The following is a 48,082-nucleotide window of genomic DNA, read 5'->3' as shown; positions in this document are numbered from 1 at the left end:
CGTCATGGCCGAGCTTCCAAGGATGGACTTGTTGCGTGTCACGGCAGTGTCTGCACATAAGGTCGTTCCTTCACATCTGCCCCATAGGGATATGGGAAATGTCATTATGATGTAGGGAACATCATTGACCATGTGATCACGACATTCGGACGTCCTGTCCAGCACCCGCTGCAGGCGATTGATAACTCTAAAGCGACTATTTCGAATTAGCAGCCCCGTAGCCACAGCTCAGACAAAAAATGTAATCAACCTTCATTCGAAGGGCAACCAACTTTGGGGCATTTTCAAGTTAGACATCAAACCACGACTTCCCAAATGAAGGCGCCAATTATCCAACGTTGATACGGCTGCAACCGATGAAAACATGGCTGCTCTACGTCATCTATGTCACCGCGGCATTTGTGAATCCATTCACATCAGATGTTTTCGTTAAGCCTACCTGGACCTACTAGGGGCGAGCCTCAGCAGTATCTGCACATAAGGTCATTCCTTCACATCTGACCCTTAGGAATATGGGAAATGTCATTATGATGTAGGGAACATCATTGAACATGCGATCACGACATTCGGACATCCTACCCAGCACTCGCTGTATTCGATTTGCTAGTGTGATGCCACGAGTCCCGAGATAATCATCAGTGCTACGCCAATAAATACAAGCCCGGTAACGAGATTAATTAGTGGGCTGGCCTGTTTCATTTTAAGCTGAATAGTGGGCTTGGACAGTACTACCGCAATCAAACTAAACCAGATAAAGGATAAAGAAAACAATAGTAAAGCGGCCATACTCTTAGTTGCGAAACTGACCTGTGGGGTGATCAGAGTAGAGAATAGCGTGATGAAAAACACCAGAGCCTTGGGGTTTAAAATATTGGTATAGAGCCCTTGCATAAAGCCTTTATAAGGGGTTATTCCTCGCCCTTGCGTGGCTGTTTCAATCGATACAGGATCTTTCCAGTGCAGCCATGCAGCTTTTATCGCGCCCATGCCCATCCAGGCTAAATAGCTAGCGCCAGCCAACTGAACAAGGGTGAATAAAAGGGCAGAGCTTTGAATGATAAGGCTAACCCCCGTTAAACTGAGTAGGGTGTGCCCGAGAATCGCGACCGCTATGCCAAGCGCCGAGGCAACAGCTGCAGCGCGAGACTCTTGAGTGGCAAGGCGAACCACTAAAGCAAAATCAGGCCCTGGGCTTGCTAGCGCAATGAGATGGATGAATGACAGTGATATAAGTAATTGAAGTTCCATCTGATGCCTAGGTAATTATTTGATTTACTGCTGATTAAGAGCAACATAGCTATTGAGTAAATGCCAAGAAGCTTAATTTAAAACAGCTGTGAGTTTAGAAATAATAAATTAACACGATTGTGAGTAATCAGCCCGTGAATAATCGCAACAATTGGCCCATAATAGACACCGATTTTATGCCAACACTATTGGAGCGCAGAACGTGAAAGGACAGATCTTAAGAGAAATGAAAGTGCTTAAGGCTATTGATCCCGCTTTTGAAATACAAAGACGGGTTGCATTTATTAAGTCAAAGCTTAAGCAGTCCAGTACCTCTTCTTTAGTTTTGGGGATCAGTGGTGGTGTCGATTCTTCATTGGCTGGTCGCTTGTGTCAGCTTGCTATTGATGAGCTGAACGCTGACTCAGAGACTAACCAATACCAGTTCATTGCAGTTCGTTTACCTTACGATGTACAAAAGGATGAAGATGAAGCGCAATTGGCTTGTCAGTTTATTCAACCTTCAAAGCAAGTTACGCTGAATGTAAAACTTGGCGTTGATGGTGTTCATAGTGAAACGCTGGCTGCCGTTGAAGCCGCGGGTATTAGCTTACCAGAAGATGATAAAATTGATTTTGTGAAAGGCAACGTGAAGGCAAGAATGCGCATGGTTGCTCAATACGAGATCGCGGGTTTAGTCGGTGGTTTAGTGGTTGGTACCGATCACAGTGCTGAAAATATAACCGGGTTTTATACTAAGTGGGGCGATGGAGCCTGTGATTTAGCGCCTTTATTTGGCCTAAATAAGCGTCAAGTTCGCCAGCTAGCTGCATGCTTAGGTGCACCTGAACAGCTGGTGGTTAAAGCGCCAACGGCTGATCTGGAAGAGGGCAAACCGCAATTAGAAGATGAAGTCGCACTGGGTTTAACCTATGATCAAATTGATGACTTTTTAGAGGGTAAAGAAGTCAGCCACTTCGTTAATGATAAGCTAGTTGGTATATACCGCGCGACTCAACACAAGCGTGAGCCAATTCCAACAATTTATGACTAGGGTCAAAGCGCCTGAGTAGCGGCTTGGGTTGCGTTAGATACTAAATTTTATGAGCAAATAATGTGATTTATAAATTTTGATATTAACCCAATGACTTGATTAACAACAAAGGCGCCTAGGCGCCTTTGTTGTTTGTACTTGCCTAGAAAATATGTTGTTCTGTATTACAACATCGAGTATTGGCATGACTTTAAGAAACCGCTTTAAGCAACAGTTTTTTATACAATAGCTTTAAAAAATGGCTTTAAGTAATAGCGTTAAGCTTTATCTTTAAGCGGCATCGTTAAACCATAGCGTTAAGCGCTAACCTTAAGCAAACGAGCTCAGAGGTTGGCTTAGAGATTAGCTTAGTGCGGGCAAGTTTAATCTGGCCCTTAACTTATCTATTTGCAGGTTCGGAAATTGACGATAATCAAGATAAGGGCAAAGATAGATGGCTTGATTAAGGTGCCTGCTGATATAAGTTGTTGTGGGATCTACTGGATTAAATTGTTGTTCAGATAATGACAATGCGTGAGCGCTTTGCTGGCCACAAACAATGTGAAGTGTGGCGCCTGGCGTTAACTTGGTGGCACCGATGCAGATAGATTCGTTGTGTTTTAATAATTGTGTATCGCGATAGTGTTTCCACTGTTTATCGGTCACTGAAATTTTAGCCATTATGGTAAATATTTTACGCCAATGATTGCCATTAGCGTCGATAAGTTGCGCGATTGCATCGCTTGAGTGGTAATGCCAGTCATCAATGATTGCTGGTGGAGTGGGTAAGTAAAAGCAGGTGCTCGCGGTGAGTTCGCCGATGAGGTAATTATTTTTATTCAATGTAAGCCCTTATCTTTACCAGTTCGTATTAAAAACGTGTACGTTATCTTTTATTATTACATTATCTTTTATTATATTGCCTGTTTAGGATGAATAGCGACGCTTATGAAAGCCATTATTATTGGATCAACAAAACATCTTGCCTTTGCTTTGTTTTATGCATCTTTAGGCACTAGCATTGCGTTAATTGCTATGGCCGTATGGTTTTTAAATTCCCGTCCCGATCTGTCACTTTGGCATACTACCGACTTAACCTCTGAATATCGCGTAAACAGCAACCTTAATAGCTTTGAAGAATATCTGGAGCTTGAAGATAAACTGTTCGCTGAGCTAGAAAGTAAAGTGTATCAGCAGCCTGTCGACCCACAGTCCTTCGATATCATTAATCGTTATGTGAGAGGCAGTTATTCGGATCCTGGCCACTGGGAGCAAGATTGGAATCGCAGCTATGAGTGGCCCAAAGCTGATGCCGAATACGGCGTGTTGCTACTGCACGGCATGTCTGATTCTCCGTACGCCATGTCACACTTCGCCAAGCATTATAAAAATAAGGCTCATGTTTTAGGGCTTAGGTTACCAGGCCATGGCACTTTACCCTCAGCACTCACCAATATCTACTGGCAAGACATGGCTGGAGCTGTAGCGCTGGCTACCCAGCATATGAAAACAGCGTTGGGGGACAAACCCCTCTACTTAGTTGGTTTTTCCACAGGGGCAGCGCTCGCGCTAAACTATGAATTAGAGCGCTTAGCGACGAAAAAACTAGCTGATTACTCGGCGATGATTTTTCTTTCTCCTGCAATCGGTTTACCTCCTGTTGCCGCAGGGGCTAAATGGCAAGCAAGGCTAGGTACTGTGCTGGGGCTAGATAAACTGAGCTGGAACAGTATTCAAGCTGAATACGATCCGTTTAAGTATGGTTCTTTTGCGGTTAACGCTGGGGATGTTGTTTATCAACTTTCAATGCGTAATCAACAGCTGATAAAGCAGCTCGGGCAGACGGGATTAAATGCTTTACCTCCCATTTTGACCTTTCAGTCACTGACTGATGATACCGTGGATACAAGCGCTGTGATAAGTGCACTCTATAGCCAGCTACCTGATGCAGGCCATGAATTGGTGCTATTTGATATTAACCGTACGCAAGTCAATTTAAGCCTGATTCTAAATGATCCGTTACAACCTTATCGACAGATGATGACCGATGGAGAATTCAATTATGATTTTACCTTAATTGAAAACCAGAGCCTTGATAGTCGTGCAATTCAAAGCCGTAGTATCAATGACGCTAGTGTCATACCGCTGTCATTAAGCTGGCCTAAGCAAGTTTATTCACTGTCACACGTAGCATTACCGTTTCCTATGAGCGATGGCTTGTATGGCCCTGTTTGGGATGCTGACAAGCAACATATTCAGATAGGCTCAGGTGCTTCTCGAGGAGAGAAAGGGGTGCTCAGTGTTCCGGCTAGCGAGATCATGAGACAGAAATGGAATCCATTTTATCCCTATATACTCAGTAAAATGGACGAGACGATTATCCCCTAATTGTCAGGGAGTTCTTTATCTTCTAAGGTCGTGAACACTAATTGGTTTCGACCGGCTTCTTTGGCTTGATACAGGTTGAGATCTGCTTGTTTAACCCAGTCTTCCAGTGATGTACTAAAGGTACCATTACCAATAACTGCTCCGATACTGGTGGTGACTTGAAACGTTTGCTTAGCATCGATGACTAGACTTTCAAGTTTCTGTCTAAAGCGTTCCAAGTGATGTTCAATTTTTAGTGCATTACACAGTGGCATGATCAACAGAAACTCTTCGCCGCCATACCGAACAATAATATCTGAATCGCGTTTAAACTCTTGTTTTAGCAACTTGGCAATGCGTTTAAGGGTGAGATCGCCTCCGTCATGACCATAGGTATCGTTAATAAACTTGAACTTATCAAGGTCTAGCAATGCGATTGCAATGACTTCATCGCTTCGTTGGCAAAGATCTTGAATCGCTGGAAACTTATCTTCTGCATAGCGGCGGTTATATAAGCCCGTTAGTGGGTCTTTTTCTGCCAGCGCTTTTAACTTGCTATTGGCGTGCTCAAGCTCCAGGGTCCGTATTGCTACTTTCTCCTCTAGCTCTAGTTGATAACCAATAAGCTGACTCTTACTTTGCTGTAGACGTTTAAATAGCGAATAAACCTCCTGAGGAGACTCTTCGTTTACAGCATATTCGACATTATTACCTTCAAGGCTAGTGCTGAACTTATTGGCGATATTTTCTAAAGGCAGAGTCAGGCGCGCACTGATCACTCGTGAAATATAAATAGTGATCAATAATGAAATAAGCAGTATTGCAAACGTGGCTAAGTACATGCTTTCGACCAATTCTACCAATGGCCTAAAAGGATTCAGTACAAATAATTGCCAATCATTACTGAGCGTCACACTGGCATAAACATACTCAGGCGCCTTATTGTCGCCGTGGCTGATATTAAGCATTGGGAGAGAGGTAATATAGTTTTCGCTAGGTTGTGAGAAGCTAAATTCGCTCAAGGGCGCTATATCGAGTCCATCTGAGGCGTAAATCACTTTTCTATTTTTATCGATGAGCACAATGGACTGGTGCTGTGAATCAGTGTTGAATTTATCAACCTTTTTAAATTCATTTAAATTGAGTGAGCCTTCGATAATGCCTATCGGTTGATGAGGGTTGTTGGCTGGGTAAATGGGCGAGCTAATCGCTACGATAGGATCATTACCAAAGCCTTTACCTAAAAACGGTGGTGAAATATAAGCGCGTTGGTTTATATAAGATTCGATAAAATAGTTTCTGTCACGGATGCTAAATTTTTGAGGATTAACAGTGCCATTGGTAAGCAAGGACGCGGGGCTAGCGGCAATGACGTTGCCTTCGTCATTGGCGAGCAACATAGTAATGAATCCAGAGTAATTATTATGTAGCTCAGACAGTAATATTTGTTCTTCTGTCTTACTGTGTTTATTTAGGCTGAGCCAAGCAGCTGCATTGGTAATCGCTCTTGTATGCGAATCAAGATAGGCTTGCGTTGATAAAGCCAGGTGGTTGGCTGAGCTTTTAATATTGCTATATAGCAAGCGTTGTTTGCGTTCAATAAATTGGTTATTAAACAGTAAGGCTGACAATAGCAAAGCGATAGTGATGACGAGGGTAAAAGTATAGGTGAGTTGTGCATTGAACGTTCGACGCTGCTTGTCCTTTACTTTGTATGAAAAGTACCAGAAAGAGGGCGTTAAGATGATCAGCAAAGAGCCGATACAAGCATAAACCAGACCATTAATTCCCTGTTTTAAAATGACGAATGCAATATGACTGCTAGGCAAGTCGGAAAATAAAAAGATATAAAGGTAGAAGAGCGGCATACCGATAAATAGCCAAAAGCTAAAGCTGGCATATAAGGCGTAAATATCTTTTCTTCTAGCTAAACCTAAGCAGAGCGCTTCAACGCCGAATAAGACGTAAACGTGAGGGCTGTCCCAGGCAATCATTAAGCCGGTGACGGTAATGATTGCGGTATAAAGTGCATACCAAGGGCCCAGCAATACTGCGACAATAACGTAGGAAACGTTGCCAAGGATCAGTTGAATGTTAGCAAATAAGTGTATCGGGTATAGGTTGATGATTAAGCCGATTACGCCTAACGAAGTGGCTAACAATAATTTGTTTTTTTCTATTTTCCCCAAAAATATGCGCCTTAGTTAGGGTGGAAGTTTTTGTTTTGTCTTGGCAGTTTACAATCTATTAACTTTATAGCTAGATATCAACTTTTAACCAAATATCAGAGACTGAGTGTGCAAAAAGTAGTCAGTAAGGTCAACTTGTTTGACTGAGGCTTTCTTATTGGGAACTATCAGGTTTAAAAGAAAAATATTTAAATTTGATGATATGTCAGACCTCGCTCACATCCTTTACAAGTCATCGAGGAGTCATTCAGCTTTTGTTCAATTTGATGGCTAGATTTAAGTTTCAGTTAAGGTTAATTCATATCATGGTAGGCAAGGGCTGCTGAGACACTAAGTCTTTCATTTATTAGGCAGCACTAACAAAATAAGCCTTAACAGTTCTGTGACACCACAAACATTAAGTGCGATAACTCCGATATTAAGGAATGCATATGAAATATTTAACTTTGGTTGCTGCGTTAGCGTTTTCTGCTTCAGCTATGGCTGTAAACTGTACTGACTGCCACGAGACAATTAATGTTGAAGAGCATACAGAAATGGAAGCAAGCATTGCGACTTGTAACGATTGTCACGATATGGCAAGTGCTCACGAGTTAGATACAGAGATCCACACTCCTGACCTAACAATGAAAGAGTGTTCAGACTGTCACGAGTAAATACTCGGCAGTGATAAAAGCGCTGTAGTGATAATTTAACACAGTGCTTTTATCTAGTTTGCTACTGCAAATTGCAGATACAAAAAAGCCAGCGATTAGCTGGCTTTTTTGTATAATTTGGTCGGGATAACAGGATTTGAACCTGTGATCTCTTGTCCCCCAGACAAGCGCCTTACCGGACTAGGCCATATCCCGAGATATTCTACAGAACAAGTTATAAAGCATTTATAACTAAGGGGGTATTTCTGAAGAACCCGCACTTTATCAAGTCATTATTGTTAGCGCAAGCTCTTCATGTGTGATGAGAATTCGTTTGCTTAGTTTATAGTCTTTTATGCTATAGCACTTTTAGTGGATGTAAAGCCTACGACCTTCTCGCATCACTTCCACAAGCTCTGGGGCACTTAATTTCTTTTTTAACGGCTTAGTATAGTCATTGTCGTAGATACGGTACTTACCATGTCGATCAATAACGGTAATTTCATGCTCTTGATAAATCGCAAAAATACGATGGTCACCAACATAAACCCAAGTCTTATCACTCGGTTGCATTAGGCTCTGATCAGAACTGTAGTCTGATGCAGGGTTGGTACAACCTAAGGTTTGAGTCAAAATTGCCGGCACTAAGCCGTTGTGCGTCGTGCGATATTTTATTTTTTTGGCTGTCTCTTCATTTGACCAATGGATAATCATTGGTACGCGAATGCTATCGGGTGACAGGTTGACTCTTGCTTCGTCAGAATTACTGGTAAACATTTTGCCGCTGATACCTGTAATGACAACCATAGTACTTTTTGGAAGTGTGCTCACAACCTGCTCAATCTGTTTGTCGATAAAGTTAAGCGACTGTCGATACTGGTTAAATAGTACTTTTTGTGCAGGCTTAAACTTTGACGATGCTTGAACCGTTTTAATACCTAAGAAGCCAATAGGCGTGTCATAGCTTTCTGGTGACTTTAGGTTGAGTAAGCCAAACCAGGGTTGGGCCGCCGATTGAGTCCATTTTTGCCAGTTAGCAACGGACTGCAGATCAGATTTTGCGTAGCTGTCGATATGCTCTGAGTTAACGCGTGTAAAGTCGTTAAATATTGCTTGGGGCTGCCCTAGGGTATCTTGAGTGGTAAATAACGCTAATTGATACCCTTTATCGCTGAGTTCTTGGGTTAATACTGGACTACGGAAATGTAAATCTACCGCGTTAGAGTAGCTACCTTGAAGCCCATAAAGCAGGCTAAACATGCCGCTACTAAACTGATTGCCACCGCTGAGGTGTTCAGTAAAGTCCATGTTCTTTTTCGCATAAGATGCAAGGAAAGGCATGGTCGCGCTATCAACTAGATCGGCTCGTAAACTATCAACTGCAATGACTAAAATGTTAGGTAGGTCATCAGCGCTACATTGCAGCTTTGCTAATGGGTAGTCTAGGCTAGCCTTTGGTGGCGTTTGGTTCTGCTGATCTTGAATACCTTCAATACCGTAACTTTCCATTAAGCTTTTAGCCGTAGCGGGGTAAGACAATGGATAAGCATCATCGAAATGGGTAATTTCGGTTACATCTGCGGCATCGCCCCAAATATGGATCAGGTGACTAGCAACAAAACAGGCACCAACAATCACGACTATTCGGTTACCTATATTCCGTTTGCGGATTTTTTCAATCCGTTTCCAAAGGAAATTCGCCAAAGTAAGCTCTATCGCCAAAATGGCGAGAGGTGTGATGATGTAGGAGGTGCCCCTTAATAAGGCATTTAAGTCCGCCCAGGCCAGATCAAATACAAAGGGACTTAGATGAAGACCATAATCATCATAGATAACCGTATCATAGAGTAATAAACATAAGCTCAATGTCGCCACTACAGCGGCATATCCCCTGAGGACCCTTGAATAAGGAAGCAATAAGGTAACAGGGAAGATAAGCACCAGATAAACCATAAAAGCTAAAAAGCTAAAATGACCTACGGTGCTAATAACTAAATAGCCCCAGCCAATAAATGATTCGGGAAGTCCTATGGTGTCGAGATAGCGATAGCCGACAATAATGGCCAGTAGTCCATTAATGAAAGCAAACCAGTGCCCCCAGCTTACTAAGCGTGAGACGCGATCACGTCCAATCTGTTTTTGTCGCTCGACCATGTTGACCCATTTATTGTTTAGGGGTTGTAGAGGCTAAAATCATTATTTTAGCCTCTACTTATTCTGCTTAATATATCTGTATCTTAGTTAGTTTTCACTGACTGCGACAATGCTTTAGCAAATTGCTCTGCAACTACTTGACGCGCCTCAGCTGGAACTTTCTTTTCTAGCAGATGAGTGACGCAATTACCAAGAGCCATCAAGCTTAAGTCTGTTGGAGATTGATGTTTTGCTAGCACTGCAAGTAAATCTGCAATAATAGACTCTACTTGGGTATTAGAATATTTGGATTGAATAGCCATAATTAAAAAGGTTCACTTTAAATCTTGATTAACGGCATATAATAACGGATTTTTTGCAGAAGCTCCGCACTTTTTATTGTACTTTTTACAGTGCTGGTTGCAGTGTTGGAAATTAGGCGGTGGGATTAAGTGACTCTTGTGTTGAAAATCGCCAATCAGCTTTTGCATCAAGCTAACATTCAAGCAATGCTACCTTGTGTGTTCACCCTTCTTGCTTTTGTTTTTATCTTGTTGATTTTCAATGTTTTTGCCTTTATTTTCTCGTTCTGATTATAATCAGCTTATTCATTAATACTGCAATCATATGACTTTAAACGCTAGGCCTTAGTTCACTCAAGCAAATATAGATTTATTGCGACTCTCTGGTATGATAGCGGGCATTACAATGTGGTTGGATTAGGTAGGATTGCTCTTCCCTTACCAATGACAGATATCAATTGTTTCCAATAAGAGTGTGAGAAAGCCTTACGCTCCTTGCCAAATTTTATCGAGGCTCAATGAGTATTAACGTCGAACAAGCAATTATCCACTCCATTTCTCAAGATGGTGAAGGTCAACTTAGTTGTCGATTACGTCCACAACCTTTGCTAAATAGCCAAGCGGTTGAGGCGATGCTAGAAGAGTTGCATCAAACTTATACCACCAAAGCCGGTAAAGGGTTTGGCCATTTTGGTATTAGTGGTGAAGATGGCGAAGCAAACACTAAGTTTGAAGAAGCCTTAACCACTTATCGCAGTGGTGAGCTTGGCTTTGTCGAATTTTCTGGGATTGCGGGTAAGTTGCTACAAGAAGAACTGGCTAAGTACGACTTTAGCACTGGCGGGTTCTTGCTGCTATCTTGCTACACCTACATGACAAGCGATTACCTGTTTGTGTCTTTGCTTAACGCAAAATCATCGATGACAGTACTCGACGATATGGAACTGTCGCAAAATACACATTTGGACCTAAACAACGTACAACTCGCTGCACGTATTGATTTAACTGAGTGGCAGGCTGATCCAGAATCGAAAAAGTACATCTCTTTTGTGCGTGGTCGTGCAGGACGTAAAGTTGCTGATTTCTTCTTGGACTTTATGGGTTGTGTTGAAGGTGTTAATACCAAGGCTCAGAACAAGTCGTTGATGAACGCTGTTGAAGATTTTGTGGGTAATAGTGAGTTAACCAAAGATGAGCGTCAACAAGCTCGAGAGCGTGTATTTGATTACTGTAGCGAGCGCTGTGATGAAGGTGCCTCGATTCAGATTAAAGACTTAGCCGATGAACTTGCAGACCAAGGTATGGACTCTTTTTATGACTTTGCCCAAGGCGGCAATTATGAATTAGAAGAGGAGTTTCCTGGTGATAAGCCAACCTTAAGACAGTTGAAAAAGTTCTCTGGCACAGGTGGTGGTGTAACGCTAAGTTTTGATGGCCAACATCTAGGTGAGAGAGTGATCTACGATCCTGTATCTGACACCATCATTATTAAAGGTGTACCGGCAAACCTTAAAGATCAACTCGATCGCCGTCTTAAGGGGGAGTAACCCCTTAAGCATTACAAGTGCCTCTTGTTCATAGCTGATTATGAATAAAGGCAAATTTACAAGCCGAACCTTAAGTGTTCGGCTTTTTTGTGTCGGCTTATATTTCAAAACAGTTCTATAAAAGTGTATGCAGCAAGTTCTAATGGCAAATGTTATTTTGCAGTCAGTAATGAAGATGCATAGTTAACAGCTTCATGGATTGTGTAATGCTTGCTCTAAAAAAGGCAATTCACACTAAAAAAGTCGAATGTTGAGCTTGATCATTGTAAGCTGAAGTTATTATCAGAAGAGTCAGCTTACTGACTCATCAACACATTAGCATCCTGTGGCCATTGCTGCATGGACTAAGACAGGTAGACTGTTTTTCTACCTAGGAGCGAAAATGCAATTGTTTGTTAAAGATTTAACGGTTATCGATTTTTCTTACCTGTGCCCTATACGAGGCATGGTTGGTGAAAGCTGGATTGTTGATGTGTTGCTCGACGGTGGTTTAGATGAGCAAAATATGGTGCTCGACTTCGCGAAAGTGAAGCGCACTATTAAAAATACCATCGATGCGGTGGCAGATCACCGCCTGTTGGTTCCTACTGCCTGTAGTGAAGCCCGTTGGCAGCAACAAGGTGACAGAGTATGGATGGATTTTTCGAGCCAACAAGGTGATATTCATCTGGCCTGTCCGTCGCAAGCATTTGCACTTATTCCGAGTGAAATCATCGATTTTGACAGCGTGAATAAATTTTTACAACAAGCCTTAAAAGAAGTCTTACCCGCAAATGTAGAAGGTATTTCGTTGACACTTAGAAACGAAATACATGATGCTCCCTATTACCATTACAGTCACGGTCTAAAAAAGCACGATGGTAATTGCCAGCGAATCGCTCACGGACATCGTAGTCCTGTAACGGTATTTGAAAATGGCATTGCGGCGCCCAAATGGGATGAGTATTGGGCTAAACGTTGGAACGATATTTACCTCGCGACAATAGACGATCAAGTTCTCGTCGGTTCATTGTCTTTGTCTCCACAGACAGCTGTAAGCGATGCGACCCATTTTGGTTTCCATTACCAAGCGCCCCAAGGTGACTTTCAGTTAGCCATGCCTAAAGCGCTTTGCGATATTCTTCCTCATGACACGACGGTTGAGTTATTGGCTGACTATATGGCACAGACCTTATCTGACAAAGTCCCTAGCAGTGGTTTTAAAGTGATTGCTTACGAAGGCGTGGGGAAAGGCGCTATTGCGAGCAGGACGGTCGGATAACTCAGTATTAAAGGAGTGGCTTTGAAACCATTTACGCAGATTGTTTTTACTAGTTTATTGACTAGCTTAGCTTTTCAAACGAGCGCGGCAGTTCAGCTTAACGGTGAGTTATCTCAAGGGGCACTGATCCGAGCCCAGGTACAACCTGGCACTCAGGTGTTTTTAAATGATGAGCCGGTACGCGTGAACGAGCGAGGTCAGTTTGCGTTCGGCTTTGCCCGTGAAGCGGAGTCAGAGCAGATGCTTAAGCTTGTTTATCCCGATGGTTTGACTGAGCTGAAGCCGTTAAAGATTAAAAAGCAGCAATATAAGATCCAACACGTTAATGGGATCAGTAAGAAAATAATGAAGCCCGATCCTAACGCGCAAGCTCGCGCTGCAAAGGATTCTAAACAAGTCAAAGCGGCTAGGGCACAATTTACTGAGAGTAATGCTTTTGCGCAAAGCTTTATATGGCCATTAACAGGCAGGATCTCAGGAGTGTATGGCAGCCAGCGTGTATATAACGGTAAACCTGGCACACCTCATTATGGGGTTGATGTGGCAGCAAAAACAGGGACTGTGGTTATGGCACCTGCCGATGGCGTGATATCACTCTCTGTGCCAGATATGTTTTATTCTGGCGGCACCATGATCATCGACCATGGTTATGGCGTGAGTTCGAGCTTTTTACACTTAAGTAAGCTTTATGTGAAAGAGGGCGATACCGTCAAACAAGGCGATAAAGTTGCTGAAGTGGGTTCAACAGGCCGCTCGACAGGCCCCCATTTGGATTGGCGAGTGAACTGGTATCAGGTTCGGCTCGATCCAACGACCATAGTCCCATCGATGAAAAGTGTATTGGCACAAAAATAATAGCAATAAACCAGTAATTCTCTGATTTAAAGCCATTAAAAAGCAGTCTTGATGACTGCTTTTTTTGTGCTCTTTGTTCAACAAACGAACAGGCTATTTATAGCGTTTTTTCCACTTAAATAATACTGAGTATTTCCAGAGGTTTTTTATCACAAAGTAACCGACCAGTGAGAAAATACCTGCCAACACAATACAGCCAAGCAAAAACGGCGGACCTATGGTTTCAAGTGATGCTTGGACCCAGTGCCAGCTGGCTTCAAAATTAAATGCTTGTGGCTCATGCCCGAGTAAACTGGCGCCTAAAAGGTAAGCCATATAAAACATAAAAGGCATGGTGATAGGGTTTGTTATCCACACCAGCGCTACTGCAAGTGGTAAGTTTACGTTAAATAATATGGCTAAAGCCGCTGCCAGTACCATTTGAAATGGCATTGGGATCCACGCGACGAACAGGCCTACCGCAAATGCCCCAGGCGCTGAGCGTCTATTTAACGTCCACAGATTTGGCTTTAAGAGTAGATCACCAAACATGCGCAAGTGTTTATGTTCACGCAATGTTTCGGGCTTTGGCATAAATTTTTCAATAATTTTTTTTGGCATAACTTCAATTTGCTGTCTTAACTTAATTCACTATGAATCGATTTATGTGCGGTTACTGCATCACTATTCTGTCAACGATGCTTTGGCCATCCTTGGTGAACCTATACATCCTACCTTTGTTGATCGTAGTGGTTATTACAGCCTGTAAGCGTGCTCCATTTATTGCTGGCAGCTTATTAGCAATAAGCTGGATAAGCATTTTCTATTCACTACTAATGGACTGGAACACTGGCGAAAATATTGAAACATTGAATGTTGAGGCCGAAATCATATCACTTGTTCATACAAACGGCGACCGGATTAGTATGGATATTGTGCTGATCGATTCAATTTCACCCCATCTTGTCAGTAGGAGGATGAGATTAATTTGGAACGAAGCGCCGTTTATTGTTCCTGGTCAGCGTTGGCAATTACAGATTAAAGTTAAACCGATCACGAGCATTTTAAATCAAGGGGGATTTAACCAACAAAAGCATCTGCTCGCTAAGCACATTATAGGCAAAGGTAAGGTTATTAGTGGTCAAATTTTGACAACTGATTTGTCTTACCGTATGAGGCTTATCGAAAAGTTGAAACTAGTTTTATCACCTTATGAAAGTGCCGATCTGCTTTTAGCGCTGCTAAGTGGCGATAAATCAATGATATCGTCTGAGCGTTGGCAACAACTTAGAAATACAGGGGCGGGTCACTTTTTTGCTATCTCGGGGTTACACCTGTCAGTGGTATCACTGTGGTTGTTAATTGCTGCAAAATTGGTTTTGTATCGTCGTTTTCCAGTTTCGAGTCGGCGTAATTGGCTTTGTTGTTTAGCATTCTCACTGCTTGGCGCAGTGGCTTATGCTTATCTTGCGGGCTTTTCGGTGTCTACCCAGCGTGCGCTTATCATGTTGATTGCTTATATCAGCTTTAGCGTGCTGAGCCGTCACTCCTCAAGCTGGGAAAGATTGCTCTATGCACTTTTTGTCATTTTGCTTATTGACCCACTAAGCCCATTGAGCGCAAGTTTTTGGTTATCATTTTGTGCGTTAACCATTATTCTCCTCACGGTAACACGCTACTTCTCCGTAGCTGCTGAGGCGACATCAGGCTCACTAATGTCAGTGACAAATAGGCTTGAGACTCATTCGGCCCAAATCTGCACTTCCGACACCCATTCTCTTGAAACTAATGCTCTCGAAATCAATAGCCCGGCGGCGCCAACCCGTTGTATTACGGCTGCAGAAAATAAAAGCTCAATCCCTTATCGGCATTTATGGCCTCAATTAAAAATTGCAGCATTGGCATTTTGGGCAGTGCAGTGGCGCTTAACGCTGGGTCTAGGTGTTATTCAAGCGATTTTCTTCTCTGGGACTTCTCTGGTGAGTCTTTTGGTCAATCTGGTTTTGGTGCCTTGGTTTAGTCTAGTGCTTATTCCGATAAGCCTGATGTCTTTGCTAGCTTTTATCATTATGACAGCTCTGGGGTTTTCTGGCGGTGGTGTTTTTACTCTGGCAGCGCTGGCGATGACTCCTGTGGTTAATTTACTTGATTATGCTAGTGAGGTTAACTTTGTTTGGCTCGATCTTTCTGACAAAGTTGTAGCTGCGTTAATCATGGCCTCTATCGGCCTTTACTTACTGGTTAATATTAAGCAACTTACATGGCGTTTGCCATTGTCAGTAATGTTACTCCCGTTAGTGCTCAGCGTGTTATTTCACTTTAGCGGAGCACCAAAAGAGAACCGTTGGCAGGTTCATTTACTCGATGTCGGGCAAGGATTATCTTTGGTCATAGAGAAAAATAATCGGGCACTTATTTATGATACTGGCGCACGATATGGTGACACCTTTAGTTATGCAGATAGAGTGTTACTTCCTTTTCTAAAAAGTCAGGGGATCGGTAATATTGATTATCTTGTCGTCAGTCATGGTGATAACGACCATGCAGGCGGGGCTGCTTATATTATTGATAAGTATCCCGATGTCGTAGTGATCTCTGATTTGATCCCGATACAGCAACATAGCTGCAGACCTAAGACATTGGTTTGGCAGAATCTTAATCTTGAAATTTTAGCGCCGTTAGAGCCTAAAAAGGGGAATAACGGTTCATGTGTTATTCGAGTTAGCGATACCGGCAATAGCGTGCTACTAACGGGGGACATTGAAAAGCAGACGGAATATCGGTTACTTGAACGAGCAGCAAAGTACGGCTTTAGGTTACAGAGCCGGTTACTCATAGCCCCTCATCATGGCAGTAGAACCTCCTCTACCACATCCTTTATCGATGCTGTCGCCCCCGAGCTGGTTTTATTTCCGGCAGGATTTAGAAATCGCTATGGATTTCCTAAAAAGGAGGTCGTCGAACGTTATGAACAACGGGATATTGCTATGTTTACGGCTGGGGAACAAGGGCAGGTTAGTGTTTTATTTGACCAAGAAACTATGAAAGTTCGAACATATCGTTCAGATTTTGCACCATTTTGGTATAACAAAGTGTTTAGGTTTGGCCAGAATAAAAATCCAGAGTAGAATGCTTCTTTTGCCAAAATGTTAATCTCTCAATGACAACATCTCCTAAAAATGAAGTCTGGACTGTATTTAAGCGCTTATTAGGTTATTTGAAGCCTCTTAAAACAGTATTAGCTTTTGCCATAATCGGCCTCATTATGTACGCCCTTGTGGACGCAACATTTATTGCCGTGATTAAACCATTTATTGATGAAGGCTTTGGTGGTCAAGCAGGCCAAGCGGCCCAAGCTGCTGGTGGTGTAACGGGCGGCGTAAGTAGTCTCGATTTTGGTACTGGTGACGGTTTTAACTCTGGCAGTGATGTTTTGCTGTTGGCACCATTTGTCGTTATCGGCCTGTTCTCACTTCGTGGCCTTGCAAACTTCCTGTCGACCTACTGTATTTCTTACATGAGTGCACGGGTGATTATGGATATGCGCCAAGAAGTCTTCGAGCATTACTTGACTCTGCCGGTAAGCTACATGGATAAAGAAAACACCGGTAACTTAATTTCTCGTGTGACCTACGACACCGAACAGATTGCGCGCGCATCGGGTAGTGCACTGATCACTATCGTTAGAGACAGTATTACCGTGATCGGCATGATTGCTATCATGTTCTATTTCTCTTGGAAACTATCTTTAGTTATCTTAATTGTCGGCCCTATTATCGGCGTAGTGATCACCGTTGTGAGCCGCCGATTCAGAAAAGTGTCTAAGCAAATTCAGACCGCCATGGGCGGAGTCACTGCTGCGACTGAGCAGATGATTAAAGGCCATAAGAACGTATTGTCTTTTGGCGGACAAGAAACAGAAGCTCAGCGTTTTGCAAAAGTTAACGATCAAAACCGTTACCAAACAATGAAACTGGCTACAGCTCAGGCTATTAGCCAGCCGTTAGTGATGATTATCGGTTCGTTTGCATTAGCATTTGTACTTTATGCAGCCAGTATTGACAGCATGAAAGCAGAACTAACAGCGGGTACGTTTGCCACTATTTTAGGTGCCATGCTAGCGATGCTGCAGCCGATTAAAAACCTTACCCGGGTTAACGCTGAATTCCAGCGTGGTATCGCGGCCTGTACTACAGTGTTTGAACTACTCGATACTGAGCCTGAAAGTGATACTGGTACTCTAGAAGTTGAGCGAGTAAAAGGTGAACTTGCCTTTAATCAGGTAGACTTTAGCTATCCAGGACATGAGAAGCTAGCACTAAGCGGTATTGACTTTAAAGTAGAGCAGGGGCAAACATTAGCATTGGTCGGCCGTTCTGGCTCTGGTAAATCGACCATTGCCAGCTTAGTCACTCGTTTTTATACTGGACTTAAAGCGGGTGAAATCACGCTTGATGGCCAAAATATCAATGATTACAAACTTAAGTCGTTGCGAAGCCAAGTTGCATTAGTCTCACAACAAGTGACCTTGTTTAACGACAGCATTGCTAACAACATCGCTTATGCATATCCAGGTGTGGCGACAAAAGAGCAGATCATTGAAGCGGCGACACTGGCTCATGCGATGGAGTTTATTGAGCCTATGCCAGAAGGGTTAGATACCCAAATTGGCGAAAATGGCGTGATGTTATCTGGTGGGCAGCGTCAGCGCATTGCAATTGCTCGTGCGATATTACGCAATTCGCCAGTACTAATTCTTGATGAAGCGACCTCAGCGCTTGATACTGAGTCTGAAAAGGCAATTCAGCAAGGGCTTGATAACTTACGTCAAAACCGAACCTCTATCGTGATTGCACACCGCTTATCGACGATTGAAAGCGCAGACCAAATTTTAGTGGTTGACCAAGGTAAGATCATCGAGCGTGGTACTCATGAGTCTCTGCTCGCCAAAGGCGGCGCTTATGCCAACTTGTATCAAATGCAGTTTGGTAGCTAAATGCAGTCCTGGGTAAATAAACTGTGGTATCAAGGTCATCCGCTGCGGTTTGCGCTCTGGCCGTTGTCGCTGTTATTTGCGCTGATCACAGGTTTTAGGCGCTTTCTGTTTCGCTTAAAGGTAAAAAAAGCGCTTAAGTTGCCTGTGCCTGTGATTATTGTCGGCAATATTACCGTTGGTGGTAGTGGTAAAACACCCACCGTCATTTATCTTATCGAGTTGCTGAGAAAGCACGGTTTAAAACCCGGGGTTATCAGCCGTGGCTATGGCGTCGAAATTGATGGTGTGCGTGCGGTTTTTCCCGGCGATAGCGCGGATAGTGTTGGCGATGAGCCTGCGATGATAGTGGCTCGAACTCAAGTGCCTATGGTGGTTGGTGCTAAGCGGGTCGATGCCGCTAAACACTTGTTGGTAGAGTTTGATGTGGATATCATTATTAGTGACGATGGATTGCAACACTATCAACTGGCTCGTGATATCGAGCTTATCATTCTTGATGGTGAACGACGTTTAGGTAATGGCATGTTATTGCCAGCAGGCCCACTACGTGAAGGTGCGTGGCGTTTACGCAGTGTTGATCATGTTATCGTTAATGGCGGTGTTGCACTTGCTGATGAGCAGGTGATGACCCTTGAACCTGCCAAATGGTTACCGGTTTCTGCAAATCATAATGCTAGTGCTGCTCCAACAAAAAGTGAACCTCTTGTGGCAATGGCTGGTATCGGCAATCCTCAACGTTTTTTTGATTCTCTGCAAGTGCAGGGATATCAAGTTGCGCAATCGCAAGCATTTGATGATCATAGTGCTTATAGTGAAACAGCGCTTAATCAACTAGCAAATGGCCGTTTGTTGGTGATGACTGAAAAAGATGCGGTGAAATGTCGCGATTTTGCAAAAGATAACTGGTGGTATCTCGCGGTAGATGCGAAGCTATCTCCCTCATTTGATAAACAACTACTGGCCAAAATTGATCGGTTGGTAGCAGATAAGTAAAGGCATTCGAAATGGCATTTGATAAAAAATTACTCGAAATCGTTGCGTGTCCAGTGTGTAAAGGCAAGCTTGAATACAATAAAGAAGCCCAACAGCTGATCTGCAAGGCAGACAAGCTGGCTTATCCTATCAATGACGGTATTCCGGTATTGCTAGAGAACAAAGCCGAGCCTTTGGCTGAATAAGCTAAGCTTGTTATTCTAGAACTAGAGAAAACTAAAAGCACCGAAGAGGTGCTTTTATCATTTTGGTTATCTAAGAGTGCATATGCTGGATAGCAAATAACGGCTTAATAAATTGACGAACAGTTTTAGATTCGTAACTGCTACAGTAATAAAAAAGGCGAAGGTAAACTCTATCGCCCAAGTGTTGCTATAGCTTATCTAGCTTCAAGCACTAGCTAATTTTTTACAGCGTTGACTTCGATATTTACGCCATGAGAAACCTTACTTCCTTCATTGTCTTCTAATAACACTGTTACACCGTCGTTAGCTGGTGTGGCATAATTGATAGCGGCTGCGCTATCAATACCAGGTAGAAGCTCAACAGTAAAGGGACACTCATAGAAATCGTTATCGTTTAGAGAACCACTATATCCAATGGTGTGTCCATTAGCACATGCTGGGTATGGCACAAATTCATGAGACCCACCGTCATTGAGCAATGTATGACCGGGTACCGGTGACAAATGATCAATCACAGACTCACCGTGTATGGTGATATCTGTTAAGGTCACATCTTCGATACCGGTATTTTTAATTTTCAACACCATAAGCTTACTGCTGGAAAATGTCATTGCTGTTACTGGTGGGAGGTTAGTAAAGGTTACGGTTTCATTATCACTGGCCTCTCGCTCTACTAGGTCATCATCGACACAGTAGACCGTAGCAAGGTTGATATGATTACCTCAAGCATCACCTTGTAGCTTCATGGTGATAACACAACTCGCTGAATCACCCGCTGATAGCCAGATACCGTTACCCAGATTGGTACCATTAACATCACAATCTGCTGTGATATCTGTGGCTGTACCAATGGGGTTCATGTTGGCATCCAAAAGCACGTCATCTAATTTGTAGAATTTAACAGCATCAACTGTGGAGGTATTGGTAAACATAAATGTATAGTCAACATCTCTATAGACTGAGGGGTCATCACCGGTTTCACTGACACTCTTTGGAACTGCTGTTTTAACCAGTGAGATCGTTGATGCCACATCAACGACAGCGACCATTTCCGTACTGTCACTAAGTGCTGTGTCACCTTCATCATCTTTGGCTATTGCATCCACTTTATTCATGTGTTTAAAGCCTGCATTGCCGGTAATAGCCTTAGTGAATTTACAAGTGTAAGTTCCGTTCTCAGCGATACTAGTAGACAGCGCGCCACAATCACCCGCTAGAAGATCACCGTATACGCTGTCAGATAGTGTCGTTAGCGTAAGTGGCGAGTCCCAGAATTCAGCATCATTTTTAACCTCAATGGTAAACTCAACATTGCCACCTGGTTCTAATACTTCATTTGGATTAGCCGTTTTAGTCACGGTAATTGCTGGTGGCAGGTTAGTGATCTGTACAGTGATCTCATTACTACAATGATCACCCTCAATACTGCCAGGAATATCGATACAACTATCACCGTCAACAACGGCTGTACCGTTCTTATCTTCTAACGAGAGCATGACTAAGTCATCGTAGAACTGCGGACTTTGGTCATTGGGTAAGTCTCTGTCGACAATGTGTACCGTGAAGGCACAACTGTAGGTGGCACTAGGCAGAATTTCACCGCCGTTAGCAGGCATAGAGCAGTTCGTCGAGGTCAGGTACTGTCCTTCAACATTTGTATTGACTGCAACTGGAGTAGCCCAAAGGTTAATTGAAGCATCGAACGTTCCCTCACCACCAATATCTATTTCATCAGTTAGTGATGTGATAAACAGTGATGTCTGAGCATTAGGGTTAGTAAAGCTTACTGTATAGTTTAAGGCTCCACCTGGTTCACTGCGGGTTGATGATTGGCTGGTTAGGGTTTTAATCACGGTTGGTGGGTTAGGTTTGATAAATACATCGATATCGAAGGTGTCACAACGACATTTAGATGGTGAACCTGCGGGAGTGGGAGCCCCGGCAGAACAATTGCCATATTCTTGTTGGTTCCAAGAAGCACAGTAATTAAAATCGGCCTTGTCTGAGTTATCATCATCACGACACAGCATGGTGATCGTTTCTCCGACATATTCGTGTACTTGACTGTTGCCTGCTTTTTTACTTATATCGGCACAGGCATCACCATCTAAATCGATACCAGGTAATTCAGTTGCACTACCACTTAACACCGAACAGGTATTAGTTTCGCTCTCGTCTTTAGCACTCCATTTGCCTTCTGGTAACCAGATCCCATAACCATAACGGCTGGTGGCCGTGGTTACTATGGTGAAGTCGGCTTTAAAATCAAATTCTTCTCCATCGGTACACTCGACCGGCGTTGTTCCGTCAGGGTTAGTCACATTTTTGACTTCACTGACTCGAATATCATTGGCGGTACAGGTTAAATGGCTACCAGAGTATTGGGCTAAGCAGACATTATTTTTCAGTTGCGGCAAGAATCCCGCATCTGCGGTTGACAGACTCGTGACGCCATAAAGGGTCGTTGCGCTTACCAGCGCAATACCGAGCGCTTTGATAAGTCGTTTGCATTTAAATCGTTTCATAATATTTACCATCTTAATTAGTTAATATGGATAAAACGTACTTGTTACTTTTTGCTAGCCAACTTTTGATAAAGTGCTAGCGTGAAATGTTTAGATATTCGGCGTAATTTAGCGTTGCGCCGTTGTCGACATAGTGCCGATAAAGCTGAACACCGGAGTGAAATAGCTCTATGTCACTGGGCTTCAGTGAGTGAGATTTAGTGAGTGGGTATTCAAACTTGTGACTAAAGAATAAGCAAACACTGCGCCATAGATGTAAGGTTCTGAATACAAAGTTAAAAGTGATACTTAGCGCAGCTTTAAAATGTATTGATGTTTCAAGGATGAAACAGGGGGCGATTAGAGTTAATTTTTAACTGTTTGTTTGTGCTCGATTTACACTCTAATGTTGTTCAAGCAGATAGTGTAACGCTTGTTACACTTGGTGTTGCAGCGCATGTCTTTGTAGTATTGGATGTGTCGACATTATGCTGCAATAGTGGGAGTCACGAATGGTGTTTGCACCGCTAGAGTTTGATTTTGCATTTCTTAATCAAACGATAAAAGGTGGTTCTGGATATTTTAAGTTCTCGGGCAGCTGCCGATATATTGTGGTTATTACGTTTAATAGCATCGAGCAGTAGTTCTGTGTCGATTTCAACCCTGTGCTGGGCTAAGTCAACAACATCGTTGTCAGCAGGCTGAATCTTGGTGATTTTTATCCCTAAGTCTGCTTCACTTAACGGGTCACCATTTGCCATTATAATGGCTCTATGTATGCGGTTTTTAAGCTCTCTGACATTACCAGGCCACTCATAGGCAAGCATGGTTTCTGCTGCTTGAGGCGAAAGCGTGTATTGCTGTGCTTTAGAGCTGAAGATTTTTAAATATTCATTGGCGAGCAGTGTTATGTCCGCTTTATGCTCTCTAAGACTCGGTGCGTGAAGGTGTAGAATATTAATCCGATAGTATAGATCTTCACGAAATCGCCCCTCTTCAACAGCGGTTTCAAGGTTAATGTGAGAAGCGAAAATAATTCTACAATCAATAGTAATGGCTTTATTGCCGCCTAGGCGCTCTATGATGTGTTCTTCTAGAAAATGTAATAGATTAACTTGAGACTCTAATGATAGATCACCAATTTCATCTAAAAATAGCGTTCCCTTATTAGCCCTTTCTATATGACCAATATATTGCCTATCAGCGCCGGTGAAAGCGCCTTTTTCATGGCCAAATAGTTCGGATTGAATAAGGTTTTGGGGAAGGGCGCCGCAGTTGATCGTGATTAATGGGCCTAAACGCCGTTTGGATTGCTCGTGGATCAAGCGGGCGCAAAGGCCTTTACCTGTACCTGTTTCGCCGCTAATGAGAACTGATTCATCAGAGCCTGCCACTTTGGATAGGTTACATCTTAGCTGCTTGATAAGCTTAGTCTCCCCGAGTAATTGGTGATTGTTACAAGGAGAGGGGCTGGGAGAAGAATAAGGACAGTTGCTCTGCTGGGAAAGCGTTTCTTTTATGACGGCCATACCATATGCGTGGCCTAATGTGTGATTTAGACGATCCCAGTCAATGGGCTGGTGGTGATAATCAGCAAAGTAGCTAGATAAACATGAGGTTAGGTTTTTATCCTGAGTATGCGTTTTTGCAGTGATCGCTATCCAGATAAGGTTATTTTGATGAGCATTGAGGTGTTTTATGGTGCGTAATATCTGTAGCTTGTGACCGTTTGAGATTATTGCTATTGCAACTTTAATCTTGGTTGAATTTACGCATTGCAGCGCACTAGCAAGGCCATCGGCCTGAGTACAGTGCCAATTAAAGGGTTTGAGTTGTCTCTCTCCTTGAAAATCGTGGTCGGTAAAGTTTAATACCAATAGCTCCCTTATCGGTGACTCGCTATGTTTAAAATTGCTCATGGTATTGTCTAGAAGAGGGCTTGTGCTTATTACCAAGTAGAGAATAAGTTTTGAACAAATTTTAGGCTGTATATGGGGGATCGCAAGTCTTACAATGTGGGAGCATCTGCGTAACACAGTCTTAAGTCATCTAATTGTTTGTAAAAGCGGTTATTATTATTTTTTATGTTGTCTTAATATTGAGACAGTGGGCCTCAGCCTCCAAGCAGTGTTAAGTAAGCAGCGGTAATATGGTGTTTTTTGATGATGAAAAAATGAGCTCCTCCCTGAGCTCTTATTAGTTGTAGCATTGGTTATAACTATTAGGTTATAGGCATTAGTATGGACTTGGGAGCGCCGGACAATCTGCGGGGGCGCTCGGTACATACTTAACCCCGTTACCATCGGCAACTTTCATGTTGTTAAAGGTATCGAGCAAGGTCTTATAGTCATTCTGAGCCGTTGCATCGGTACCTTGCCACGCGCTGATTGCAGCAGTAACGATATCTGCGCTAGACATAGTGCCTCCGCCAGGCATCATTAACACGGCATCACCACCTAGGCGATACTCAATATTGAACAAAAATGCCAGTAATTGCTGGGCAAGTTGTTCCCTTGGATCGCCGCCACCATTGCCGTCAATGAGAAAATGTGACACTTCGGCTTTCACGGTACCCGCACCTGCTGAAATTCCATCTGTGATTGAGTCATTTTTGTATGCAGCATCGACAGGTGTACCATTGGTGAACATACCGTCAAATGGCTCATCGCCTTTACCGAAGTAGCTTGTTTCGCTGTCATAAGGGTCTAAACCATTGATATAACTTGTGACAAATGCTGCTTCCATTTCGCCCAGCCCGTTTTTGTTATGCCAATAGCCTTTAGTGCCGAAACTCGCCTCCTTGAAACAGATATTAGTAAATACCACGTCACCTAAAGGCGTGCTGCTATTGTCTAGGTAGGCATTACCCATGATAGGGGGTAATCGACCATCTGGGCCGCTAGCCTCGGAGCGCACATCAAACTCAAGAGTGACACTTGATGTTGCCATCCAGCCTTGAGCAGATGCCTCTTCAACTTGGTAGAAGTCTGATGGATAGGGAGTTAGCGGTGCATCACCATAGCCATTGGGTAATAGAACGCTGAAGGTCATCATACCGTTGGCATCTGTTATGCGGTTTGCATAACCGTTTTCTAGGATCGGGTCGGCGGTGAGTCCAAAGCGTGCTACCACTTCGTCATACACGTCTTTATTAACCGTGCTACTGATAGTATCGGGTATAGGGCCACCGTTAGACTCAAGTAAGCTAGGTGCATACTTTAATCGAACTGGCCAGTTAGCTATCCCAACTTCGTTGGCATCATGGATCCCATTATTATTGGTATCGAATACTTTTTTAACCGCAATATTGGCAAAACCCACCTGACTTAATGTAAGAGTGATCTGTGGATCGCTAGCTACCATAGGCTCTACACCTAAGGCTGCAGGGATTAAATCAGAGTACTCATTACTGGTATGTGGCGCTAAGCCGTCATCAAACAAATCAGGACAAGGCATTTCCATGACGAAACGCTGGATAAAGTCATTAGCGTCATCGCCATCCCAAAGATTAGGATCCTCTGGGCCGGTATTGAGTGAGCTAAACGCTTGGTAGTCATGAACATAACCTGATGTGGTTAAATATTGACTATTGAGGTTCTTGTCTTGATGCTCTGTCCATCTGAAGTGGTCTAAAGACCATGTATCATTTAACTGGCCTAGTGCCTCTTTAAGCAAGATAGTGGTTGGGTCGCCACTTGACTCGTCATTGGTGTTATCGTCATTACGCACATTTAAGCCATCTTCGATACCATATTGCCATTGCCAGATAAACTTCTCGCCTAGGTCTAAACGACAGTTTAAGTTGGCATCGTGGTAGTTACGCAGTGCGATAATACCGTACTGAGGTTTTTTCTCTTTTACCTTAAAGTTGTCGGTTTTAGCATAGCGTGGAATAAAGCCGTGAAAGCCTTCATTTTGCTCGCTATATTTATCCGTAGGGGTCATCCAAGCTTTATAAACTCCACCTTTATTGGGTGTGTCGGCATAAGGGTAGAGCTGAATGACCATGGCATTGAGAGGGGTTCCACCGTGATCGATGTCTGGGTTAAATTCATGAACCGTAATCGTTTTTTTACCATTGGTTGGGAACTCTGTACAGGAAACCAACTTTCCCTATCCAAGTAAGTACGGCTCTCTCCTAGGTATTGGGTAATGACGCCATTTTCGATTTTTACTTCTCGGCAGTCGACAGGATCGAGGGAGAGTAGTTGCTTACCGCTAGGATCGGTGACTTGGAAATAGTAGTTACCATCAGGAAGCGCCGCAGCGGATGCTGGCGCATTCATTCTAGGCCCACCATCAAGATAGACTTCGAGTTTACTTCCATATCTCACATTCTCATTGACTATGCCACCATCGGCTGTGGTGGTGAAAATCGCACCCGATAGCGCATTAGCTGCTATTGGCAGTCCTGCAAGGACAAGTGCTGCAAACATAGGTAAAAATGAGAAACGAGGTTTATTGTGAATACTCATAATTGATACCTCATTTATCGCAATATTCATCCTAATTTAATACATATTTGATGCCAACAATTAGGCTATAAAATTCAATGAGATAGATTTTACTCATGACTAAGGTGTCGCAAGAGGGTGACACTCCCAGTTATCTTTAGAGTCTTCAATGATTTAACGTGTCGCATTAGTGGAACAGAATCTTGGGGGCGGAGAAAAGAGGAAGGGCGAACATCTGCTATTTTTCTATGAATGCTTTCTATGAATACTTTTCTTTGAACTAAAGTGCAAAAAGGCTGAATAAACAGCCTTTTTGGGTTTCATCTACGTGTTTGTTGTATTAATTCATCCAAGGTAATAGCCTTCTTGAGAATCTATCAGCTTGACCAAGGCGAATTGCGCTGTTGTGGCGCATTCTGTAAAGCGCTTGGTAACATAGCGGTACTAAATACAGGCTGGTCACGGTTGAGAAGGTGAGGCCGCCGATAATCGCAATCGCCATCGGCGAGTATGATGGACCGCCACCGCCGAGCTGCGTATCACCCATGGCAAGTGGGACTAAGCCTAATACTGTTGTTCCTACTGTCATAAGCACTGGACGCAGACGGGTGAAACATACGGCGCTAATGGTGTCTGATAACTCATCAAGCTCAGGTGATAGTTGATTAATCTGATCCACCAGTACAATGCCGTTATTGACCACAATACCCATCAAGATCAAAATCCCAATCATCGCCATAATTGACATAGGCGTACCCGTAAATAGTAGTGCCCAAAATACGCCGGTAATGGAGAATAGGATTGAGGTGATAATTGCAGTTGGCAATAATAACGACTCAAACAGCGCGGCCATGACTATGTAGATCATCGCAATCGCCAAGATCATATTGGTTGCCATTACCGCTTCATCTTCATCTTGTTTTTGAAAGCCACCTCTTAATGAATAGCCGTAACCTGCAGGGAAGTTAACGTTGTCCATCACTTGAGTGATTTTGTTCTGCGCTTCCTCAGTCGTCAGTTCATCTAGATTTGCACCAATCGACAGTGCGGTCTGTCTATCGTAATGCCGAATGGTATCGAATCTTGGTAAAACCTCAACCTTGGCCAAGCTGTCTAAGGTGTAGACACGGTTATCGATGCGGATCACTGGCAGTTGTTTTAACTTCTCAAGCGATAATCGCCATTGCTGCTCAAACGACATTTCGATACGCAGTTCTCCATTGGGATCATGGCGAAATGATCGTAGAGGTGTACCTCGAAGCGCCATCGAGATGCTCGACGCAATTTCATTGAGCTTAAGATCGAGTCTCGCGGCCATTTGGCGGTCGATGCGGATCACCACTTCTTGTTGGGCACCGTTTAATTCAGAACGCACATCAGTGAGTCCATCAATATTGCTAAGCAGAGGAATGACTTGCTGGCTAAGGCCAATTAACTCAGAAGTTGAACGACCAGTGAGAGAGACGCGCACACCGTTGTTTTCCCCACCCCAGCCAAATTGTGGCTTAGCGATGGCAAACTTAGGAAAATCTTCACGAATGGTTTTCTTGAGTGCTTTCATATCGACTTCGGTATCTTCTTTTAAAATCAGTGTCGATTGACCTCTGTCGGCAGAAAAGTAGCTGTATACCGAATCAATTTGGAACTTGTCTTTATTGGCATACAGATAGCTTTCCATCTTAGTTATCATGGCTTCGGTGACATCTAAACTATGGCGGCCTTCCACTTGATAGTTAATGTATAAACGATTATTGCCTTCACCATCTGATTGATCCTGGCTGACCATACTCAGGGGCAGTGCAGTTGACGCTAACATCACGAAAGCTAACACACCCGATAGGCGTGGGTGAGCTAAGATCCAGTTGAGGCTACGACGATAGTTTGTTTGCAACCGACTCTGCTTAGTCGTCTTTTTGGCTTTAAAAGTCATTTTACTGAGCATTAATGGCAGCAGAGTTTTAGCGACTAACAAAGATGCTGCCAGTGAAATACAGATAGCGATAGCCACATGTTCTAAAAAGATGGTGAGCTCGACTTTGACACCGAAAATATTGGGTAAAAATACGATTGCCGTGGTCATGGTGCCCGCTAGTACAGCAAGCGAGACTTTGTCGACGCCCAGAAGAATCGCGCTCGTCTTCATCGGTGCATTGACCGCTTTTTGCTCATCAGCGCTAGCACTCGGTTTAGCATTGCCATCAGTATCGAGTGCCTGCTTTTCTTGCAGTACGCTTTCGGTCACGACCACGGCGTTATCAATCAACATACCTACCGCAAGTAATAAGCCCATCATAGACAAGATATTGAGGCTGTAGCCAAGTAAATACATGGCAGCGAGGGTCATGCAGATAGCAATCGGCACAGAAGAGACAATCACTAAGGTCATTTTTAGATCGCGAAGAAACAGGTACAGAACGACAAATGACAGTAGGGCGCCAATTAACCCCGCAGCAAGTAAATCGCGCAGCGATGAGGTAACCCCATAGGCCTGATCTTCCATGACAAACAGTTTAATGCCCTCAAACTGTGAGTCCTGTTTAGCCTCATCAATGACCTTCATGACGCGTTCTGATACCTCGACTAGATTCGCACCAGACTCTTTAAACACATCTAAGCCGACCGCGTAGTTTTGATCTAAATGACGGCCATCTAATCGCTCCGGCAGTGAAAAACTGACCGTTGCAATATCCCCTAAGGTGATCCCCGGCGCGAGCACTAAGGCGGTAATATCATCTAAGTTTCTAAACTCGCCCTTTGGCGAGACTTGATAAACACGAGAGTTAGTTTTTAGCACCCCCGCGTTAATGACAAAGTTTTCTTGCTGTAAACGGCGGTTAAGTGCTTGGACTGAAATATTGCTCGATGCCAGCTTATCGGCATTAATGCGAATTTCAATCTGCTTCTGTTCAACCCCATAAAGTGTAACCTGTGATACGCCTTCAACGCGCTCAAGCGGTCTTTTAAGCTGCTTGTCGAGCAGGTCAAACGCGCTAGATAGTTCGCGGTCGCTCGATATTCGCAAGTTGAGTACTGGCATATCGGCGGTACTAAATTGCCTGATAAACACTCGCTCAACATCTTTAGGCAGTAAATGGCGCACCGCATCGATTTTTTCGCGGGCTTCTAAGCTTTTGGTGGCAACGTTTTCTTCCCATTTCATTCTTAGCTCAATTTCAGCACCATTTTGTGAAGAACTCGAACGTAGCTCCTCAATACCGCCCATTGTGGCTAATGACTCCTCCAGTATATTCGTGATATCACGTTCCACTTCCGCAGGTGTTGAGCCTTTATAAGGCACCTCAACAATAACTTGAGGGATGTCGATGCCTGGGAACATCTCAAGTGGTAGTAATCGACTTGAAGCAAGGCCAAAGAGTAGGATTGCCACAAAAAACATTGTGGTGGTCACGGGCCTTGCAATGGCTAAGCGGGTGATATTCATGCTTTGCCTCCTTCAAGCGTTTGCTTGTTGACTACAACTGTCTCACTGTTATTTTTATCAAATTCCTTTCGGTCATACTCTTTTCTGTCAAAGACGGCATAAAGTACAGGCAGCACAACCAAAGTCAGTAAGGTCGACAAAGATAGACCGAAAATGACAGTAATCGCCATTGGCGCCCTCACTTCACTGCCATCACCTAGGCCAAACGCCATAGGAGATAGGCCCAGAGCGGTGGTCATTGTGGTCATGATAATTGGACGTAAACGGGATTTGGCTGCGTTTGAGATTGCAGTCAGCTTATCTTCGCCACTTTGACGTAGTTGGTTAATTCTATCGACCAGTACAATGGCGTTATTAACCACAATCCCCGCCAGCATAATAAGGCCGATAAACACCACCACACTGAGATGGGTTTGGGTGATATACAGACCTAAAATACTGCCACCTACCGCCATTGGTACCGCGATAAGGATGAGTAGGGGATGCAGCAGTGATTCAAATTGACTCGCCATCACCAAGTAAACTAAAAACACCGCTAATACTAAGGCAATTTGTAGAGACTTGAATGAATGCTCCATCTCCTCGTTCTGACCACCAAAGCGGGCTTGAACTGAAGTAGGCAGCGTTTGCGCGGCTAAAATATCGCGAGCGGTTAGCACGGCATCATTTAAGTCCCCGTATGCCAAGTTTGCAGACACAATGGCAACTCGTTGCTGGCTAATGCGGTTAATCGCAGAGGGACCAAGTTTTAGGCTGACATCAGCTACTGCGCTGAGCGATATAGGATGACTACTGTTTGGATTAATAATCATCGAATCGATATCGCTTATCTGATTGCGTTCTTCGAGTTCGCTACGGACCAATATGTCAATTTTACGATCTCTCACTGTGTACTGACTGGCAATCGTACCGCCAATGCGCTGGGCAATGCGGTTAGCGACGGTAGGAGCATCCATACCCAGTGCGGCTAATCGTTCATGGTCAAAGCGAATGCTAAGTTCTGGTTGGCCATCACGTAAACTGGTATTGATATCGGCAAAACGGTCAGATCCCGCTAAGGCATCGACTAAATTGTCGGCAGTTTGCTTAAGTTGGCCTAAATCGTAACCAATCAGCTCAATCTCCAGTGGGGTTTTGAAGCTAAATAGCTCAGGGTGTTGCACCTTGGCTTCAAGCTCAGGAATGCGCATTGCTGTTGCACGTAGCTTATTCGCAACAGCATCAAAGGCATTATGATCGCTAAGCACAACTTGTAAACGCCCCCAGTTTTCACCCCCGCGTGAGGTGTCTGATGTCATTAAGCCACCACTACCTGCCTGACTATAGGCATGCTTTACATCGCTGCGATCTTTTATCGACAGCGCAAGGGTTCGCAGTACGCGATCTGTTTGAGCCACTTCAGTTCCAGGTTGCAGTAACACCTCCACATAAAACTCGCCTTGATTCATCGGTGGAATTAGCTCCATGCCAAGGCGCGGTATTAACAGCGTCGCTCCCGCAGTGACAGCAATCGCAATAGATAGCGTTAAGACGCGAAACTTAAGTGCGGCGGCTAATAGCTTATGATAGAAGCGCTCTAATTTGTGGTAGCCCCAGTTAAATGCGCCGCTAATGGGGCGCATTATCAACCCAGTTAACCAAGATAGACTACGTCCCACAATAAGCACTAAGGTTAAGAGTGCGCTTGGCAGATAGTTAAATATCAATACAAAAGGAAACGAAAAGACTGTTGCACTGTAATGTTTCAATTTGGCGATTTTAGTCTGAGGCTTTGGCTTAATGGTTTGTTCCAATAAAGGCGGCAAGGCTTTAAAGCCTTCGCGAGAGGCCAGCATCGGAATTGTCGTGAGCGCGACAAGCAATGAGGCGAGTAGGGCGAAGGTGACAGTTAACGCTTGGTCGGAAAACAGCGCTCCTGCTACACCATCGACAAACACTAATGGTACAAATACCGCAAGGGTGGTGAGGGTTGAAGCAAAAATAGCGCCGGCGACCTCTTTGGTCCCCGTAACCGCAGCTTCGAGTCGGTTCATACCGAGCGACTTACAGCGGTCGATGTTTTCTAGCACCACAATGGCGTTATCAACGAGCAGTCCTACAGCTAAGGCAATTCCCCCTAGTGACATGATGTTAAGGCTGATATTGGCAAAGTACATCATATTGAAGGTTGCGATAACCGAAAACGGAATAGAAATTGAGATAATCAGGGTCGGAATAATATCTCTTAGAAACAGGTAGATGACTAGCATCGATAGCAAGCTACCTATCAAGGCTGCAGTGGTGACCTCATTAACAGCACTTTCAATAAATTCAGATTGATCGTAAATAACCTTTAATTCAGCCTTGGCATTACGCTCATTAAGTTTATTCAGTTCAGCGGTGACTTTACGAGCCACGGCAACAGTATTGGCATCACCTTCTTTATAAATGGCCAGTTCAATCGACTCTTTATCGCCTATGCGAGTAATGTCATTGCGCTCTTTAAAAGCATCGACGATTTGGGCGACTTCAAAGAGGCGAACCAGTGTTTGCTCATCACGGTAGATCACTATCTGGCCGAGCTCATCAAGCGAGTTAAACTGATTAAGAGTACGAACTAAGTATTCTTTGTCACCTTGGATTACTTTACCTGCCGAAAGGTTAATATTCTCTTCGGCAATACGACTGCGGATAAGATCTGCGCTTAAATTAAGCTGAGTGAGTTTTTGCTGGTTTAACTGAATATGAACTTCTTGCTGTAATCCACCTGAAAGCCTGACCGCTGCAACGCCAGATAAAGACTCAAGTTGGCGCTTTAACTCCTCTTCTGCATAAGTGCGCATCTGTTTTAATTCAGTTTCGCTCATCCCATCTGTTGTGCTTTGTCCGCTTTCACTGACATCTGCAACGGATAGGGCTAAACGTACTATGGGGTCTAAATTAGGGTTGAAACGCAGTAATAATGGCTTTTTCACATCCAGAGGCAACTCAATGGTGTCGAGCTTTTCTCGTACATCTAAGCTTGCCATATCCATATCTGTGCCCCATTCAAACTCAAGCACAACATCAGACATGCCTGAGCGAGAAATTGAGCTGATTTTTCTAAGCCCCTTTACAATACCTGCAGCCTCTTCAATGGGCTTAGACACAAGTTGCTCGACTTCAACGGGCGCCGCACCCACATATAGCGTACGAATAGTGATGGTCGGATAGCTCAAGTCAGGTAAAAGCTTTACCGCAAGGCGAGAGAATCCCACCATGCCGAAAAGAATGACCGCAAACATAAACATCCATACTGTTACCGGTCGATTAACCGCAGTTTTTATAATAGACATAACGTGCTCCGTTGTTACTTATCTATTTAGCTGACGCTAGATCTAATGAATGAGTTAACTCAACTGTCGCTTGAGGCTGAAATTTTTTGATAATAGACACCGCAGTCTCCCTATTTATTTGGCAGACGCTAGGTCTAATGAATTGATGACTTCGACTAATGATTGATCTTTGAGATTCTGTTGACCGCGGATCACAATCTGTTCTCCAGGCTCAATACCGGCGACGATTTCAACGGTATCGGCTTCGCGATAGCCAAGAGAGACACTGCGGCGATCGGCATTTTCACCATCGATAACATAGAGGGCAAATTCGTTGTCTTGGTTTATCACTGCGTTGTAAGGCACTGTGATGACATTACTATGAGTGTCGTACTTAAGCTCAACACGTGTGAACATACCGGCTTTAAGTGTGGCATTTTGATTTGGCACTGACAGCGTGACTTTAAAGGTGCCGCTTTGTGGATCAACGATGGGGCTGATCCGCAATACTGTCGCGTGAGTGGTTTGTTGGAGATGTTTATTAGCGTAAATCTCGGCTTGTTGGCCTAAACGAAGGTGCTGAAGTTGTTGCTCTGGCAGATGTACTATGCCGTAAAGTTCGTCTTGATTAACCACGTAAAATAGTTCATCAAACTCTTTCGCCATATTGCCAGATTTGACAAAGCGGGTGGCAACGATGCCATCGATAGGCGAGCGGATCAGACTTTCTTGGACATAAAGCGCGGCTAAATCTCGCTTTGCCATGGCGGCCTGTAGGTTGTATTCAAGTTTTGCCATAGAGTCGGCACTGAAAAACTCTTTATTGGTTATCTTTTTAAGGCGATTTAATTCTTGCTCAATGATCTCTACTTCTGCTTGAGAGCGGTCTAAATCAAACTTCTGTCTCTTAGAGTCGATAACAGCTAACAGTTGGCCCTTTTTAACTCTATCGCCTTCTTCAACCTTAATCTCTTGGATTAGACCAGCCACTCGAGTGACAACGTTAGCTTCTTGAGGTGCTTCTAATGTGGCAGTCGTGCTGTAAAAAGAAGAAACATCTCCTTGGATGACGGTTGCAGTCTCAACAGGAACAGCATACTTCTCTTCTTCCTTAGCTTGCTCTTCTGCGCCACATGCACTTAATAGTGTTGCGATTAGTAGAGTTAAAATGATTCTATTTTTATTTAACGTTTCCATGTAAGTAGGCCCTAATTCTATTTTCCGATAGGCCTGATAAAGCAGGATGTGTGCCAAAGTAAAAAGTTGTTTTTATTCAGCAGCTTACTTTCATGCTGTGTTCGTTTTTTGTGTTTTGATCACAAAATGTAGCGAAAAGTTACATATGTTGGTTTTTTTAACAAAAAAATACTCTGCTGACGATTTACTGCCTATTTACTGCCTTTAGCTAACTTTATAACAGTGCTTTATAACGATTTCTCACAGATATGAGTTGTGACTAATTGAAAGGTTTAGGCTAGATGAGCCATCAATATCGCGTATTTAGCTAACGGATATGACTGTTTTTACTATGTAGAAACGCCTTTTTTGCTGTCATTAACATTTTTCATGATGAATTTTATTTGGCGTATTATCTCAATTTAAGTGACGAGCTTAAATGTGATGATGACTGATATTTATCCGCGTTTATCTAAATCGATAAATTCACGCTTAGCATCACCCGTATAAAGCTGGCGAGGACGACTGATCTTATGATCAGGCTGATCTAGCATCTCTTTCCAATGTGCAATCCAACCGACTGTGCGGGCTAACGCGAACCATATTGGGTGAACATGCCGGAATACTCTATTGGATAGAACCAGATAATAAAAAAGGCACTCAATGAGTGCCTTTTAGGTCGTCGTATCTCAATTTAAGTGACGAGCTTAAATGTGATGATGACTGATATTTATCCGCGTTTATCTAAATCGATAAATTCACGCTTAGCATCACCCGTATAAAGTTGGCGAGGACGACTGATCTTATGACCAGGCTGATCTAGCATCTCTTTCCAATGTGCAATCCAACCGACTGTGCGCGCTAACGCGAACCATATTGGGTGAACATGCCGGAATATTTTATAGTATAGAACCAGATAATAAAAAAGGCACTCAATGAGTGCCTTTTAGGTCGTCGTATCTCAATTTAAGTGACGAGCTTAAATGTGATGATGACTGATATTTATCCGCGTTTATCTAAATCGATAAAGTCACGCTTAGCATCACCCGTATAAAGCTGGCGAGGACGACTCATCTTATGACCTGGCTGATCTAGCATCTCTTTCCAATGTGCAATCCAACCGACTGTGCGCTAGGGCGAACCATATTGGGTGAACATGCCGGAATACTCTATAGGATAGAACCAGATAATAAAAAAGGCACTCAATGAGTGCCTTTTAGGTCGTCGTATCTCAATTTAAGTGACGAGCTTAAATGTGATGATGACTGATATTTATCCGCGTTTATCTAAATCGATAAAGTCACGCTTAGCATCACCCGTATAAAGCTGGCGAGGACGACTGATCTTATGACCTGGCTGATCTAGCATCTCTTTCCAATGTGCAATCCAACCGACTGTGCGCGCTAGGGCGAACAATACTGTGAACATGCTTGTTGGAATGCCAATGGCTTTCATGATGATCCCTGAATAGAAATCAACATTGGGATAAAGCTTCTTAGACACGAAATACTCATCTTCTAGTGCAATACGCTCAAGCTCCATGGCTACATCTAGAAGCGGATCGTTCACTTTCAGTTCGGCAAGCACTTCATGACATGTTTCACGCATTACTTTAGCGCGAGGGTCGAAGTTCTTGTAAACACGGTGACCGAAGCCCATAAGACGGAATGGATCTTCTTTATCTTTAGCACGTGCAATAAACTCTGGAATACGATCAACAGTACCGATCTCTTCCAGCATATTTAGGCATGCTTCATTCGCTCCGCCGTGCGCAGGACCCCATAGAGACGCAATACCCGCTGCAATACATGCAAATGGATTAGCACCTGAAGAGCCCGCTAAACGTACGGTAGATGTTGACGCATTTTGCTCGTGGTCAGCGTGTAGGATGAAAATACGATCCATGGCGCGTTCAACGATTGGGTTAACCTTGTATTCTTCACAAGGTACTGCAAACATCATGCTTAAGAAGTTGCCAGCATAGCTTAAGTCGTTACGTGGGTAGACAAACGGCTGACCGATTGAATACTTGTAACACATCGCTGCAATTGTTGGCATCTTCGATACCAAACGATACGCGGCAATTTCGCGATGACGTTCGTCATTCACATCTAAAGAGTCTTGGTAAAACGCCGATAGGGCGCCAGTTACGCCACATAACATCGCCATTGGGTGAGCATCAGGTCTGAATCCTCTAAAAAAGAAGGCCAGTTGCTCGTTAACCATGGTGTGAGTCTTTACTGTGTGTACGAATTTTTCGTATTCAGCTTTACTTGGAAGCTCTCCATAAAGCAACAAATAGCATAAATCTAAGTAACTTGATTCTGTCGCCAGTTGATCGATCGGGTAACCGCGGTGAAGCAGTATTCCTTTCTCACCATCGATATAAGTAATTGCAGATTCACAAGATCCGGTCGCAAGAAATCCTGGATCGAAAGTAAAGTAACCTTTGCTACCTAACTTGCTGATGTCGATTACATCAAATCCTGCCGTACCTTCTTTAATAGGCAGATCGATTGAATCATTCCCTGGTAGTTCTAATTTGGCTATATTGTCAGCCATACCCCATTCTCCTTACTTCATTCTTATTGAGTGCGGCTTATCAAACGTCAATACTTTACAGTGAATCTAGATCACATTTCAATTTAAATAAGCGTTTAAATTCGTTAGACCATGGTATTAAATGCCATTAACTACCTGTGCCAACAGCAGCTTGGCAGATTTTTTTACCAAAAAAACTAAATTTGCATAATGTGATGTTTGTATTTGACATTTCACCCACGTATACTTGCCGCAGCTCAGAAGAGCTGCATACATTAGCGATTAGTTATCACTTATTTGCATGCTTAATTAGTGGTTGCTAAAACTGTTAAATGTTTGTTTCAAGTTTTCTTTTGTAAAAGTTCTAAACCGTGATCTTGATCACTGGTTAGAATTTGAGCGAAAGCGGTTCATATAACAAAAAATAGCTCAATTGAGCAGAGTGAGCAGAACGTGAAAAAGCAAAGACCTGTCCATTTAGATCTGCAGACCATACGCTTCCCTGCAACAGCGATCGCGTCGATTCTTCATCGTGTATCGGGTGTCATCATGCTGTTTGCCGTCGGTATCCTTATCTGGTTGCTTAATGAATCATTAGCATCAGCCGAGAGTTTCGCTGGCGTCCAATCTCTTTTTGATAACTTTGTTGTTAAGTTCATCGTTTGGGGAATTCTTACCGCGCTGGGTTATCACTTAATAGTGGGTATTCGCCACTTAGTGATGGATGCTGGCTACTGGGAAGAACTTTCTTCTGGTGTAACTTCGGCTAAAGTCGCTATTGCCTTGTCAGTAGTGTTTTCAATCATTGCGGGGATTTGGGTATGGTAACTAACGCAGCAAGTTTTGGGCGCAGCGGTGTCCATGACTTTATTCTTATACGTGCAAGTGCAGTAATCCTAGCCTGTTATACCATTTTCTTGGTTGGGTTTATCGCATGTAGCTCTCCACTAACTTATGACGCATGGCATGGCTTATTTAGCACGTTGCCAATGAAAGTCTTCACCGTACTCGCGCTAGTTGCAGTGTTGATACATGCCTGGATTGGGATCTGGCAGGTGCTGACTGATTATGTAAAGTGTGTTTCTCTACGTGGTGTACTTCAGTTTGTTTTTGTCGTAGCAGCCTTCAGTTATTTGGTCGCAGGCATTTTGATTGTGTGGGGTGTTTAAGTGGGTATTCCAGTTCGCGAATTTGACGCGGTTGTAATCGGTGCTGGTGGCGCCGGTATGCGTGCCGCTCTACAGATTTCTAAAGAAGGTAAGAGCTGTGCGCTGTTATCTAAAGTATTCCCAACTCGTTCTCATACCGTATCTGCACAGGGTGGTATTACTGTAGCCCTTGGTAATGCGCACGAAGACCACTGGGAACAGCACATGTACGATACCGTTAAAGGTTCTGATTTTATCGGTGACCAAGAAGCGATTGAGTTTATGTGTAAGACCGGTCCTGAAGCCGTTATTGAGCTTGAGCATATGGGTTTACCTTTCTCACGTTTCGAAAACGGCACTATTTATCAGCGCCCATTTGGCGGCCAATCTAGAAACTTTGGTGGTGAGCAAGCGGCGCGTACCGCAGCTGCTGCAGACCGTACCGGTCACGCATTATTGCATTGCCTTTACCAGCAAAACGTTAAACATAAGACCGAAGTCTTTTCTGAGTGGTATGCACTCGACTTGGTTAAAAATGAAGACGGTGTGATTGTCGGTTGTACTGCAATTGAAATTGAAACTGGCGAAATTGTTTATTTCAAAGCAAAAGCAACGATTTTAGCGACAGGTGGAGCAGGTCGTATCTACGCCTCTACTACTAACGCTCATATTAACACTGGCGACGGTGTGGGTATGGCGATGCGCGCTGGCGTGCAGATGCAAGACATGGAAATGTGGCAGTTCCACCCAACGGGTATTGCTGGCGCAGGTGTTTTGGTCACTGAAGGTTGTCGTGGCGAAGGCGGTTATCTGCTAAACAAAGACGGCGAACGTTTCATGGAACGTTACGCACCTAATGCGAAAGATTTAGCATCTCGTGACGTGGTTGCACGCTCTATGATGACTGAAATCCGTGAAGGTCGTGGTCTTGATGGCCCATTAGGTCCGCACTGTTTACTTAAGCTTGATCACTTAGGTAAAGAAACCCTTGAAGCACGTCTTCCTGGTGTTTGTGAATTGTCTCGTACTTTTGCACATATCGATCCAGCAGATGGTCCAATCCCAGTTTTACCGACTTGTCACTATATGATGGGTGGTCTACCAGCCAAAGTGAGTGGTCAAGTTGTACGCCAAAATAGCGATGGCACTGAAGAAGATGTAATCGGTCTATTCGCGGTTGGTGAAATAGCATGCGTATCGGTGCACGGTGCGAACCGATTGGGTGGTAACTCATTGTTAGATCTTGTAGTATTTGGTCGAGCAGCGGGTCAACACTTAGGTAAAGCATTGGACGAAACACCGATTGCAAAAGATGCAACACAAGCTGATATCGATGCCTCTCTAGCGCGTCTAAATCGCTGGGAAAGTAACAAAGATGGTGAAGATCCAACGGTTATCCGTAAAGACTTACAACTTTGTATGCAGCTTAACTTCTCAGTATTTAGAAGTGGCGATGCGATGGCTGAAGGCCTTAAAGAGCTTAAAGCTATCCGCGAACGTTTGGCTAATGCGAAACTTTCTGATAACTCAACAGAGTTCAATACTCAGCGTATTGAATGTTTAGAGTTAGATAACTTGATGGCAACTGCAATTGCTACGGCAACAGCGGCCAACTTCCGTACAGAAAGTCGTGGTGCACATTCACGTGAAGATTACCTAGAGCGTGATGATGATAACTGGTTATGCCACAGTATCTACGACCCGGTTACCGAGCTAATGACTAAGCGTGATGTGAACATGGAACCAAAACTTCGTGCCGCATTCCCGCCAATTAAGCGTACCTACTAAGGAGAAGACCCGATGAAATTGGAATTTGCAGTTTATCGCTACAATCCTGATGTAGACACTAAGCCATACATGAAGGATTACAGCTTAGAAGTGGATGAAGGTACCGACATGATGGTACTGGATGCACTATTAAAGCTTAAAGAGTTAGACCCAACACTCGCGTTTAGACGCTCATGCCGTGAAGGCGTATGTGGTAGTGATGGTATCAACATGAATGGTAAAAACGGCCTTGCGTGTATTACGCCAGTTTCTACCTTTAAAGGGAAAAAAATCGAAATCCGTCCACTGCCAGGCATGCCTGTAGTACGTGATTTGATTGTTGACCTAACTCAGTTCTATACCCAGTACGAAAAGATTAAGCCTTTCTTGATTAACGACGAAAAAACGCCTGCGCGTGAACATCTGCAATCACCAGAAGAGCGTGAGCATTTAGATGGACTCTATGAGTGCATCATGTGTGCATGTTGTTCTACGGCTTGTCCTTCATTCTGGTGGAACCCAGACAAGTTTATCGGTCCAAGTGGCTTGCTACATGCCTATCGCTTCTTGATCGATAGCCGTGATACGGCAACTGAGGAACGTTTATCTGGGCTTGATGACGCGTACAGCGTATTTCGCTGCCACGGCATCATGAACTGCGTTGACGTTTGTCCTAAAGGGCTTAATCCGACAAAAGCAATTGGACATATTAAGTCTATGCTGCTGCAGAGAGCCGTTTAGTATGCAGAACCAAGAGCCGATATTGATATAGCTCTATATGAGTCACTTTCCCTGTGGAGGGTGGCTCTTTTTTGTGTCATGGAAGACAAATATAACGAAAATCTGGAACTCTCGGGGCTACAGAGATTACATATCCTTTACGTTACTAAGGATCTGTATTTATGACTTTGGCTAAGCACGTGTATACAGTTTGAAAGGAATAGAAATGCACCAAGGCATCATGAAAGCCTGGCTCGAATCGTCACATCTTAATGGCGCGAATTCGACCTATGTAGAAGAGATGTATGAAGCCTATCAAGTCGATCCACAGTCAGTTACTGAAGACTGGCGTGTCGTGTTTGATAACCTCCCTCTAGTTAATGGTTCATCAGCGGATGTGCCAGAAGCTGCCCACTCTAAAGTACGCGACTATTTTCGTAGTCTTGCATTAGATGGACGTCAAAAAGGTTCACCTAAGGTGACCGATCATGAAGTCGATGCAAAACAAGTTAAAGTCCTACAGTTAATTAACGCTCACCGTTTCCGTGGTCATCAGAATGCCAATTTAGATCCGCTTGATATTTGGAAGCGCGACAAGGTATCTGAGTTAGACCCAGCATTTCACGGCTTAGATAGCGATGATATGCAGCGTCAATTTAATACGGGTTCATTTGCTCATGGTGGTGAAACCATGAAGCTGGTGGATCTCGTTAAAGCACTAAAGGCGACCTATTGTGGTTCTATCGGTGCTGAGTATATGCACATTACCGATACCGATGAAAAACGTTGGATTCAGCAACGTCTTGAACCGTCTCTGGGTGCTGCAAACTACTCAAAAGAAGATAAGACTCGAATTCTTGAAGGACTCAACGCCGCTGAGGGTATGGAAAAATACCTAGGTGCTAAGTTCCCAGGGGCAAAGCGCTTCTCGTTAGAGGGCGGTGATGCACTCGTTCCTATGATGCGTGAAATTATTTATCGCGCAGGTGATGCGGGTACCAAAGAAGTCGTTATTGGTATGGCACACCGTGGTCGTTTGAACGTGCTAGTCAATATTCTAGGCAAGAAACCATCAGAGTTGTTCGATGAGTTTGCCGGTAAGCACAGTGATGAGCTTAATGGCTCTGGTGACGTTAAATATCACCAAGGTTTCTCCTCAGATTTCGAAACGCCAGGTGGTAACGTTCACCTAGCACTTGCGTTTAACCCATCTCACCTTGAAATCGTTAACCCTGTGGTTATTGGTTCTGTACGTGCGCGTTTAGATAGACGCGGTTGTGATACGGGTTTGCAGGTGATGCCAATCACTATTCATGGTGACTCCGCCATTACTGGCCAGGGTATTGTGCAAGAAACCTTCAACATGTCGCAGACTCGTGGCTTTAAGGTTGGCGGCAGTATCCGTATCGTAGTTAACAATCAGGTTGGCTTTACCACTAACTTAACTGAAGACGTACGTTCAACTGAATACTGTACTGATATCGCTAAGATGGTGCAGGCACCAATTTTCCACGTGAATGCAGATGACCCTGAAGCGGTTGCTTTTGTTTCACAATTGGCAGTCGATTACCGTAACGAATTCAAACGTGATGTGGTGATTGACTTGGTTTGTTATCGCCGTCACGGCCATAACGAAGCCGATGAGCCAAGTGCTACTCAGCCTCTTATGTATGCCAAGATTAAAAAGCATCCAACACCAAGAAAGATCTACGCCGATAAGCTAATTGCTGAAAACGCAATGGGTAGCGATGACGTAACTTCGATGGTGAATGCTTATCGTGATGCACTTGATGATGGTGATTGCGTCGTGAAAGAGTGGCGACCAATGACACTTCACTCTGTCGATTGGAGCCCTTATATCGGCGCCGAGTGGAATGATGCATATGATGCGCATATGTCGATTGAGCGCATCAAAAACTTAGCTGATAAAATCAGTTATGTACCAGAAAGCCACAAGCTGCAATCACGCGTTGCTAAGATTTATAAAGATCGTTTAGCAATGGCTGCAGGTGAAAAACTGCTAGATTGGGGCTTTGCCGAGACTTTGGCTTATGCGTCGATTCTTGAAGACAAGAAACGTATCCGTATTACCGGTCAAGATTCTGGTCGCGGTACTTTCTTCCATCGTCACGCAGTATTGCATAATCAAAATGATGCAACGGCTTATATGCCACTGCGCAATATTGCCGATGAGCAAGGGCCCATTGATTTAACCGACTCGGTTTTATCGGAAGCATCAGTCCTAGCATTTGAATACGGTTACGCCACAGCCGAGCCGGGTGGATTAACACTATGGGAAGCTCAGTTTGGTGATTTTGCTAACTGTGCCCAAGTTGTTATCGATCAGTTCTTATCATCGGGTGAGCAGAAGTGGGGCCGTTTATGTGGCTTAACGATGCTATTGCCTCATGGTTATGAAGGGCAAGGTCCTGAGCACTCAAGTGCACGTCTAGAACGTTTCCTCCAACTTTGTGCTAACCACAACATGCAAGTGTGTGTGCCGTCGACACCAGCTCAGGTTTACCACATGCTACGTCGTCAGGTTGTACGCCCTATGCGTCGCCCACTCGTGGTTATGTCGCCTAAGTCATTGCTACGTCATCCATTAGCGGTTTCTAGCCTGGAAGAGTTAGCACACGGTACGTTCCAAAACGTTATCGGCGAAATTGATGAATTAAATGCAAGTAAAGTCGATAGAGTCGTATTTTGTAGCGGAAAAGTTTACTTTGAGCTCTTAGAGCGTCGTCGTAAAGAAGGCTTAGATAATGTTGCGTTAATTCGTGTCGAACAACTGTACCCGTTCCCACATGAAGAAGCGGCAGCAGCCCTTGCTGAATATAGCCACGTTAAAGATTTTGTTTGGTGCCAAGAAGAGCCACAAAACCAAGGTGCTTGGTATTGTAGTCAACATCATTTCTGGAGTGTCATTCCTGGGGGAGCTCAGTTGAGCTACGCAGGCCGTGAAGCTTCAGCTGCACCAGCATGTGGTTACCCTGCATTGCATGCTCAGCAACAAGAATCATTAATCAACAGTGCGTTAAAGCTGTAGTAATAGACATTATATAAAAAGGATCGTAATCCATGAGTATCGAAATTAAGGTACCCGTACTGCCAGAATCAGTTGCAGATGCAACCATTGCGACATGGCATGTTCAAGCTGGCGAGCAAGTTTCTCGTGATCAAATCCTTGTTGATATTGAAACTGATAAAGTCGTACTTGAAGTTGTTGCACCAGAAGACGGACAGATTGCTGAGTTTTTAGCTCAAGAAGGCGATACTGTTCTTGGTGAAGCTGTGATTGCAAGCTTCGTAGCGGGCGCAGTTGCAGGTCAAGAAGTCACTAAAGCTGAAGCTGAAGCTGCAGCACCTGCGGCTGATGAGTCTAATGATGCACTGAGCCCATCAGTTCGTCGTTTAATTGCTGAGCACAACGTTGATGCAAATGCGGTTAACGGTACGGGTATCGGTGGACGTATCACTAAAGAAGATGTTGAAGCTTTTGTTAAGAACAAAGGCGCAGCATCGGCTCCAGCAGTAAGTGCACCAGTTGCCGTAGCACCTCTTGCTGAGCGCAGCGAAAAACGTGTACCTATGACACGTCTTCGTAAAACGATTGCGAATCGTCTACTTGAAGCTAAAAACTCTACAGCTATGCTAACGACGTTTAACGAAGTTAACATGAAGCCAATTATGGATATTCGTAAGCAATATCAAGAGATTTTTGAGAAGCGCCACGGTATTCGTCTAGGTTTCATGTCTTTCTACGTTAAAGCGGTCACTGAAGCACTTAAGCGTTTCCCTGAAGTGAACGCTTCAATAGATGGTGACGAGATTGTTTATCACAACTATTTCGATGTGAGCATTGCAGTATCGACTCCTCGTGGCCTTGTGACCCCCGTTCTACGTGACACAGACAAGATGAGCCTTGCTGATATCGAGCGTAATGTGCGTGAACTCGCCATTAAAGGCCGTGACGGTAAGCTAACAGTAGAAGATATGACTGGTGGTAACTTCACCGTGACTAACGGTGGTGTATTTGGCTCACTGATGTCAACACCAATTCTGAATCTGCCACAAAGCGCAATCTTAGGCATGCATGCCATTAAAGATCGCCCAATGGCAGTAAATGGTCAGGTGGAAATCCTGCCTATGATGTACCTCGCACTTTCTTACGATCACCGGATTGTAGATGGTCGTGAATCAGTTGGTTACTTGGTTGCTATTAAAGACTTCCTAGAAGATCCAACTCGTCTGTTACTTGACCTTTAGGTCAAGGCAGACAATACCCTCGTTGCAGGCCCTACTAGGGCCTGTTGAAAAATTTATAAGAAGTAGAATGGATAGATCATCATGAATTTGCATGAATATCAGGCAAAAGCTCTATTTGCCGAATATGGTTTACCAGTGTCAGAAGGTTTTGCGTGTGATACTGCTCAAGAAGCAGTTGAAGCAGCGGGCCATATTGGCGGTGATATGTGGGTTGTTAAGTGTCAAGTACACGCTGGCGGCCGTGGTAAAGCAGGTGGCGTTAAAGTTACCGGTGATAAAGAAGAGATCCGCGCATTCGCTGAACATTGGTTAGGTAAGAACCTTGTTACTTACCAAACTGACGAGAAAGGTCAGCCAGTAGCTAAGATTTTAGTTGAAAGCTGCACTGATATTGCAAATGAACTGTACCTAGGTGCAGTAGTAGATCGCTCAACACGACGCGTTGTGTTCATGGCGTCTACCGAAGGCGGCGTTGAAATTGAAACCGTGGCAGAAGAAACGCCTGAGTTGATCCATAAAGCGATTATTGATCCGCTTACTGGTCCTCAGCCATACCAGGCACGTGATCTTGGTTTCAAGTTAGGTCTTAACCCAACTCAAATGAAGCAATTCACTAAGGTCTTTATGGGCCTAGCGAAAATGTTTGAAGACCATGATTTCGCACTACTTGAAATCAACCCACTTGTTATCACTGAAGAAGGCAACATTCATTGTCTTGATGGCAAGATTGGTATCGATGGTAACGCACTGTTCCGTCAGCCTAAAATCCGTGAAATGCACGATCCATCACAAGATGATGCTCGTGAAGCTCACGCGGCTAAGTTTGAGCTTAACTATGTAGCACTAGACGGAAACGTTGGTTGCATGGTTAATGGTGCTGGCCTAGCAATGGGTACGATGGATATCGTAAACCTACATGGCGGTAAGCCTGCTAACTTCCTAGATGTAGGCGGTGGAGCGACTAAAGAGCGTGTAGCTGAAGCATTCAAGATCATCTTGTCTGATTCAAACGTTAAAGCTGTTCTTGTGAACATCTTTGGTGGCATCGTTCGTTGTGACATGATTGCTGAAGGCATCATTGGCGCAGTTAAAGAAGTCGGTGTTGAAGTACCTGTTGTTGTACGTCTTGAAGGTACTAACGCTGATCTAGGTCGTGAAGTGCTAGCTAACTCAGATCTAGATATTATCGCAGCTACAAGTCTAACTGACGCGGCTGAGCAAGTAGTTAAAGCTGCGGAGGGCAAATAATGTCTGTATTAATTAACAAAGATACCAAAGTTATCTGTCAAGGTTTTACTGGCGGTCAAGGAACATTCCACTCAGAGCAAGCTATCGCTTACGGCACTAAGATGGTCGGCGGTGTTTCTCCTGGAAAGGGTGGTCAATCTCATCTAGGTCTTCCAGTATTTAATACTGTTAAAGACGCAGTTGAAGTGACTGGCGCAACGGCTTCAGTTATCTATGTGCCTGCACCTTTCTGTAAAGATGCAATCCTAGAAGCAATCGACGGTGGCATTGAGCTAATCGTTTGTATTACTGAAGGGATCCCAACGTTAGATATGCTTCAAGTTAAAGTTAAGCTTGAAGAAACTGGCGTACGCATGATTGGTCCAAACTGCCCAGGTGTTATCACACCTGGTGAGTGTAAGATTGGTATCATGCCAGGTCACATCCACAAGCCAGGTAAAGTAGGTATTGTTTCTCGCTCTGGTACGTTAACGTACGAAGCGGTTAAGCAAACGACTGATGAAGGTTTTGGTCAATCAACTTGTGTTGGTATTGGTGGCGACCCTATTCCTGGTACAAACTTCATCGACGTATTGGAAATGTTCCAAAACGATCCACAAACTGAAGCAATCGTAATGATTGGTGAAATTGGTGGCACAGCTGAAGAAGAAGCTGCTGAATACATCAAGGCTAACGTGACTAAACCAGTTGTATCATACATTGCTGGTGTTACTGCACCTGAAGGTAAGCGTATGGGCCATGCTGGCGCAATTATCGCAGGTGGTAAAGGTACGGCAGAAGATAAGTTTGCGGCTCTTGAAGCTGCAGGCGTAACGACTGTACGTTCACTTGCTGATATCGGTAAGGCACTTCGTACCAAAACAGGTTGGTAATTTCTAACCTTGTTTAAAAAAGGCGCTTTTAGCGCCTTTTTTGTTGTCAGCTCTTTATGTTTACAATAAAGGTAAGTGTAATTTTTCAATTTTGTCAGTTTGTTTTTAGAGTTTAATTCTACCAAGAGGGGCAAAGCTAGAACTATTGGCGATAAATCCGTCTTATTTTGTCAAAAATATGGCGTAGTTTTAACAATCTGTTATACCTAATTTATCTATAGGGAACTTGTAGGTAACTTTTATGTCGATGGTTAGTGCAAAAGAATTTTCTGATTGGCTGCGAATGAGGTTTGGTGAACTCAACGAAGGTGTTTCGCTCACCCGTAAAGATATCAATCAGTTAACTGGCCGCCAAAACTTTTCTGCGGATTTTGTTAACGATATCCACTTTGAGCTAATGCGTCATGGGTTAGCCTTTGTAACAGATACGTCTAGAGAGCATTTTTACCTCGTGCCAATTAACAAGCAGTCATGGCGCGACCGCTTAGAGCAGCAGTTCGAGAAGGAGATCTTCTGTAATATTATTCCGCTTAATGTGTCTAGTAAGTAGTATGCTCTCGCTTTAAAGCCCTGCTTTTTATATCTGAATATCTTTATGTTAGGGACTAGGTTATTTCGATGTGGCTAACCCTTCGAGATGACATGGTGTCGCTATGATTTTTATTAGCTGTCAATTTAGCGTTGCCGGTAAAAGGTTTTAGATACATTTTTGACCTAGAAACCACAAAGTTCCAATCTTGTTAACACAACCACCCGTACTCTGCTATTATCCCTGCGCTCAATCTCGCTCTAGCTTTATTTATAGCCATTGCTATTCTCCACGCTAGTAAGCCTTTATTTATAAAGGTATTAATTTGTTAAGGGATTTAATACCAATCTAAGTAAAAATATGATCTAATTGCATTCATCGTATTCTCTTCATTTGTGGTTATGGATAACTTTAAAA

At 43.7% G+C, this 48,082-nt stretch carries 35 protein-coding genes, 1 tRNA gene and 1 pseudogene; 19 read left to right on the top strand and 18 right to left on the bottom strand.

The window, feature by feature from the left end; all coding sequences use genetic code 11:
• Positions 1-603: 603 nt before the first annotated feature.
• On the bottom strand, positions 604-1,248 hold the full coding sequence (locus tag ACVBJC_RS17475) for a LysE family translocator (RefSeq protein WP_447162199.1): 645 nt from the start codon (positions 1,246-1,248) through the stop codon (positions 604-606).
• Positions 1,249-1,450: 202 nt separating this feature from the next.
• Here ACVBJC_RS17475 and nadE point away from each other — a divergent pair, with 202 nt between their 5' ends.
• Complete coding sequence (gene nadE, locus ACVBJC_RS17470) at positions 1,451-2,281, top strand: ammonia-dependent NAD(+) synthetase (protein ID WP_447162200.1); 831 nt, start codon at positions 1,451-1,453, stop codon at positions 2,279-2,281.
• A 342-nt stretch (positions 2,282-2,623) separates the two neighbouring features.
• Here nadE and ACVBJC_RS17465 read toward each other — a convergent pair whose 3' ends face one another.
• Positions 2,624-3,103: a DUF6942 family protein gene (locus ACVBJC_RS17465; protein ID WP_447162201.1), complete on the bottom strand. Its 480-nt coding sequence runs from the start codon at positions 3,101-3,103 to the stop codon at positions 2,624-2,626.
• A 105-nt stretch (positions 3,104-3,208) separates the two neighbouring features.
• On the opposite strand from ACVBJC_RS17465, the gene ACVBJC_RS17460 reads away from it, so the two are divergent.
• Positions 3,209-4,648: an alpha/beta hydrolase gene (locus ACVBJC_RS17460; protein ID WP_447162202.1), complete on the top strand. Its 1,440-nt coding sequence runs from the start codon at positions 3,209-3,211 to the stop codon at positions 4,646-4,648.
• Here the strand turns inward: ACVBJC_RS17460 and ACVBJC_RS17455 are convergent.
• Complete coding sequence (locus ACVBJC_RS17455; RefSeq protein WP_447162203.1) at positions 4,645-6,816, bottom strand: sensor domain-containing diguanylate cyclase; 2,172 nt, start codon at positions 6,814-6,816, stop codon at positions 4,645-4,647. The two genes, ACVBJC_RS17460 and ACVBJC_RS17455, sit on opposite strands and share 4 nt — an antisense overlap.
• Positions 6,817-7,247: 431 nt before the next feature.
• Between ACVBJC_RS17455 and ACVBJC_RS17450 the strand changes: the two genes are divergently transcribed.
• Positions 7,248-7,472 (top strand): cytochrome c3 family protein, encoded by a 225-nt coding sequence (locus tag ACVBJC_RS17450; RefSeq protein WP_447162204.1) that lies wholly within the window; start codon positions 7,248-7,250, stop codon positions 7,470-7,472.
• Between the two features lie 118 nt (positions 7,473-7,590).
• Here the strand turns inward: ACVBJC_RS17450 and ACVBJC_RS17445 are convergent.
• The 3 genes from ACVBJC_RS17445 to ACVBJC_RS17435 all read right to left on the bottom strand — a co-directional run bounded on the left by ACVBJC_RS17445 (position 7,591) and on the right by ACVBJC_RS17435 (position 9,907).
• Positions 7,591-7,667 (bottom strand) — tRNA-Pro (locus tag ACVBJC_RS17445).
• Positions 7,668-7,820: 153 nt separating this feature from the next.
• On the bottom strand, positions 7,821-9,605 hold the full coding sequence (locus ACVBJC_RS17440; RefSeq protein WP_447162205.1) for a DUF3413 domain-containing protein: 1,785 nt from the start codon (positions 9,603-9,605) through the stop codon (positions 7,821-7,823).
• Positions 9,606-9,688: 83 nt separating this feature from the next.
• Positions 9,689-9,907: a YejL family protein gene (locus ACVBJC_RS17435; protein ID WP_447162206.1), complete on the bottom strand. Its 219-nt coding sequence runs from the start codon at positions 9,905-9,907 to the stop codon at positions 9,689-9,691.
• A gap of 497 nt (positions 9,908-10,404) precedes the next feature.
• Here ACVBJC_RS17435 and yejK point away from each other — a divergent pair, with 497 nt between their 5' ends.
• The 3 genes from yejK (at position 10,405) to ACVBJC_RS17420 (ending at position 13,549) form a co-directional block, all read left to right on the top strand.
• Entirely contained in the window at positions 10,405-11,433 is a 1,029-nt protein-coding gene (gene yejK / locus ACVBJC_RS17430) for a nucleoid-associated protein YejK (RefSeq protein WP_447162207.1), read from the top strand.
• Between the two features lie 382 nt (positions 11,434-11,815).
• On the top strand, positions 11,816-12,694 hold the full coding sequence (locus ACVBJC_RS17425) for a 6-carboxytetrahydropterin synthase (protein WP_447162208.1): 879 nt from the start codon (positions 11,816-11,818) through the stop codon (positions 12,692-12,694).
• 21 nt (positions 12,695-12,715) lie between these two features.
• On the top strand, positions 12,716-13,549 hold the full coding sequence (locus ACVBJC_RS17420) for a M23 family metallopeptidase (protein WP_447162209.1): 834 nt from the start codon (positions 12,716-12,718) through the stop codon (positions 13,547-13,549).
• 93 nt (positions 13,550-13,642) lie between these two features.
• On the opposite strand, the gene ACVBJC_RS17415 is transcribed toward ACVBJC_RS17420, so the two are convergent.
• Complete coding sequence (locus ACVBJC_RS17415; RefSeq protein WP_447162210.1) at positions 13,643-14,149, bottom strand: DUF2062 domain-containing protein; 507 nt, start codon at positions 14,147-14,149, stop codon at positions 13,643-13,645.
• A gap of 32 nt (positions 14,150-14,181) precedes the next feature.
• Here ACVBJC_RS17415 and ACVBJC_RS17410 point away from each other — a divergent pair, with 32 nt between their 5' ends.
• The 4 genes from ACVBJC_RS17410 to ACVBJC_RS17395 are packed head-to-tail and all read left to right on the top strand — an operon-like array spanning position 14,182 to position 19,702.
• The gene (locus ACVBJC_RS17410; RefSeq protein WP_447170513.1) at positions 14,182-16,656 is read left to right on the top strand and encodes a DNA internalization-related competence protein ComEC/Rec2; all 2,475 of its coding nucleotides are present in this window, start codon (positions 14,182-14,184) and stop codon (positions 16,654-16,656) included.
• A gap of 32 nt (positions 16,657-16,688) precedes the next feature.
• Positions 16,689-18,524 carry a lipid A export permease/ATP-binding protein MsbA gene (gene msbA / locus ACVBJC_RS17405; protein ID WP_447162211.1) on the top strand — a complete coding sequence of 612 codons (1,836 nt, stop codon included), beginning with the start codon at positions 16,689-16,691 and terminating at the stop codon, positions 18,522-18,524.
• Entirely contained in the window at positions 18,525-19,517 is a 993-nt protein-coding gene (gene lpxK, locus ACVBJC_RS17400) for a tetraacyldisaccharide 4'-kinase (RefSeq protein WP_447162212.1), read from the top strand. It begins immediately after the preceding gene.
• Between the two features lie 11 nt (positions 19,518-19,528).
• Positions 19,529-19,702 carry a Trm112 family protein gene (locus ACVBJC_RS17395; protein WP_084221416.1) on the top strand — a complete coding sequence of 58 codons (174 nt, stop codon included), beginning with the start codon at positions 19,529-19,531 and terminating at the stop codon, positions 19,700-19,702.
• A gap of 215 nt (positions 19,703-19,917) precedes the next feature.
• On the opposite strand, the gene ACVBJC_RS17390 is transcribed toward ACVBJC_RS17395, so the two are convergent.
• From ACVBJC_RS17390 to ACVBJC_RS17340, 11 genes and pseudogenes are all read right to left on the bottom strand, one after another.
• Positions 19,918-20,313, bottom strand: a complete 396-nt coding sequence (locus tag ACVBJC_RS17390) for a hypothetical protein (RefSeq protein WP_447162213.1) — start codon at positions 20,311-20,313, stop codon at positions 19,918-19,920.
• Between the two features lie 111 nt (positions 20,314-20,424).
• A complete protein-coding gene (locus ACVBJC_RS17385; protein ID WP_447162214.1) occupies positions 20,425-22,227 on the bottom strand; it encodes a hypothetical protein in 1,803 nt (600 codons plus the stop codon).
• 506 nt (positions 22,228-22,733) lie between these two features.
• Complete coding sequence (locus tag ACVBJC_RS17380) at positions 22,734-24,125, bottom strand: sigma-54-dependent transcriptional regulator (RefSeq protein ID WP_447162215.1); 1,392 nt, start codon at positions 24,123-24,125, stop codon at positions 22,734-22,736.
• Between the two features lie 316 nt (positions 24,126-24,441).
• On the bottom strand, positions 24,442-26,151 hold the full coding sequence (locus tag ACVBJC_RS17375; RefSeq protein ID WP_447162216.1) for a hypothetical protein: 1,710 nt from the start codon (positions 26,149-26,151) through the stop codon (positions 24,442-24,444).
• Positions 26,148-26,681: a hypothetical protein gene (locus ACVBJC_RS17370; protein WP_447162217.1), complete on the bottom strand. Its 534-nt coding sequence runs from the start codon at positions 26,679-26,681 to the stop codon at positions 26,148-26,150. Before ACVBJC_RS17370 ends, ACVBJC_RS17375 begins: the two co-directional genes overlap by 4 nt.
• Positions 26,682-27,000: 319 nt before the next feature.
• Positions 27,001-30,102: an efflux RND transporter permease subunit gene (locus ACVBJC_RS17365; protein ID WP_447162218.1), complete on the bottom strand. Its 3,102-nt coding sequence runs from the start codon at positions 30,100-30,102 to the stop codon at positions 27,001-27,003.
• Positions 30,099-33,416 (bottom strand): efflux RND transporter permease subunit, encoded by a 3,318-nt coding sequence (locus ACVBJC_RS17360; RefSeq protein ID WP_447162219.1) that lies wholly within the window; start codon positions 33,414-33,416, stop codon positions 30,099-30,101. The genes ACVBJC_RS17365 and ACVBJC_RS17360 overlap by 4 nt, the downstream gene beginning before the upstream one ends.
• Before the next feature lie 114 nt (positions 33,417-33,530).
• Positions 33,531-34,592, bottom strand: a complete 1,062-nt coding sequence (locus tag ACVBJC_RS17355) for an efflux RND transporter periplasmic adaptor subunit (protein WP_447162220.1) — start codon at positions 34,590-34,592, stop codon at positions 33,531-33,533.
• Positions 34,593-35,029: 437 nt separating this feature from the next.
• Positions 35,030-35,176 (bottom strand): annotated as a pseudogene (locus ACVBJC_RS17350) (citrate/2-methylcitrate synthase); the annotation flags it as partial.
• 125 nt (positions 35,177-35,301) lie between these two features.
• Positions 35,302-35,508: a citrate/2-methylcitrate synthase gene (locus ACVBJC_RS17345; RefSeq protein ID WP_447162230.1), complete on the bottom strand. Its 207-nt coding sequence runs from the start codon at positions 35,506-35,508 to the stop codon at positions 35,302-35,304.
• A gap of 335 nt (positions 35,509-35,843) precedes the next feature.
• On the bottom strand, positions 35,844-37,133 hold the full coding sequence (locus ACVBJC_RS17340) for a citrate synthase (protein ID WP_447162221.1): 1,290 nt from the start codon (positions 37,131-37,133) through the stop codon (positions 35,844-35,846).
• A 411-nt stretch (positions 37,134-37,544) separates the two neighbouring features.
• Here ACVBJC_RS17340 and sdhC point away from each other — a divergent pair, with 411 nt between their 5' ends.
• The 9 genes from sdhC to ACVBJC_RS17295 all read left to right on the top strand — a co-directional run bounded on the left by sdhC (position 37,545) and on the right by ACVBJC_RS17295 (position 47,686).
• Positions 37,545-37,940 carry a succinate dehydrogenase cytochrome b556 subunit gene (sdhC, locus tag ACVBJC_RS17335; protein WP_447162231.1) on the top strand — a complete coding sequence of 132 codons (396 nt, stop codon included), beginning with the start codon at positions 37,545-37,547 and terminating at the stop codon, positions 37,938-37,940.
• Positions 37,934-38,281, top strand: a complete 348-nt coding sequence (gene sdhD, locus ACVBJC_RS17330; protein WP_447162222.1) for a succinate dehydrogenase, hydrophobic membrane anchor protein — start codon at positions 37,934-37,936, stop codon at positions 38,279-38,281. The genes sdhC and sdhD overlap by 7 nt, the downstream gene beginning before the upstream one ends.
• The gene (gene sdhA / locus ACVBJC_RS17325; protein WP_447162223.1) at positions 38,282-40,048 is read left to right on the top strand and encodes a succinate dehydrogenase flavoprotein subunit; all 1,767 of its coding nucleotides are present in this window, start codon (positions 38,282-38,284) and stop codon (positions 40,046-40,048) included. It begins immediately after the preceding gene.
• A gap of 12 nt (positions 40,049-40,060) precedes the next feature.
• Positions 40,061-40,768: a succinate dehydrogenase iron-sulfur subunit gene (locus ACVBJC_RS17320; protein WP_220781975.1), complete on the top strand. Its 708-nt coding sequence runs from the start codon at positions 40,061-40,063 to the stop codon at positions 40,766-40,768.
• Positions 40,769-40,973: 205 nt separating this feature from the next.
• Positions 40,974-43,796, top strand: a complete 2,823-nt coding sequence (gene sucA / locus ACVBJC_RS17315; protein ID WP_447162224.1) for a 2-oxoglutarate dehydrogenase E1 component — start codon at positions 40,974-40,976, stop codon at positions 43,794-43,796.
• Positions 43,797-43,828: 32 nt separating this feature from the next.
• A complete protein-coding gene (gene odhB / locus ACVBJC_RS17310; RefSeq protein WP_447162225.1) occupies positions 43,829-45,016 on the top strand; it encodes a 2-oxoglutarate dehydrogenase complex dihydrolipoyllysine-residue succinyltransferase in 1,188 nt (395 codons plus the stop codon).
• 81 nt (positions 45,017-45,097) lie between these two features.
• Positions 45,098-46,264: an ADP-forming succinate--CoA ligase subunit beta gene (gene sucC, locus ACVBJC_RS17305; RefSeq protein WP_447162226.1), complete on the top strand. Its 1,167-nt coding sequence runs from the start codon at positions 45,098-45,100 to the stop codon at positions 46,262-46,264.
• Positions 46,264-47,136 (top strand): succinate--CoA ligase subunit alpha, encoded by an 873-nt coding sequence (gene sucD / locus ACVBJC_RS17300; protein ID WP_447162227.1) that lies wholly within the window; start codon positions 46,264-46,266, stop codon positions 47,134-47,136. The genes sucC and sucD overlap by 1 nt, the downstream gene beginning before the upstream one ends.
• A gap of 241 nt (positions 47,137-47,377) precedes the next feature.
• On the top strand, positions 47,378-47,686 hold the full coding sequence (locus ACVBJC_RS17295) for a hypothetical protein (RefSeq protein WP_447162228.1): 309 nt from the start codon (positions 47,378-47,380) through the stop codon (positions 47,684-47,686).
• Positions 47,687-48,082: the final 396 nt, after the last annotated feature.

This window comes from Shewanella sp. 0m-6 (assembly GCF_052977325.1).
The sequence above is the reverse complement of the archived record's forward strand: the minus strand, read 5'-3'. Positions and strand labels throughout refer to the sequence as shown.

Excerpts from the sequence above, each read along its gene's own strand:
- ACVBJC_RS17475 (WP_447162199.1), bottom strand. The coding sequence starts at position 1,248 with ATGGAACTTCAATTACTTATATCACTGTCATTCATCCATCTCATTGCG.
- ACVBJC_RS17460 (WP_447162202.1), top strand. The coding sequence starts at position 3,209 with ATGAAAGCCATTATTATTGGATCAACAAAACATCTTGCCTTTGCTTTG.
- ACVBJC_RS17450 (WP_447162204.1), top strand. The coding sequence starts at position 7,248 with ATGAAATATTTAACTTTGGTTGCTGCGTTAGCGTTTTCTGCTTCAGCT.
- ACVBJC_RS17440 (WP_447162205.1), bottom strand. The coding sequence starts at position 9,605 with ATGGTCGAGCGACAAAAACAGATTGGACGTGATCGCGTCTCACGCTTA.
- ACVBJC_RS17435 (WP_447162206.1), bottom strand. The coding sequence starts at position 9,907 with ATGGCTATTCAATCCAAATATTCTAATACCCAAGTAGAGTCTATTATT.
- yejK (WP_447162207.1), top strand. The coding sequence starts at position 10,405 with ATGAGTATTAACGTCGAACAAGCAATTATCCACTCCATTTCTCAAGAT.
- ACVBJC_RS17425 (WP_447162208.1), top strand. The coding sequence starts at position 11,816 with ATGCAATTGTTTGTTAAAGATTTAACGGTTATCGATTTTTCTTACCTG.
- ACVBJC_RS17415 (WP_447162210.1), bottom strand. The coding sequence starts at position 14,149 with ATGCCAAAAAAAATTATTGAAAAATTTATGCCAAAGCCCGAAACATTG.
- ACVBJC_RS17410 (WP_447170513.1), top strand. The coding sequence starts at position 14,182 with ATGAATCGATTTATGTGCGGTTACTGCATCACTATTCTGTCAACGATG.
- msbA (WP_447162211.1), top strand. The coding sequence starts at position 16,689 with ATGACAACATCTCCTAAAAATGAAGTCTGGACTGTATTTAAGCGCTTA.
- lpxK (WP_447162212.1), top strand. The coding sequence starts at position 18,525 with ATGCAGTCCTGGGTAAATAAACTGTGGTATCAAGGTCATCCGCTGCGG.
- ACVBJC_RS17395 (WP_084221416.1), top strand. The coding sequence starts at position 19,529 with ATGGCATTTGATAAAAAATTACTCGAAATCGTTGCGTGTCCAGTGTGT.
- ACVBJC_RS17390 (WP_447162213.1), bottom strand. The coding sequence starts at position 20,313 with ATGACATTTTCCAGCAGTAAGCTTATGGTGTTGAAAATTAAAAATACC.
- ACVBJC_RS17385 (WP_447162214.1), bottom strand. The coding sequence starts at position 22,227 with ATGAAACGATTTAAATGCAAACGACTTATCAAAGCGCTCGGTATTGCG.
- ACVBJC_RS17380 (WP_447162215.1), bottom strand. The coding sequence starts at position 24,125 with ATGAGCAATTTTAAACATAGCGAGTCACCGATAAGGGAGCTATTGGTA.
- ACVBJC_RS17375 (WP_447162216.1), bottom strand. The coding sequence starts at position 26,151 with ATGACCCCTACGGATAAATATAGCGAGCAAAATGAAGGCTTTCACGGC.
- ACVBJC_RS17370 (WP_447162217.1), bottom strand. The coding sequence starts at position 26,681 with ATGAGTATTCACAATAAACCTCGTTTCTCATTTTTACCTATGTTTGCA.
- ACVBJC_RS17365 (WP_447162218.1), bottom strand. The coding sequence starts at position 30,102 with ATGAATATCACCCGCTTAGCCATTGCAAGGCCCGTGACCACCACAATG.
- ACVBJC_RS17360 (WP_447162219.1), bottom strand. The coding sequence starts at position 33,416 with ATGTCTATTATAAAAACTGCGGTTAATCGACCGGTAACAGTATGGATG.
- ACVBJC_RS17355 (WP_447162220.1), bottom strand. The coding sequence starts at position 34,592 with ATGGAAACGTTAAATAAAAATAGAATCATTTTAACTCTACTAATCGCA.
- ACVBJC_RS17340 (WP_447162221.1), bottom strand. The coding sequence starts at position 37,133 with ATGGCTGACAATATAGCCAAATTAGAACTACCAGGGAATGATTCAATC.
- sdhD (WP_447162222.1), top strand. The coding sequence starts at position 37,934 with ATGGTAACTAACGCAGCAAGTTTTGGGCGCAGCGGTGTCCATGACTTT.
- ACVBJC_RS17320 (WP_220781975.1), top strand. The coding sequence starts at position 40,061 with ATGAAATTGGAATTTGCAGTTTATCGCTACAATCCTGATGTAGACACT.
- sucA (WP_447162224.1), top strand. The coding sequence starts at position 40,974 with ATGCACCAAGGCATCATGAAAGCCTGGCTCGAATCGTCACATCTTAAT.
- odhB (WP_447162225.1), top strand. The coding sequence starts at position 43,829 with ATGAGTATCGAAATTAAGGTACCCGTACTGCCAGAATCAGTTGCAGAT.
- sucC (WP_447162226.1), top strand. The coding sequence starts at position 45,098 with ATGAATTTGCATGAATATCAGGCAAAAGCTCTATTTGCCGAATATGGT.
- sucD (WP_447162227.1), top strand. The coding sequence starts at position 46,264 with ATGTCTGTATTAATTAACAAAGATACCAAAGTTATCTGTCAAGGTTTT.
- ACVBJC_RS17295 (WP_447162228.1), top strand. The coding sequence starts at position 47,378 with ATGTCGATGGTTAGTGCAAAAGAATTTTCTGATTGGCTGCGAATGAGG.